The 57,671-nt window shown below is 56.7% G+C and carries 17 protein-coding genes (1 of these 17 running past the window's edge); all 17 read left to right on the top strand.

What is annotated here, in order from left to right; translation table 11 throughout:
• The first annotated feature begins 27 nt into the window (after positions 1-27).
• The gene (locus tag M0P74_11630) at positions 28-5,670 is read left to right on the top strand and encodes a hypothetical protein (GenBank protein ID MCK9364230.1); all 5,643 of its coding nucleotides are present in this window, start codon (positions 28-30) and stop codon (positions 5,668-5,670) included.
• Between the two features lie 93 nt (positions 5,671-5,763).
• Positions 5,764-8,253, top strand: a complete 2,490-nt coding sequence (locus M0P74_11635; GenBank protein MCK9364231.1) for a BNR repeat-containing protein — start codon at positions 5,764-5,766, stop codon at positions 8,251-8,253.
• A gap of 61 nt (positions 8,254-8,314) precedes the next feature.
• Positions 8,315-8,938 carry a DUF1566 domain-containing protein gene (locus M0P74_11640; GenBank protein MCK9364232.1) on the top strand — a complete coding sequence of 208 codons (624 nt, stop codon included), beginning with the start codon at positions 8,315-8,317 and terminating at the stop codon, positions 8,936-8,938.
• Between the two features lie 37 nt (positions 8,939-8,975).
• Positions 8,976-10,433: a DUF1566 domain-containing protein gene (locus tag M0P74_11645; GenBank protein MCK9364233.1), complete on the top strand. Its 1,458-nt coding sequence runs from the start codon at positions 8,976-8,978 to the stop codon at positions 10,431-10,433.
• 622 nt (positions 10,434-11,055) lie between these two features.
• Positions 11,056-42,189 carry a putative Ig domain-containing protein gene (locus tag M0P74_11650; protein MCK9364234.1) on the top strand — a complete coding sequence of 10,378 codons (31,134 nt, stop codon included), beginning with the start codon at positions 11,056-11,058 and terminating at the stop codon, positions 42,187-42,189.
• 81 nt (positions 42,190-42,270) lie between these two features.
• The gene (locus M0P74_11655) at positions 42,271-44,574 is read left to right on the top strand and encodes an Ig-like domain-containing protein (protein MCK9364235.1); all 2,304 of its coding nucleotides are present in this window, start codon (positions 42,271-42,273) and stop codon (positions 44,572-44,574) included.
• 558 nt (positions 44,575-45,132) lie between these two features.
• Positions 45,133-46,332, top strand: coding sequence for an acyl-CoA dehydrogenase family protein (locus M0P74_11660; GenBank protein ID MCK9364236.1), 1,200 nt, complete (start codon positions 45,133-45,135; stop codon positions 46,330-46,332).
• On the top strand, positions 46,332-47,330 hold the full coding sequence (locus tag M0P74_11665; protein ID MCK9364237.1) for a ketoacyl-ACP synthase III: 999 nt from the start codon (positions 46,332-46,334) through the stop codon (positions 47,328-47,330). Before M0P74_11660 ends, M0P74_11665 begins: the two co-directional genes overlap by 1 nt.
• Complete coding sequence (fabA, locus tag M0P74_11670; GenBank protein MCK9364238.1) at positions 47,327-47,917, top strand: bifunctional 3-hydroxydecanoyl-ACP dehydratase/trans-2-decenoyl-ACP isomerase; 591 nt, start codon at positions 47,327-47,329, stop codon at positions 47,915-47,917. The genes M0P74_11665 and fabA overlap by 4 nt, the downstream gene beginning before the upstream one ends.
• A 293-nt stretch (positions 47,918-48,210) precedes the next feature.
• Positions 48,211-48,942 (top strand): 3-oxoacyl-ACP reductase FabG, encoded by a 732-nt coding sequence (locus M0P74_11675; protein ID MCK9364239.1) that lies wholly within the window; start codon positions 48,211-48,213, stop codon positions 48,940-48,942.
• The gene (locus tag M0P74_11680; GenBank protein MCK9364240.1) at positions 48,932-49,414 is read left to right on the top strand and encodes a beta-hydroxyacyl-ACP dehydratase; all 483 of its coding nucleotides are present in this window, start codon (positions 48,932-48,934) and stop codon (positions 49,412-49,414) included. The genes M0P74_11675 and M0P74_11680 overlap by 11 nt, the downstream gene beginning before the upstream one ends.
• A gap of 303 nt (positions 49,415-49,717) precedes the next feature.
• A complete protein-coding gene (locus M0P74_11685) occupies positions 49,718-50,998 on the top strand; it encodes a beta-ketoacyl-[acyl-carrier-protein] synthase family protein (protein ID MCK9364241.1) in 1,281 nt (426 codons plus the stop codon).
• 38 nt (positions 50,999-51,036) lie between these two features.
• Positions 51,037-51,285 carry a phosphopantetheine-binding protein gene (locus M0P74_11690; protein MCK9364242.1) on the top strand — a complete coding sequence of 83 codons (249 nt, stop codon included), beginning with the start codon at positions 51,037-51,039 and terminating at the stop codon, positions 51,283-51,285.
• Between the two features lie 9 nt (positions 51,286-51,294).
• Positions 51,295-52,041, top strand: coding sequence for a 1-acyl-sn-glycerol-3-phosphate acyltransferase (locus M0P74_11695; protein MCK9364243.1), 747 nt, complete (start codon positions 51,295-51,297; stop codon positions 52,039-52,041).
• The gene (locus tag M0P74_11700; GenBank protein MCK9364244.1) at positions 52,022-52,651 is read left to right on the top strand and encodes a 4'-phosphopantetheinyl transferase superfamily protein; all 630 of its coding nucleotides are present in this window, start codon (positions 52,022-52,024) and stop codon (positions 52,649-52,651) included. Before M0P74_11695 ends, M0P74_11700 begins: the two co-directional genes overlap by 20 nt.
• Before the next feature lie 241 nt (positions 52,652-52,892).
• Positions 52,893-54,191: an ATP-binding protein gene (locus tag M0P74_11705; GenBank protein MCK9364245.1), complete on the top strand. Its 1,299-nt coding sequence runs from the start codon at positions 52,893-52,895 to the stop codon at positions 54,189-54,191.
• A 356-nt stretch (positions 54,192-54,547) separates the two neighbouring features.
• The coding region annotated (locus M0P74_11710; protein MCK9364246.1) for a hypothetical protein crosses the window boundary (this coding region is incomplete at its 3' end): on the top strand, positions 54,548-57,671 show 3,124 of its 4,373 nt. The annotated region continues 1,249 nt past the right edge of the window.

Here is a 57,671-nt window from a genome sequence, read left to right on the forward strand (position 1 = left end):
CCGATCAGCGTGACGGCGGGCGGCGCGGTGACGGCGACAGACGTCGAAGCTACGAACGGGGCGATCAACATTGCCGCGGGCGGTAAAGTAACAGCGACAAACGTAGTTTCCGGGACGGATGCGGAAGCCAACGACATCACGCTTCAGGGTACGACGATCGAAGCGGGGGCCATCAACGCCGGTACGTCCGGGGATGTTTTCTTGACGGCGACGACGGGCGCGATTACCGATCGGGATGGCAAGATCACGGCGGAGCAGGTGACGGCGTCGGCGGCAGGTGCGATGACGCTCGATACGACGGCTGCGGAGATTCTGAGTGCGGCGACGAGTGCGGCTGGCGCCATTACGATCACCGAGACGGACGGGCTCATCCTGACGAACGTGACTGCGAGTAACGGCTCGATCAGCGTGACGGCGGGCGGCGCGGTGACGGCGACGAATGTAGTCTCTGCTACGGATGCTGATGAGAACGACATCACGATTCAGGGTACGGCGATTGCTGCAGGTGAGATCAATGCCGGTTTGACCGGGGATGTATCTCTTAGCGCGACGGCAGGCGCGATTACGGATATCGAAGGCAAGGTCACCGCGGATCAGATTACCATATCTTCGGTGAGCGGGATTGCGCTTGATACGACAGCAACGGGCGGACTCACTTTGATAACGTCAGTGGCTGGTCCGATTACAATTGCGACGGCAGACGGGATAGTTCTGACGAACGTGATTTCGGCAGACGGCCCGATCAGTGTGACGGCGGGTGGCGTAGTGACGGCGATTAACGTTGTTTCTGCGACGGACAAGGCTGGCAACGACATCACGATTCAGGGTACGACAGTCGAGGCGGGGGTGATCAACGCCGGTTCGACCGGTGATGTTTTTCTGACTGCGACAACCGGGGCGATCACGGATCTTACCGGCAAGATTACGGCTGATAAGATCACAGCCGCGGCGGCGGGCGCGATGACGCTCGATACGACGGCGACGGAGATTCTGAGTGCGACGACGAGTGCCGCGGGCGCCATTACGATCACGGAGACGGACGATATAATTCTGACGAACGTGACTTCGAGTAATGGTCCGATCAGTGTAACTGCCGGTGGTGCGGTTACGGCGACGAATGTTGTTTCGACGACGAATAATGATGCCAACGACATTACGATCCAGGGTGCGACGATTGGGGCAGGCATAATTACTGCCGGTGCAATTGGTGATGTTTTCCTGACGGCGACGGCGGGCGCGATCACCGATTTAGACGGCAAGATCACGGCGGAGCAGATCACTGCCTCGGCGGCGGGGGCGATGACGCTCGATACGACGGCGGCGGAGATTCTGAGTGCGACGACGTCGGCCGCGGGCGCCATTACGATCACGGAGACAGACGGGATTATTCTGACAAATGTGATTTCGGCAGACGGCCCGATCGATGTGGCGGCAGGCGGCACGATAACGGCGACTGATCTGCAGAGCGGAAATAATGGCAATCTAACGCTTACAGCCGTTAGCGGCGACGTCCTTGTCAACCTGGTTACTGCCGGCAGCGGTACGGCAACCATTGCGGCGGCCGGGGCGATCGACGAAACAGGCGGCGATGCTGCTTCCGACATAAATGCGGCAACGATTGATCTTAATGCTTCCACCGGCATTGGTTCTGCAGGGCCTATCGAACTGTCAGGAAGAACGCTGACGGCGGATACAGGGGCAGGGGCGATAAGTCTTGCCAATACTCCCGATGGATCGGTGACGGTGCAAAGTCTGACGACTGGGAATGCCTCTCATATCACATACCAGCAGACAGGCCAGAATCTGACGCTTGCGGGTTCGGTTAGCTCGGCGGGCGGCAGCATTTTGATCGAACGTCCGGTGAATCTGGCGGTCAATGCGGATGTAGAGACGATCGGGACGGGGATGATCATGTTCCGGGCGTCCGGTGATATCGCTCAGGCTGCCGGCGTGACTGTCAGTACGGAGCAGGGCTCCTTGATCTTCTCCGGTTCTGCAGAGGGCGCCGAGGCGGCAGGTTTTGTCATGAGGGATGACAGTACAGTTTCCTCCACCAGTGCGGGAACGATTACGATCCGGGCGAACCGAATCGCCATAGACAATGTGACGACTTCTGGCAATGTGGTTCTTGATGCGAACGGGGCGGCCGGCGACATCAGAACGATTACCGCGGCAGTTGATGGCGCGGCGACGGCTGGTCTGATTGCGGCAAACAAGCTGACTATGGGCGTAGCGGCAGGAGACAAGATCGCCGTGGCGACTAATGTTGCCTCGGTGGATTCGACGAATGGCGCAACGGTCACGATCAACGAAGCCGACGATTTGATCGTCAACACCATAGTAACGGATGCAGGTGGGGCATTGAACCTGACGGCGGCCGGGAACATTACGGAAAACGGCGATGCCACGGCGGATATCACTGCGGGTTCTGCCAATCTGATTGCAACAACGGCAGGCAGGATTGACGTTGATACGAACGTGACGACGCTGGCGTTTTCAGCCGCCGGCGCCGTGGTTAAGGTGGACGAGGTTGCAGCCGGCGGCGGGATTGCGGTGTCCGGAACAGCGGCAGGCGCGGTGGATATTGCAACGACGGACGGCAGTGTGACGGTGAACGCGGCAGGGATCGCCGGTCAGGGAGTAACCTTGACGGCGGCTGAAGCGCTTGCGGCGACGGTTGCCGATATTACGATCGGCGGCCCGGTGAATGCCGGCGTCGGGCTTCTGGCATTGACGGCGGCGGATGGCATCGCGCAAACTGCGGGCGGGACGCTAACGACTCTGGGCAACGTCCAGTTGACGGCGACGGCGGGGAGCATCGCCGGCAACGACAATCTGATCAAAACGCCGGCGCTTGCGGCTTCGGCCCACGGCAGTATTGCCGTTGACACGATGGTGGAGACTCTCGAAGCGACGGCGGCGACCGGATCGGTGAATATCGACGAGGCGGACGATATTCTCTTGAAAACAGTGAACGCGGCGGGCGGCGTAGATATAACACTTGCCAAGGGCTCGCTTACGGCAGGCGCTGTGACTGGCGGAGCGGCGATTGAGTTCAGCCTGAACGGCGCGGCGCCGGCCAATGTTCTTGACGATGGCGACCTCGCAACGGTTATTTCCGGCACGGCGCTTACTATTGACAACGACAGCGGCGCGGGCAATTTGCCGGTGAACGGCGTCGTTACTGTGCAAACCAGCGTCGCCGCGGCTGATATCCAGGCGACCGGCGATGTACGGATCAAGGAAGCGGACAGCATCATCCTGACCCGCGTAAAGGGAGCGAATGCCTATATTGAGAACGCCGGCAATGGCAATATAACCATTACAAGCATCAATGCGCCGGGCCTGGTTTCAATCAACTCCGACGGCGCCATCGACAATGGCACGATCACGGCGCCGCAGGTTGCCTTGGAGGCGGATACGGGAATCGGAGCGGCGGCCAGGGTCAATTTGGGAAGCTCCGCCGGCACACTTCTGGGAGCAAATACCGTTTCCGGAAATGTCGTGATTGATGCGGCAGGCGGCGGTTTGACGGTTGGGGTTGCAGGCGGCATTGCTGGTGTGAAGACCGAGGCGGGGAACATCAGGTTAGATGCTGGAAATCTGACGGTTAATTCCGCGCTTACGGCTGCCGCGAGTGGAAATATTGCTGTCAGAGCTTCCGGTTCGCTAATTCAATCGGCCGCGGGTGACCTTAGCAGCAATGGCGGCGACATAGACGCAGAATCGCTTAATGGTTCGATCACTATGGCGGATGGAGCGTTGAGCCGGAGCTCCGGCGGCAATATCCGTTACCGGGCCTCCCAGAATATTTTAGTAGGTGGTTTGGATGCGGGCGCCGGGGATGTGAGCGTTGTCTCGGCCAACGGATTGATTCTCGACGCGGGAGATTTGCATAAGGATATGAAAGCCGCTGGCTTGAGAATGGCGGCGGCCATCGGCATAGGGACAACTGCGAATCCTTTGGATATTGAGGTGAATACGGTCGCCGCTTCGTCCGGCAGCGGGGGAATTAATCTAACCGATGCAGACACGATTGAGGTGGGAACGGTAGGCCCCGTTACCGTCCTTGTTCTCCAACAGGACGGCGTCCTCGCGCCGGTAACGGATGCTGCGCTCACCGGTCTTAATGCAACCGACGGCGGTTCGGTGGTGCAGCGGGTGCTGGATGGAAACATCATCGTGAATGCGCCCATCAGCACAACAGGCGCTGGAGAAATAACGCTTCAAGCAAAGGATATTGCCATAAATTCAGCGCTTCAATCAGACAGCATCTCCTCCATGACCAAGGATGGGGCAACATTCTCCTGGCCCGCAGTAAGCGGCGCCATAAAGTATTATCTGGAAATCACCCAAAACGGCACAATCTTTGAGGCGCTTTGGGTTGAGGAAACCAGTTGGACGCCTGCCTATGAATTGCCCCCCGGCAGCTACAGTTGGACTGTTCGACCCCTTACTGACAACGGACTGGGCGCAGCTTCCGATCCGGCGCTCTTTGAGATTGTTCCGAGAATCCAGGCATTTTCTCCTGCCGGAACAGTATCCGGAAGCGGTCTTGAGTTTGCATGGACGGCTGACAGCGGCGCCACTCGCTATCAGCTTATAATCGATAAGGATGGAGCGCCTTTTACCCAGCAGTGGGTTGATGGGCTGACAAAGTGGACGCCCGGCATATCTTTTGCCTCCGGCAGTTATCAGTGGACGGTCCAACCCTGGAGTCCGGCAGGCTTCGGCCTTAAGTCGGATCCCTCCCAGTTTACCGTTCTCGGGGTGGTGGGGGAAGCGCCGTCTGCTTTTGCGCCAGTGGGGATTTTAACCAGCGGAGCAGGCATCACGTTTAGCTGGGCTCCGATTACAGGGGTAAGCTGGTACAGGGTGACAATATTGAAGGATGGGGCGAATTTTGCCAGTCAATATGTTAATGGGGCCAATACATGGACGCCGGGATTCGTTTTTGCCGCCGGCGCCTACTCCTGGACGGTGCAGTCATGGAGTCCCGCCGGATACGGCAAGCTATCTGATTCATTGTCATTCAGCATTACTTCCGCGATATTGCCGCAGGCAAGTGCAGTAGAAATAACGGATGATCCCGGGCAAAACAGGGCGCCTGCAACTGTCCCGACAGCAAGCGATGCGAATGCTGATCGTCTGGAGGTGATTCTCGCAGTGGGCGATGCAGTAGCGACAGTCCAGTCGAGCGCGGTAAAAGCTTTTTCTGTGGATATAAATATTCCGACCCCGGCCATTTGGGATGGCACGCTTTTGAAAACGATATGCCTGCCGGCGGATGTTTCCGGGGAGACCCTGGATGAAAAGTTTAGAGAGGAATCTGCAAATGATTCCCGGAGCTGGGATATCGGTGCGACGGTGGTTTTACCGCAGGCTGAGGATGCTCATGATTCTGAATTAATGCAGTTGGGAGTTGCCGCGGGTGTCTCATCTGCACAAAACCAAGGCGAAGGGGTGGCGGCTGCCTATGAACAAAATAATGAAGAAAGCCTTTTTGATTCAAGTTGGATAAGCGAGGGCGACTCAGGCAGGATAAGCGCCCAAGGCGGGTATATCGTCCCGATGGAGATTGTCGTCGGCCCGATGGCTGCTAATCGCATGTCGAGTTCAGTCGTCTCGCAAGAGAACCCCCATGCCCGTGTCGGGCACAACGAAGCATGAAAATCTCCCCTTACCCCCCTTTGGTAAAGGGGGGCTGGGGGGATTTTCATGCAAGGATAATAAAGAGTCATTAGTTGAGATAAAGGAGGTTTTGTGGATATTCAGCGATGGTGTAAATGCCGTTTCTTAATGATGATCTTCGCGCTTGCCCCTGTTTTCATTCTTTCCCAGGCGATAGCGGTTTATGCCGGACCATGGAGCATTCGGACAATAGATGCACCCAGGCAGTTCAAAAATCTTACATCGAGATCCATCTTGATCGACAACGGGCAGCCGCATATCGCCTATGGACAGGATCATCTTTATCATGCTTGGTATGACGGGAAAGAATGGCGTAAGGAAATCGTGGATTCTTCGCCAAAGGTTGGAGAGTATGCGAGCATCGCCGTTGACGCCGGCCATAGGTTGCATGTCAGTTATTACGATTCCATAAACGGGCGCTTGAAGTATGCGACCAGGGCAGCATCGTCCGGCGCCGTATGGAGCAGTGAGACGGTCGGTGATACAAGCGGCAATAACGTCGGGCTGTACAGTTCAATCGCCGTGGATGGCGCCGGGAAGGTTCATATCAGCTACTATGACCTGGATAATGGCGATCTGAAATATGCGAGCCGAGCGTCCGGCGCCGCCTCCTGGAGCGTGCAGCGGGTGGATGAGGATGGGAACGTGGGCCAGTACAGCTCCATTGCTGTTGAGGGCGGCGGCAATGTTCATATCAGCTATTATGATGCAACCTCAAATCGCCAGGATTTGAAGTATGCGACAAATGTAACCGGCGTCTGGGTAAAATCCACCCCTGACAGTGCTGGAAATGTGGGTCAGTACAGCGTCCTTGCTGTTGACGCCGCCGGGAAGGTTCATATCAGTTATTATGATTCAAGTAACGGTTATCTGAAATTTATCGCAGGAAAATCGGCTGTCTGGGGAGCGTCCGAGATCGTGGACAGTGTCGGAAATGTTGGCAAGTTCGCCTCTCTTGCCCTTTCGGTCAATCTAAAGGGAGAATCGATTGCCCATATCGCTTATTACGACAGCACCGGCGCCAGTTTGAGATACGCCACCAACACAACGGGCCTTTGGGTCGTTGATTCAACGCTGGACAGCGGCGGCGACGTTGGGAAATACGCTTCTCTTGCGCTGTCGGTTGATAAGGACGGAAATCCAGTAGTGCACATAAGTTATTTTGACGCTACCTTTAACAATTTGAAATATATCTCCAATTCAAATCTTGCCTGGGTTTCTTCAACCATCGATACCGCCGGGGACGCCGGCAGGTACAGCTCGCTGGCGGTTGATAAAAAAGGAAGGCTGCACATCGGCTACTATGACCTCCTTGCCCGGAAACTGAAATACGCGACCAACGAATCGGGCGTCTGGCTGGAGTCCATTGTGCCCGATAGCGGCGACGTTGGCCGGTATGCTTCATTGGCCGTTGACGCAAACGGCTTTGTTCATATCAGCTATTATGATTTGGATAACAAGGATCTTCGTTATGCCACCAATGCCTCGGGGGCTTGGGCTTTCGCCTTGGTGGATGGCGCCGGCGACGTGGGAAGCTATACGTCGCTGAAAATAGATTCGTTGGGCATGATTCATATCAGCTATTACGATGCCTCCCAGGGCGCCCTGAAACATGCGACTAATGCTTCGGGCGTCTGGGTTCCCGAGACGGTGGATGATCCGGTTGCGAATGATGTCGGATGGTACAACTCCCTTGCTCTCGACGAGAACGACAAGCTGCATATCAGCTATTACGATGTAACGGATAGAAACCTGAAATACGCAAACAATGTCTCCGGGAGCTGGGATGTTTCCACAACCGTTGATGCGGCGGACGATGTCGGAAAATATTCTTCGCTTGCCATCGACGGGAAGGGAAAACTTCATATCGGTTACTATGATGAGACTAATGGACGTCTGAAATATGCCACGAACGCAACCGGCGCCTGGGTAAGCGAGATCGCCGACGGCGCCGGCTTTGTTGGTTCCTTCACTTCTTTGGCCCTGGACCGGTCAGACAAGGTTCATATCGGCTATCAGGATGCAATCGGCGGTGATTTGAAATACGCGACGAATGTCTCCGGTTCGTGGAAGACATCCATTGTTGACGATGCCGGCGATGTGGGGGGCTATGCCTCGCTTGCCGTCGAGGGTTCCGGGGCGGTGCATATCAGCTATTACGATGCTGAAAACGGCGATTTGAAGTATGCGGCGAAATACGTCCCGGGCGAAGGCGGCGGCGGTGGTTGTTTCATCGCCACGGCTGCCTACGGATCATATATGGAACCCCATGTGCTGATTTTAAGACAGTTCCGGGATGTCATTCTGCTGCCGAGCGATCTGGGACGCAGGTTCGTCAACGCCTACTATCGTTATTCCCCGCCTTTGGCCGCATTTATAGCCAGCCACGAGACGCTGAGATTCATCGCCAGGATGTTCCTTTTGCCTTTGGTGGCGGCCAGCTATATGCTGCTTAGTCACGGCCTGGCAGCAACCTTCGCGCTGATTTTTATTTTTACCCTGGCGTTGCTGGTAATTTTCCGTTTTGTTCGGAGGAAAAATGTTTTTCCTCTAAGCGATTGATTGGGCTGATGTTTGCCTCATCGCTGTCTAATGCGAAGCCGCGGTGCAGAGAGGTTATGAGATGAGCGGGGTAAAGGGTTTTTGGCTGCGGGTGTTTCTCTTGGCTCTGTGGGCGCTTAATCCTCTGCAGGCAGCGCTCGTTAGTGCAGGCCCGGTGCAGTTGCCGCAGACGGGTCAGCAGTTGTGCTGGAATGCGGAGGGCGCCGTAATTTCCTGTTCCGGCTCCGGGCAGGATGGGGATTTAAAGAGTGGGGCGCCTTGGTCGGCCTCGCGGTTTACGGAGCAGGGGCAGACGATAACGGATACCCTGACGGGTTTGATGTGGACGAAGGATGCCAATGCCCCCGGCGCCGCTGTTTGCGCAATAGGCGTTCCCAAAACTTGGCAGGGTGCCATTATCCATGTAAAGTGTCTTAATGACTCATCATTTCTTGGTTATAACGACTGGCGCTTGCCCAATGTCAGGGAACTGAGAAGTCTGATTAATTACGGTCAGGCCACCCCCTCGTCCTGGCTGGAAATCTCTCCCGGTTTTGCCAATGTCCAGGAAGGCTACTATTGGTCGTCCAGCAGTTTTGCCCTATCACTGAAAAATGCCTGGTCTGTGGGTTTCTGGGCGGGTGGTGTGGAAGTCAAGGATAAATCCGATAACCTCTATATATGGCCCGTGCGCGCCGGACGTTAGAAATTTTCTGTTATCGGGTAATAAAGGGTCCGCTGATATGAGAGGCAGTGCCTTTACATTGATGTTTTTATGCCTGCTGGGTCTATCCGGCGTTGTTAATGCCGGGTCTGTGCAGATGCCCCAAACGGGGCAGCAAACCTGCTGGAATACCGTAGGTTTGGAGATCGCCTGTCCGAACTCCGGCCAGGATGGGGAGTTAAAAAAGGGGGAACCCTGGCCGACGCCGCGGTTTGCGGACCAGGGGCAAGCAATTACAGACAATCTGACTAATCTGATTTGGACAAAGGATGCCAATACCCCCGGCCCGGCTGCCTGCGAAGCTGGCTTGGCCAAGACCTGGCAAGGGGCGCTGGACCATGTAAAGTGCCTTAATTCATATGCTTACATTGGATACAACGACTGGCGGCTGCCCAACGTCAATGAACTGGAAAGCCTAACCAATTACGAAATCAATTACGCTGGGGACTCCGATAGCGTTCTGTCTGTTTCCGAGTGGTTGGAGTTAATGGGGCAGGGATTTGCGAATGTTCAGCCCTACTCCTACTGGTCGTCCAGCAGCGAGGCGGACGCGCCCGGCTTCGCTTGGGTGATCAATATGTATGCCGGCTATCTGCAATCCGCCCCAAAACTGGATATGGGCGGCTATGTCTGGCCGGTTCGCACCGCCCAGACCCCGGATCTGGCCCTGCTCGGAATGACTGTACAAACGGCAGGCCCGTTTAAAAGGCTAATCACGCTGGAGGTTATCAACAGCGGAACGGCTCCGGCCACAGGGGTGTCGGTGGACTTTTATCGCGATGGCGCGGAGGGGATTCTTTTGCATCGGGAGACGATTGCTTCACTTGACGTCCAGGAGGTGCGCAGCGTCGTATATGAGTGGGACGTAACGGGAATTCCTGTTTCAGAAGAGGGCCTGCTGACTGCGTATGGAGTGATAAACAGGGAGCAGACCGTTCCGGAAAAGACGCATCTAAACAACAGCGCGGCGCTTAAACTTGCCGGGGCATTCCCCGCTATCGTTGCTTTCCCCTCCATCCCCGACGGCGCTGCAGCCATAGCAACCAGACCCATTTTTAACTGGGGGGCCGCCAGCGGCGCTTCCGTTTATGACCTCTATCTGTGGAAGGAGGGCGAAGCAAGGCCGGCAGCGCCGATCTTCGCGGGTTTAAGCGCCGGCGGCATCAAAATCCGGACGGAGCTTGCCGTTTCTTCGCTTTACCACTGGCAGGTTGTTGCCAGAAATATTTCCGGACAAACTGAAGGCCCATTATGGAGTTTTACCACGAGAGCTTCCATTCTCGGAGACATCAACGGCGACGGGCAGGTCACTCTGGCCGATGCGGTTCTGTCTCTATCGGCGCAAATACGCGTAGTCATGAGTAAAGATGCCATCAGAAGCGATTATTCGACATCCGGAGTGGATGTCACCGGCAACGGGAAAATTGGTTTGGGCGAGACGATTTATATCCTGCAGGAAGTGACGGAAATCCGTTAACCCGGCAAGGCCACCATTTTTTTAAAATATTTTTCACCGGAGGTAATTGCAAAACGCTTTGTCATGCCCGAATGCTTCTGTCGGGCATCCATGATTTCAAACACTTGCAAACTGGATTATGAACATTAAACTTCGTTTTCCCGCCCAGAAGCGTCGCGGGAGCTTTGAATTTCTCCCGAAATGTTGTTAATTGTCATTCCCGTGAAAACGGGAATATGGTCTTTTCGGGAACTTATAGATTATGAACACTAAGCTTCGCTTTCCCGCCTGCGCGGGAATGACAAAAGGGTATAGATTTTCAAAGCTCTCGTTGCGGGAATGACAAGAATGAGGAGTTTTGCAATTGGCGCTTTTTTAAAAAGATTGTGACATAGATCACAATTAATGCATTTTTTTCCTTGCATTTTTAAAAAAGCTTCAGTAATCTGCACCCCAATGCTGACATTCGGCATTGTTCAAAGAACCTTGAAGGTGCAGTTCAAAAAGCGTTCACAGGTTAATTCTTTTTAAATTACTTATTTTTTGACAAGATACGTCGTTGAACCATTCAGGATGAGCTCGGGACATTCGCAGTGCTGTATCTCGGGTTTATTGCTTCTGGCCAGCTTGGAGATCTCCGGCAGTGGTAAACAGGGAAAACAAAAACCGCTTTGAGATGGAGGGGCTTGAGCCTCGGGTGCTGCTTTCGGCAGACCCGGGAGCAACAGCGCTTGCCTTCTGCCAGGCGATTGACGCTCCCTTTGAATTTGCGTCTGTGGTTGAGATTCCTGAGCGGCAGGACGAGTCCCGGGCAGCAAAAGCCGTTTCGAGCGCCTCCGACTTTTATAATTCCCCCGAAAGTTCGTTCGATATCTTTGGCGGTCTTGCCGCCGATTTGGAGATAGCCGCCAACGAAACGCCTGCCGAAGACCTCATTGCGGCGGACCTTTCCGGCTCCCCGGAGAGTTCATCGGCTGAAGAAGAGCTTGCTTCCGGTGGCTTCTCTGGCGGGGCAGCGGCGGTTGAAACGGCATTTTCGTCGGAGGAATTTTCTCCTTTCGGGGAAGCTCTGCTGGCGTCGCTACCGCCGGCAACAGATGCTCCGACAGTCGGAGCGTCTCTGGCGGATCAGCTTGTTGAGAGCCTCGATGCCGCGAACCCTCCTCCGTCTGCCGCCGCCTATCCGATAAATTACTTAGTTATTTCATATTATTCTAATTACTCAGCAGGCGCATCGGAAGCGGCGTCTCCTGTGTCCGTTGCAGTTGCGGCCAGCGTTAGCCGGAGCATGTTTGCCTCCGTTCCGTTCGCGGATCAGCCGGATCTGATTGTTTCTGCCGGTTCGACTAATTCACTCCAAGCAGAAGTAACTGATACCATACCAGTATCCTATACAGTAACCAATCAGGGAACCGGTTCAGCTCCGGCGGGCTCCTGGTGGGATGTCGCACGCCTTTCGACGACACCGACCTTCGATCCCCAGTCCTTCCTGAGCTGGTCACAGGTTGAGCACACGTCTGATACCGTTCTTGCCCCCAATGGCTCCTATACGGGGACCATCAACTTCCGCGTCGATCCTTGGCGTTATGCGGATATCACCAGTGGCAGCACCTACTATATATTTTTTATTGCTGATAACAGTGATGATGTGATTGAGGGAAATGAAACGAACAACGTGGCGACCGCCCCGATCCCTGTTACCTTGACGATTGCCGATATCGACCTGGAAGTGACTGGAGTTTCCCCTTCTGGGACAACTTCTGAAATAGGCGCCCCCGCGACCATTAGTGTTACCGTAGTGAACAAGGGTCCTGACGCTGCCAAGGGCGTTGAAGGCAATCTGTGGGCTCATGTTTACGCGTCAACGGACAACGTTTTTGATCAATGGGGTGATACATGGTTCGGTCAGTATCCGGTGACGGGACTGGCGCCTCTGGCAGGGGACAATGTTTCGGCAACCGGCACGGTGGCTTTTGTTCCGCAGAACATCTCCGCGGGAGATTACTATCTCTTTGCCCGTGTAAATTTGGGGCAATGGGATGGAGATTACAATCGAAATCAACCTGAAGAAGTCTTGACCAATAACTCGGGGATAACGGCGACCAAGGTTACTTTCACAGCCCCGACCATGGATCTGCAGGTGACGGCGGTGACGGCGCCGGCCACTGCAACCACTGGACACAGTGCAGATATCTCCTGGACGGTGACCAATGCGGGCGCCTCCGCCGCCGGGGTAACATCGTGGACCGATTCCCTCTATCTTTCCACCGATCAGACATACGGCTATAATGACGTCTTTATCACGAGCCGGGAGCATACGGGGGGGCTGGCGGTGGGCGCTTCCTACACGGTGAACGCCACAGTGAATATTCCCCACGTCCAAGGCGCCTATTTAGTTGCCTACACGGACTCGAGCAATTCCCAGCCCGAAAGCAGTGATACAAACAATCAGGGTGCGTCGCCTGCCATTGCCCTTACCTACGCCCCTGGCGATCTGACCATTACCGCGGCCACGGCGCCTTCCGCGGCGGACGCTGGAAGTCCAGTGACCCTGTCCTGGACGGTTACCAATCGGGAACCGAATACGATTGCCCTCGGTTCCTGGAACGACCGTGTTTATCTGTCCACCGATGATGTCTATGATGCGAACGACAAACTGGTTGGTTCGAACTATTTTTATGACAAGGTCATCCCCACTGGTGAAACCTATACCGTTACCAATGAATTTACAATGCCCTACAGGGGAGGGGCCTATCTGATTTTTGTTGCCGATGGCGGCGAACAGCAGCCGGAAACCAACGAGGACAATAACGCCTACGCTGTGCCGATCACGGTAGCTTATGTTCCACCCAACCTCAAGATAGAGACCGCCACCGTTACCGGAACCATCGACAAGGGGCAAACAGTCCAAGTATCCTGGACCGTAAAAAACATTGGAGAGGGGACCGCCTATAGCTCCAATGGCTACTGGTACGACCGGGTTTACCTCTCCGAAGACAATATCCTGGATGACGGCGACTATAGCCTGGGTTCCACATACCACTATGCTCCGTTTGCGCCAACGGATTCTCCCTACAATGGCTCCTATTCCGCCTACTTGCCCACATCGAGGACGGGGAGTTTCCTGCTGGTTAAGGCTGACGGGTATGACGAGGTGGCCGAGTCCGATGAGACCGACAACGTCAAGGCCATCCCCGTCAGTTACCCGAGTTCCGATCTCGTTGTAACAGCCGTTTCCACGACGCCCGCGACCGTCGGCGGGACAAGCCGCACCTTCCAGGTCGCCTACACGGTGCGTAACGAAGCAGTGAATCCCACGAGCGAATCATACTGGGATGACTACATATATTATTCTGCCGACAATGTTCTCGATACCGCGACCGACCGCTACCTGACCTATATTTCTGTATCTACTTCCTATACGACCGAGCTGCCTCTAATTCAGAACGAAACATACCAGAAGACTTCGGGCACACTTTACTTGCCTGCAGATGCGGTTCCGGGAACCGGCTATATTTTTGTCGTCGCCGATGCCACGGGCTATGTGACTGAAACAAATAATGCCAACAATACCGGTTCGACAACGGTAACCGTCGGCAGCGGCAACCTCGATGTTACAACCGCTGCGTGGTCGGTTCGTCCCGAAACGCAGGGGAGTATATCCGCCTATTCCTATGGCACAAATTCGGAAAACCTGTTTAGTTTTAAGGTCGGCGAGTCGGTGAACCTGACCGAGATTCGCACGAAACATTCAGGAACCGTTTCTGCGGCGCCTACGATTACAATCTACGATGCGGGGGGGACAGTCAAAGGCTTCTGGACTGCCGTTCAGGACACCTCCGATACGAATATCTGGGTTGCGTCCGGTATCAATCAGACTTTAACTGCCGGCGCCTATACGATCGGCGATTCGGAGGCAGCAACTTGGAGCTATAGCTATTCCAATGGCGCATACCAGGGCGTTGCCCAGGCGACCTACCTGCCGACCCGCGCCTCTTCCAGTCCGCAGGCCGCCATTCTCGGGGAAACTGTGACTGTTACCTGGACGGTGACCAATACAGATGCCTCCCTGCCGAGCACCTCCTGGTATGATTCCTGGTATCTGTCCGATGACGCCGCCTGGGATGATTCCGATATCCGGCTCAATTATTTTTCCCAGACGCGGGAACTGACTGGTGGCGCATCTTATGAGGAGAGCCGCGCGCTGGTTTTATCCGGAACATCGATTGGTCTCAAATACCTGATCCTGGTTGTTGACCAGTATAAAAATATTCTTGAGACCAACGAAACAGATAACGTCTATACTGCCCTGCCGGTGACGATCTTGGCTGCTGATCTGATGGTCACGGCGGCCTCCGCGCCCTCGACCATTATCGTTGGCCAGACGGTTGATGTTGCCTGGACAGCGCTCAACCAAGGGAACGGAGCGGCCAACCAGAACTGGTACGATTACGTTTATCTCTCCTCCGACAACCTCTGGGACAACAATGACAACTATGTTAATTATTTCTCGATGACTGGCGTTACCCGCCTGGCGGTGAATGGGAGCTATAATTACACCGGCAAGGTTACGCTGCCGGCATCTGCGCCTCTGGGGAGCAGCTTCCTCATTGTTGCCGCCAACGGCTATTCTTGGTCTGACCAGAAGGAAAGCAACACGACCAACAATGCCTACGTGATCCCGATTACTGTGGTTGCCCCGGATCTAACCGTGACCTCCGTTTCTGCACCGGCGACGATTTCCTGGGGAGAAAAGATTCCCTTGTCCTGGACTGTTCTTAACGAGAGCAGTGTCGCTGCCCATCAGGGCTGGTATGATTACGTTTACATCTCGACAGATAATGTCTTTAACTCTTCGGATGACACATACCTTACATCTTTCTGGCATTCCGGGGATGCGGCGCTCGGCGCCGGCGACTCTTACACGGCGAGTATCGATGCCACATACAACGAGACACTGACCGGTGATTACTACCTTATATTTGTCGCTGACGATTACAACTATCAGGGTGAGACGGACGAAACGAACAACGTCCGCGCTGTTCCCGTTCACATCAATGCGGCGCCCGATCTGACGGTTTCCAGTGCGACTGTTCCGGCCAGCGGTTCAGCGGGCGGAGCGGTGGAGGTTTCCTGGACGGTGGAAAACGGTGGCGAGGGGCCCGCCGGGGGAACCTGGTATGACGGTATCTATCTTTCCGCGAACGAAACTTATGAATATGGAGATTCATGGGTTTATACCCAGAACCATATGGGAATAGACCTGCTTCCCGACCAGAAGGCCCTGCTCTTTGATGGTGACTACAGCCGGGTGGAGACGTCCCTTAACCTGAATGAGACATCTTCCGGCCCCGGAGCCACACTTGAAGCCTGGGTCTATCCGCTTTCCACCTACTCATCTCCCCGTCATGTTGTCAGCACTACTTCCGACTACTATGGATATCAATGGGCCATCGTCCAGAAGGGCAGCACCTGGCACGTCTATAGCGGTGTTGCCGACATCGACACGGGTTTTGCCGTGGATGTTGGGAAATGGCAGCATGTGGCCGCCGTTTATGAACCGGGCGTTGGCATCACCTTCTACAAAAGCGGGGAAGCCGCTCCCTTCACCACCGCGGCGATTGACTATGCCGTTGACGATCGGCCTGTCACGATTGGAACTAATGCTGGCTACGTTTACCAATATTATCAGGGTCTGATCGACGAGGTAAGAATTTGGGAAGGAACACGCAGCCCTTCCGAGATTGCCAACAGCCGCGACGTTCAATTGACGGGAAATGAAGCGGCCCTGGCCGGTTACTGGAAATTTGATGACGGATCGGGAATCACGGCCATTGATTCCTCCCCCAACGGTCTCAATGGAACCTTGAAGGGATATAATTCGGGCGAGACCCCGGGATGGATTGCGGCTACTTCTGCCGGATACACGATGACCAGGCAGGTTATTCTCCCTTCGGGCGCAGCCGCCGGAGCATACTTCCTTTTGTTCAGGGCGGATTATTATGAGGATCAGCCAGAATCCAACGAAAACAATAACCTTCTTGCTAAAGCCTTCAAAATCGAATCGGCTGATCTGATGATTGCCATCACCAGTCCCCCGGCGACGGCAGCCGCCGGTGAGTCCATCCGGGTGAACTGGAAAGTGACCAACAACGGTTCCGGTGCCGCTACCGCGGGATACTGGTATGACCGTGTTTACCTCTCTGATGATACTAACCTGGACAGCAACGATCAGGTTTTGACCTACTACGGTATTTTCCGCGATAATTCTGGGGGTCTGACTTCCGGCGGAACCTACGATGCCTATGCAAGCTTTACACTGCCTGCGGATGCGCTTGGCAATAAATATCTGATCGTCGCCGCCGACGCATACAATTACCAGGGAGAAACGAATGATGCCAACAACACGGCTTCGGTAGGGATCACCCTCAATGCGCCGGATCTGACTGTTGTCGCCTCGGGTGAAGGCGCCCCTGTGGCCCCGGCCACAGCCGTTTTGGGCGAAACGATCAGCGTCTCCTGGACGGTCAAGAACATCGGCGATTACGCTACAACTGCTTATTGGTACGACAGGGTTTATCTCTCGGCAAACGCAACTCTTGAAGAGACTGATACGCTCCTCGATTCGTTCTATATTTCCGCACCGAATCTTCTGTCGCAGGGTCAGTACGCCCGAATCCAGAACGTCTTTTTACCCGAGACCGTCATTATCGGTTCCCAAGTATATCTGCTCTTTGTGGCTGACGGAACCGGGCGTCAAGGCGAGACCAATGAGACGAATAACATTGCGGCCCTCCCGATTGCCATAGCGGCCCCGGATTTGACGGTGACTGCCGTTACGGCCCCGACTGCGGCCACCCTTGGCGAGGCGATCAGCATTTCCTGGACAGTGGCGGCGGCAGGCCAGGCGGCCAACGCTGACTGGTACGATTACGTTTACATCTCCGCCGACAACATCCTGGATGCAGGCGACACCCGACTGCTATATGCCTGGACAGGCGCCCAAACGCCTCTTGCCGCCGGCGCTGCCTATGCCGAGACCCGCACAATCACTCTGCCTTCTTCCGGTCATGGCGACCGCTGGCTCTTTGTGGTTGCCGACGCCTCCCGCAACCAGGGTGAGACGGATGAAGCGAATAACGCCTCCGCCCCCTTCCAGATCACTCTAAGCGCACCGGATCTTCAGGTAACGAGGGTAACCGTCCCGGCGACGCTGATTTCCGCCCAGCAGTTTGATGTCTCCTGGAAGGTGGAAAACATGGGCAATACATCAGCCCTCAGCCCCTGGTCGGATGCGGTTTACCTCTCCCTTAACGCAACCTTCGAGCCGGACACAGACACGCTGCTGCAGAGTTTCAGCGCCTCCGACCGTGTGCCGCTTTTGGCCCAGGGTTCATACAGCGCCATCCGGACGGTGCGTCTGCCCGCCCTTTCCGCCGCATCCTATTATATTATTGTAGTCGCCGACTCGGGCGCCAGTCAGGGTGAGTCCGACGAGAATAACAATATCCTGGCCTCGACTGCCGTGACGGTGAGTGCGCCCGACCTGCAGGTCGCCTCGATTACCGCGCCCGCTTCTGCAGCGCCGGGACAGACGCTTTCCGTTTCCTGGACAGTCAAAAATGCGAGTGCATCGTATGCGGCGCCCGGCCTTTGGTCGGACAGCGTTTACCTCTCTGCCGATGCGACCTTTGATTCGGGAACGGACTGGTTTGCCGGGTCCTTTACCGCATGGGAGTACAGCCCGCTTGCCGCCAACGGTCAGTACACGGCGACAAGGCAGGTGACAATTCCCGGAAACGTCCCGGTGGGGACATGGTATCTGGTGGTTGTGGCGGATGGTACGGGTGAACAGGGCGAGACCTCCGAAACCAATAACTTCCTTGTCTCTTCTCAGGCGATGACGCTGCAGGTTCCTGATTTGAGCATGGGGACGGTGACGGCGCCGTCGCAGGCTGCCGTTCAGCAGACGATTACCGTTTCCTGGAACGTCAACAACATCGGCGCGGGCGCGGCCAGCGCCGCCTGGAATGATCAGGTCTGGCTTTCTTTTGATGAATCCCTGACAAACGATGATCTGCTTGTCGGCAATTTCAGCACGGCCTCTGTCCTTCCCGTGGCGGCAGGCGGCGGCTACACACTGACGCGTACGCTGACGATTCCCAACGAGGCGTCGGCCGCTTCATATAAATACCTGCTTGTTAAGGCCGATGGCGGCAATGTGCAGGCGGAGGCCAGTGAAACGAACAATGTGAGTGCGGCAGTTGCCATTACGATTACCGAGCCCCCCGACCTGAATCTGACGGCGGTGAGCGCCCCGGCCGCGGCGGCGGTTGGTCAGACCATTGACCTCTCCTGGACTGTCGGCAACATCGGCGTCAGCACCGCCTATGCGGACTGGTATGACCGGGTTTATCTCTCCCTGGATAATACGCTTGATACTGCCACCGATACACTGCTTCTGAGCGAACGGATCGAGGCTCAGACCCCCCTGGCGCCCGGGGCCAGCTATTCGGCGGGGCGCCAGGTAAGTCTTCCCGCAACCGGCGTTGGGACTCGCTACCTCATTTTTGTCGTGAACGGCGATGGCGTTCAGGGGGAAAAGCTCGTCAGTAATAATACGAAAATTACAACCCTCCAGATCAGCGATCCCGACTTGCAGGTGACGGAGGCCACTGCCCCCGCGACGGTCAGTTGGGGCGAGCGTGTCACCCTCTCCTGGAAAGTGGAAAACAAAGGCAGCGGCGCCGCCGCCGGAGGCTGGTACGACCGGGTCTATCTCTCTACCGATGCGACTCTGGACGTCACAACGGATGTTCTGCTCCTTTCTGCCTATGCAGGCGCTTATTCGCCCTTGGCCAAAGACGGATTCTACACGGTGCAGAAGGATGTTACCCTGCCTTCCGGTTTAACCGGGGCCGGATATCTTCTTTTTGTCGCCGACGCCACGGCAACCCAGGCCGAATCGAACGAAAACAACAACATGACCTCCCGTCCGGTAACGTTCAATGCGGCAGATCTGACGATCACCGGCACGAGTCCGGCGGTGGCCGCCTGGGGTGAGAGGATTGATCTCTCCTGGAGTGTGACCAATGGCGGCACCGGCCCGGCAACCGCAAGCTGGTGGGATATGGTCTATCTCTCCAGCGATAACGTCTATGATTCCAGCGACATAATTCTTGCTTCGGAGTATCGCTCCGTAACCGGTGGCTTGGCCGGCGCCGCTGCCTACACGGTGCAAAAAAGCGCCGCTTCGGTTACGGCCATTGCCCAGGCTATCGGCGTCGGCGCCAAATTCCTGCTCTTCAAGTCCGATGTGTACAGTCAGCAGAGCGAGCAGAATGAGGCCAATAATCTGATCGCCGTGCCGATTGAGATTCGGGCGGCCGATCTGAGCATCTCCGTTACTTCTCCCGCCTCGGCCGAGGCCGGCAAGGCCGCGGCCATCTCCTGGACGGTTACGAACGGCGGCACAGGTCGGGCGGTTGCCCAATGGTATGATGCGGTTTATCTGTCTGCGAATGATATTCTCGATTCCACTGACATCAGCCTTAAAACATTATCGCACGGGACTATCCTTGATGCGGGCGCCGCCTATACGATGAACGAATCGGTAACTCTACCCGGCGGGCTGACGGGGAACTGGTATATCATTGTGGCGGCCGATTACTACAGCTACCAGCAGGAGGCGAGCGAGACCAACAACTATCAGGCCAACCTCGTAACCTTGAGCGCCCCCGATCTGAGCCTCGGCACGGTTGCGGCCCCGACGACCATCGCCAACGGCGAGACACTGACCGTCTCCTGGAAGACGACCAACAGCGGCTCGGCGCCGGCTGAACACTCTTGGACGGAGAGGGCTGTGCTCTCCAAGGATGCCTACCTGGGGAACTACGACGATATCCAGGTGGGGTCTGTTTACCAGAGCGCATCTCTGGCCGCCGGCGCTTCGCTGGATCGCAGCGTCGCTCTTTCGACGCCTTGGGGTGTAACCGGCGACTATAAGCTCTACGTGCGGATCGATGCCTGGAACGAGCTGTCCGAGGCGAGCGAAACCAACAACGCCTTTGAGGCGATGCTTACGATCGTCTATGCCGAGCCGCCTGCCGACCTTGTCGTGGATGCCGTCACCGTGCCAGCCACAGGACTTACCGGACAGCCCTTGAGTGTGGCGTGGCGGGTGACCAATAACGGCACCGCTGCGACAACGACCAGCGCCTGGACCGATACCCTTTATATCTCTGCGGACAACAACTGGGATGGCAATGATCGGATTCTCGCCTCCTTCGCCCATAAGGGGAGTCTCGGTTCCGATGAGAGCTATGGCGCGGTCGAGAATTTGACGATCCCCATTGACCTGCTGCCGCTGGAGGTCGCCTCCGCCGATTATTGGATTTTAGTAAAGGCCGATATCTATAACCAGGTTCAGGAACCCGGCGCCGAAACGAATAACACGGGCGTCAGCCCCGGCGCCGTTACCGTGAACCAGTCGCCTGTTCCCGATTTGCAGGTGACGACCGTCACAGGAACGACCTCTGCCGTGGTCGGTCAGAATGTAACGGTTTCCTGGACAGTCGAAAACAGGGGAGGGGAGGAGGCGCAGGCCTCCTGGAACGACAGGCTTTACCTTTCTCTGGACGGGACAATGACCGGCGCCATTCTGCTTGGCACTTATTCCCGTTCACTGAATCTGGCCGCCGGCGCTTCTTATTCACGAACCGAAACCATCGTGGCGCCCATAAGCGCCGATGGCAGTTCCTATCGCTGGCTTGTGGCAACCGATTATCAGAATCTGATTTACGAACGAACCAATGAGGGGAATAATACCGGCGTTTCCAGCGCCGTGGCTCTCAAGCATCCTGATCTCAAGACCGATACCGTGCAAATGAATCCGGCATCGACACAGTCCGGGTTCGACGTGACTGTCTCCTGGAAGGGCCGCAACAGCGGGACGGGGGCGACGGTTGCTTCCTGGACGGACCGCGTCTATTTGTCAGGAAACGATACGCTTTCCGGCGATGATGTTTCGCTGGGCTTCCTTGCGCATGAGGGAAGCCTTGCCGCCGGCGGCAGTTATGACGCTTCTTTGGCTGTGACTCTTCCCAACGGGATTGACGGCAGTTATTATCTGCTTGTCCGTCCCGACGCCGGTAACGTCATTGTCGAGGGAACGGGGCTTGAGGAGGATGTCGGTGTTTCCGCCGCGCTTGCGATCACGCTTGCGCCTTATGCCGATCTGGAGGTCAGCGGGGTGACCGCGCCGGAGCGAATCATCGGCGATCCGGCCGATCTGCTGGTGCAGTGGATTGTGACCAACAAGGGCAATGGCACAGGCCTGACTTCCGACTGGATTGACGCCGTGATCCTCTCCCGGAATGCCATCCGGGGCGACGGCGATGATCTGGTGGTGGGGCGTTTTGCCCACTCGGGTTTGATGCCGGACAGTACTTCCTATAATGTAGAAAAGATCATCCAGCTTCCCGCCGCTTTTGAAGGGCGCTTTACTCTCTTTGTCTCAGCCGACATTGACAATCAGGTTTACGAACACACTGATGCAAATCCCAACACCGCATCGCCCGGTCATCTCGTTGACATCATGCCGCTTCCCTACGCCGATCTAACTGTCCAGAGCGTCAATCTGGAAACGGCGCTGACGACGGGTGTAGCCTTCAATTTGAGCTGGACAGTGGATAATTCGGGGATCGGCCCCACTTCAACGCCGGAGTGGTACGATGAGGTTTACCTTTCCGACTCGGCAGACGGCGCTAACTGGAAACTCCTCGGCAGTTTCAGTCGGGTAGGCAACCTGGCCGTGGGCGCCTCTTACACCCGTACAGTGGAGCTGACGATCCCGATTAATGCCACGATCGACCAGCAGATTGATAAAACGCAGTATCTCTTTGTTAAAACAGCGACCGCCGCTCCTTATGAATTTATCTACAAGGGCAATAACACCAGGGCCTCCGCGCCGCTTATGGTGACCTATACGGTGTCGCCCCGGGCGGATCTGCAGATCGTCAGCGTAACGGCCCCGGTCAGCGCTGCCGACGGAGCGTCAATTGACGTTACTTGGAAAGTCCAGAACAATGGTTCACTCTTGGAGGGGGTGAACGGCGATGCAACTGGTTCCTGGACGGACGGTATCTATATTGCCCCCAATAACGATCGTGCCCAGGCAATCCGGATCGGCACTTTCATCATGAGCCAGGGGCTGGCGGCAGGCTATTCCTATACCCGTACCGAGAATTTCCGTCTGCCCCTCCACATCTCCGGGGTGTATGCTCTCTATGTAAAGACCGACATTGCCGGCCAGGTGATCGACCCAGATTTGACCAATAACGATGATGTGATACACGAATTCACCGTTCAGCTCCAGACGCGCCCTGATCTGCAGGTGACGACTCTTACCATTCCGGCTTCGGTGAAATCGGGCGCGGTGGTCGATGTGGAGTGGACGGTTTCCAATCTGGGGACAGTCGCCACCCCCACAGGAGGCAGCCGCTGGTATGACGGCGTTTACCTCTCTTTGGACAACAAGTTGGACGGCGGGGACATGCTCTTGGCGTGGGAGCCCAATGGCTCAGCTCTGGCCTCAACCGAGCAGTACCGTTCGGTAGGTCACTACCGCATCCCGCAGGCGGCCCAGGGGCCGATGTGGATCCTTGCTGTGGTCGATGCCTCTGGCTCGGTCGATGAGTACCCATCCGACGGGAACAACGTGATGGCGGGGCAGCTTACCGTCGATGCCACCCCCGTGCCGCCTCCCGACCTCGTGGTTTCCAACGTCGCCGGCCCGACCGAAGCCTTTGACGGCAGCCAGATCACCGTCTATTACAAGGTGACCAACAAAGGCGCCGGCATTACCTTCCCGGCTGCCTGGAGCGACTCTCTGTGGCTTACCGCCGATAAAACCAGCCCCGGCGGAGGCACGGATCTTCGCATCGGCAGCGTTTCCCACACCGGCGCGCTGGAGGTTGGCCAGTTCTACGAAGGAACCATCACCGGGACGATTCCCATCCATCTTCAGGGGATCTATGAGTTGATGGTTTATGCCGATTCCTGGAACCAGGTGTTCGAGCTGACCTTTGACGTAAATCTTAATCCCGATGACCCGACGTCGCTGGACAACAACAACTTCAAGACCGCCTTGCAGCCGCTGACGATCCTCTACACCCCGCCGGCCGACCTCGAGGTGACCAATATCTCGGTTCCCGGGCAGGCGCTGGGCGGCAGCAAAACGACCGTTTCCTGGACCGTGGCCAATAACGGTTCGAATGTGACAGATCTCGATCGCTGGGCCGACGCAGTCTATGTCTCCGATGACGCCGTAGGAACGAACAAGACCCTGGTCTTCGCGCTGCTCCACGAGGGCGCCATGGAAAGGGGGCAGAGCTATACGCAGACCCTGGAGTTCACGCTGCCGCCGAGCGTTTTCGGGGAATACTTTATCGTCGAAACTAACGTTGACCCCAATATTTTGCTGACCGATGAGGATGAACTGCTCCTCGAGATGGCAAAGGTGACGGACCGAATTTCCGAGAAGATCGGCGATCTGGAAACGATGAGCGTCTCCGAGGTCTATGCCAAGATTGACAGCTTGAGCAAGTCGGAATTGCGGTGGATTCTCTGGGGCGAAGACAAGGTTGAGGTTCGCAAGGTCTGGGAAGGGCCGTTCACCTCAAACAACGACCGCGCCGTCGTGAGCGTCATCCGGCCCATTCCTGCTGATCTTCAGGTTGCCGCGATTACGCTGCCGGATACAGCCTATTCCGGCGAGGCGATCACGGTGAAGTGGAGCGTAACCAACGACGGCGCCTATAGCGTTTATAAGGGCACCGAGCGCTGGACAGACTATGTCTATGTTTCTCCCGATCCGACCTTCATCTACGAGCGGGCCCAGTTTGTGGGAAGCGTTGTTCACATGTCTTCCACCCCTCTCGGAGTCGGGCAGAGTTATGAAGCCTCGCTTACGGTTAATCTGCCCGTGGGGAGCGAGGGACGGCGGTATGTCTATGTTTTTACCGACCGCAATCCTTATGTGGAGTACAATTGGGGCGGGATAGACGCCCTGACCGGCATGGATTTTCCAGACTGGCCGACGGACGTCAGGACCCGCGTCTATGAGGGAGAAGCCGCAGCCAAACTCAATAACGTTGCTGCGAACGAAATGATGGTGGTTTACCGGGAGCCGGATCTGCAGGTGAAAGCCGGTTCCCTCGCGATTCCGACAGCCGCCGATTCCGGGCAGACCATCGACATTTCCTGGACGGTTAAAAACGGCGGCGAGCGCGCCACCCGGGGCGATTTCTGGTACGATCGGATTTACATCTCTCAAGACGGCTCCATCGATCTTTACGACCTTTTGATCGGCGAGCAGCGCCACACTGGGGTGCTGGAAGCGGGCGCGGAATATACGGTATCCGCCACGGTGCGACTGCCCGACGATATCCAGGGGACTTTCCACATCCTGGTTTACATCGACTCGCCCTACAATGTCAGCCAATATTTCAGCCGGTCGATGCCCTATCCCCAGACTACCGGCAATGTCCGCATCGAGTCTCCGATTCCCCCTTCCGCTTGGAACATGATGGGGCAGGTGAAGGAATTCCAGGACGAAGCGGACAATATTATCGATACCACGCTGACGATCACGCTGGTCGATTCGCCCGATTTGCAGGTAACGGGTGTGACCCTGACCGGGAGCCAGGATGCCGCAGACGGGCATGCGATCTCGGGACGTCAATTCGGCGTATCCTATACGGTCACGAACCTCTCCGGCGGTGCAGTGCCGGAAAGGCAGAATCTTTGGACCGATTATATCTTTCTTTCGCGCGACAAGTACCTTGACGTGAAGAGCGACCATTTCCTGGGGCAGGTGAGCCATGACGGCGCGCTGCCGGGAAACGCCTTCTATACCGTGCCTTCCACCTTCATGGTGCCGCGGGGTCTTTTGGGTACCTATTATGTGTTGGTATTGACCGATGTTCCCAATGCCACGCATCCCTACGGATTTGTCTATGAGGGCAACAAAGAGGGTAACAACGCTACTGGCGTCGCAGTAACGGTTCCGCTGATTATCGATTCGGCGCCGCCGACGGATCTGGCGGTGACCGAGATTACGGTGCCTGCGGCGGGGCAGGTGAGCGCCGCCGTCACCGTCACCTACACGGTCACAAACATCAGCACTGTGGAGCCGGCTACCGGTTACTGGGCTGATTCCCTCTACCTTTCCGACAACGCCGTCTGGGATCTGGGCGACCGTCTCCTTGGGCGGGTGGAGCTTGAACCCGATCCCGATAAACCGGGCAAGATGCGGCCTATTTACCGCGATCTGGCGAAAGGCGAATCCTATACGGGAACGCTGAGCGCTGTTCTGCCGGCCGTTCTGCCGGGCGACTACCGGATCATCGTCCGCGCCGATATTTACGACGATATCAACGAGGGGAGCAATAACGGCAACAACAAGCTTGCCAGCGGCGATACGGTAACCATCACGGCGCCGGTTCTCCAGCTTGACGCCCCCTATAACGACACGCTCACCGTCGGCGGCGAGCGCCTCTACCAGATTACCGTTCCGGCTGGTGAAACCCTTGAAGTAACCCTGACGGCAGAGGACAAGACGATAGCCAATGAGCTCTATGTCCGCTACATGGGGCTGCCTAACTCGATCAATTATGACGGCGCCTTTGAAGGACATTTATGGAGCGACCAGACGGCGCGGGTGCCGCTGACTGAAGCCGGCGCTTACTATATTCTTGTGCGCTCTGCCGGCTGGCAGGATGCGGCGCGGGAGATCGTTCCGGGCGCCGAACCCGTTACCTCCGGGATCACGCTGAAGGCGCGTGTTCTGCCTTTCTCCATCCGCGAGGTAACCCCTGATTCCGGCGGCGATTCCCGCTATGTCACCCTGGAGGTGAAAGGGGCGCGCTTCTCTCCCTCCGCCATCGTGAAGTTGATCCAGCCCCAGTTCGCGGAGTACGAGGCGATCAGCTACAGGGTGATCGACGCTACGCGGATCATCTGCACCTTTGATTTGACCGACGCCCCCCACGGCCTCTACGACGTAGAAGTGATCAATCCCGACGGCGAAACGGCCAGGATTGCCTACCGGTATCTCGTGGAGGAGGCTGAGCCCTTCTCGCTGACAGTGGGCATGGGTGGGCCTAAGGAACTGGAATTCGGCGACGTGGGCTGGTACGGCTTCGGGGTTTACAGCCTGACGAATGTCGATATGCCTTATGTCCATTTCGAATTCAGCATGCCGTTTATCTTTAACGATACGGATTGGTACGAATATGTCCAGAACAAGATGAGCCCCGGCGAGGAATGGTACGCCGGCGAGGATGAGGTATGGCCGGTTGGAGACCGCCTCATCTTCCGAACAAACCTGACCGGTTCACCCGATATCGCCGGAGTGCCCTGGGCGGAACTCAATTCCATCCTGAATCTGGACGGCGAACTGATGGCGACGGGGTTCACCTTCGATTTCATCAACCGGGGCTATATGGGGCTCACCTTCACGGCCGACGTTTATGCCGAGATGCGCGATGTTCTGAAAAAAATTCCCACGGCTCTCAAGGATTTGAAGGACCCGGACGTCGAGCCGCAGTGGGACTATGACGCCCTTGCCTTCAAGTTCTATATTGCTGCGGCTGCCACGCCGATGACCGCGGCTGAGTACATTGCCTACCAGCTTACGGCTGCCGAGAAGCTCCGTCTGGCGGTTCTGGAAGACGCAACCGCGCCGCGGGTGCTCATCGAGGCGGCAGCGGATGCCGCCGGCTGGGGCGCCCTCTATCTGGAAGGGCTGGAACAGGCCGGTCAGCTCCGACCGGAGGATACGCCGCCGGAAGTGCATACGATGCCGATCGTTTCGAGCCTTACGTCGGTGCTCACGGCGGGCCTGATCGGGATTGACACCAGGGGAGAGATTCTGCAGGGCGATCTGGCGGCATTTTTCGCGAAGGTGCGCAAGTGGTACGGGGATACCCCGGATACGCGCATTCCCGGCGATACGCTGCCTACAGCGGCGGATTTTGATCTGGCGCTGAGTCATGAAACCCATTTCGAGGCTTTCTGGGTGCAGGCCGGGACCGGTATGCAGGAGGACAAGACCCCGGTGCAGGCGCCTAACCTTCAGGACTATTTCGGTCTGACCGGCGAGCGCTCCGATTCCGTGCGGATGATCGGGCCAGCCGGCTATGGTTCGGCGAATTTTATCCCGATCGATACGCTCCTTCCCTACACGATCACCTTTGAGAACCCGGCCACCAGCGACGCGCCGGTCCAGCGCATCCAGATTTACCAGAATCTCGACGATTCGCTCGACGTGCGCAGTTTCCTTTTGGGCGACATCTCGCTGGGCGATCTCCAGGTACACCTGCCCGACAACCTTGCCTCCTTCAGCGGCGACTTTGATTTTATCGCGGAGCGGGGTTTTGTCCTCAGGGTGGTAGCCGGGGTGGATGTGGTAAGCGGCATTGCGCTCTGGACCTTTACGGCCATCGATCCCGAAACGGGTCTGGTCTTCTCCGATCCCCAGCGGGGACTGCTCCTTCCCAACACCGACCGCGCCCAGATGGGAACGGTGAGCTACACCATTACCCCCTGGCCGCTCTACACCGAGGATTTGACGCTGAAAACCGGCATCAAGGTTTCCGCATCCGCGCGGATCATCTATGACGGCGCCACCCCCCAGGACACGAATCTCCACACGGCGACCCTCGACGTTACACCGCCGGTGACGACGCTGAAGGTAGTGGACATGGGCAGCGGCGCGACGGGGAAGAACTCCTATCGTTTGAATTACTCGGCCGCCGACGATCAGGAAGGCTCAGGCGTCAAGGACTATACGATCTACGTCAGCGTCGATCGGGGCGTCTGGACAGTCTGGAAACGGCGCACGACGCTTACCGACGTAATCTATGAGGCGCCAGCCTCCTCCACCGCCGAATTCATCGTTCTAGCGGCTGACAATGCCGGTAACGTCGAAGCGGCGGGAAGCGGTGCGACCTTGCCCCCCTACAATCCCGGGATCAATTTGGGGACGGCCCCAACTGCCTCCCAGCTTACCCCCGAAACGCGGCGCGTTGTTGTGCCGGTATCATCAACACCTTCAACCAACCCGCTTTTCATTGAGGCGCTCAAGCAGATTCCCCGGGGCGGCTCTACAGGCGCCGTTTCCGGATTTACCACGGTTTACGAACCGTTCTCGGCTACCGCCTATGCCTGGGATGTGCCGCTCTCCGGCGCCGGCATCGGCGCTCTGGGAATCGCCTTTGCCCCCGATGGTTCAGTATTCGTAAGCGGTGGGGCAGGGCGCAGCAGCCTCTATCATCTGACGTCGCCGGGAGCCGTGAATGAGCCTTTGGCCACGCTTGAACTCCCCATTTACAGCATGCTCTTCGATGGCGCCGGACGTCTCTGGGCCACTACCGGGGGCGGGCCGCTGGTCCGCATTGATCCGGAAACAGGGGCGATCCTCCAGCGCTATGGAGACGGCGTTGAGCTGGGGATGGCGTCTCATCCGACTTCCGGGAAACTCTATCTGGCGACCGCAAGCGGCATCGAGATCTTTGACCCGACAACGGAGATCTTCACCACCTTCTCCTCCACCCGGGTTCAGGGGCTGGCCTTTGCCCCGGATGGCGTTCTGTACGGCATATCCTGGCCGGATGACGGCTATCTGCTCCGTTTCGACAACCGTGGCAACAGCGAAATCGTGTTGATTACCGAAAATCCCGCGGTCGGTATTGCCTTCGGAACGAACGGCACGCCGATGGAAAATCTGCTGCTGCTTACCCACGGCGATGCCGGTTACGTTACCTTGATGGATACGGTTACCCGCCGCACCATCCGGGTTGCCCAGGGAGGGATGCGGGGCGGGTTCGCGGCTGCCGCACAGGATGGAAGGATCTTCATTGCCAATGGGGCGCAGGTCGCTCTGATTTTCCCCGTTACGGCGCCGGTTGTTTTGAGCGTTACCCCGCTTGACGGCAAGAGTTTGCTGCCGGTAGTAAGCTCGGCGACCTTCCGTTTCGACGTGGCCATGCGGGCGCTGGGCGCCGCCGACCCGACTTCGGTTGACAACCCTGCTAACTATATTCTGACCAATAAGACAAGCAGTCAGCCTGTTTCCATAATTCAGGCGGTTTATGACAACGACTCGCGGGTAGTGACGCTGCTGTTCGAACCTCTGGCAGCCGGCGCTTACGATCTCTCCGTCCGGACAACGGTTCGCAGCGCTGCGGGGCTGGCGCTTGCGACTGCGGTAACGAGCGAATTTGCCGTAATCGCCGATGTTACCGCCTCCCTTGCGCCGATCTTCAGAAACACCCGATTTGACCGGGCAGCCGGGGAAATAAGCTTTGACGTGGTTGTGACCAATAATTTCAGCTTCGCCGTTTCCGGCCCTTACCGTCTCATCTTCTCCGGGCTGAAGGGGAGCAGTGCGGTTTTACGGGGCGCTGCCGGCCTGACGGATGAAGGATTTTCCTATATCATCCTTGCTGACGACGGCAGCGGAACCCTTGCCGCGGGCGCTTCCACCGTGCTCAAGACCGTGACCGTTTACAACCCCGACCACCTGGCTTTCGATCTGATCAGCCGGGTTAATATTGATATAGCGGCTAATGATCCGCCCGTCATCACCACCGTCCCGGGGGCGACCGCCGCGGTGAACCAGTCCTATACCTACAATGTAGCCGCCGCGGATACGCAAAACCTTTACTACCTCCTCGTTGAGGGTGGACCGGGGGCGATATTAGACAGCGCCAGCGGCTCTTTGTCCTGGACGCCCGCGCTTAGCAGCCCGGCTGCTGTACGGTTCCAGATCAAGGTTTTTGATGATCGGGGTGGTTTTGCCTCCCAGCAGTGGGAAGTGCAGGTTTCCGGGGTGAACAGCCCGCCTGTGATCCTGCCGATAGCCGACATTGCGTTGACCGAAGGAGATATCCTGGAGCTCCCGGTCGGGGCGACGGATGCGGAGAATGACAATCTCTTCTACTGGGCGGAGCATCTGCCGGCCGGGGCCGTTTTTGACGCCGCCGCGCGTATTCTCAGATGGCAGACAGATGGGGCGGTGGCGGGTATTTACCGCGATGTTCGCGTTTATGCCGGCGACGGCGTCAGCATATCTTCACGGAGTTTTGAAATCACGGTTGCCAATCGCAACCAGGCGCCCGTGCTTGATATGGTTCCGGACAGGAATGTTGCGGAAGGACAGATTGTCGAATTCCGGCTCCACGCGACTGATCCGGACGGCGACAATGTCACCTTCAGCGCGGTCGGTTTGCCCCGCGGCGCAGAGCTGCATGCAAATACCGGCGTCTTTACCTGGATTCCCCGCTATGACGATCATGGCAGCTATACCGTACAATTCATAGCCGGCGACGGCGCGCAGAAAGTCATTCAGAGTGCGATAATCACGGTGCTCAATGTCAACGGCCCTGTTTATTTCGAGCCGCTTGATTCCTGGGAGATTTATGAAGGCCAGTCCCTGATGGTGCACGTGGCTGCCAATGACCCTGATAATCCGCTGGGAATCGGCATGGTTCTCGAAGACGGGACGGTTGACGCCGACATGCTGCTCCCGCAGTTGACCTGGCAGAACTCTTCCCTCCCGCAGGGTTCAGTTTTCAGCCCGGATACGCAGATATTCCGTTGGACGCCCGATTTTACCCAGGCGGGCACATATGCCATTGACTTCACCGTTGCCGATGACGGAGATGCAACCGGCACGTCAACTATCGCCACAGCGACGCTGCGTATCGTTATCCGCGACGCCAACGCCAAGCCCGTAATTGAAACCGTTCAAAATCAAGCGCTGGCGGTTGTGGAAAATCAGGAATCCGTTCTGGAATTCACCGTTCGCGCCGACGACGCTGATCTGACCGTTCCGCTCCTTGCCGCCGTCAATCTGCCCGCCTTTGCGACCTTCACGGACAACAAGGATGGAACCGGAACGCTGCGGGCGGTTGTTTCCCACACTGCTCAGCGCGGAGACTACACGATAACGATCAGAGCCACAGACAATGGAAACGGCAATCCGGCGGCCGCGCTCACCGGCGAGGCTTCCTTTGTGCTGAGCGTCCTGGCCCCGAACGCCGCCCCGCAACTGCCTGTCCTGCCAGCCCGTATCGCTGTTGTCGGCAGTCCGCTCACTTTCGAAATTGTCGTCGCCGATCCCGATGAAGACCCGCTTGCCTTTACGCTGAGCGGTCTGCCGGGTGCAGCGACGCTGACGCCTGCGGTTGTTTACGGGAAGGCTGTTTTCTCCTGGACGCCAGCCACCGGCGATTTAGGCCAAGTTTACACGGCGACTATTTCCGTCACCGACAGCGGGAACGGCGATGCCGCCCGGGCGCTTTCTGTTTCGAGAAACTTTACGATCAATGTCCGCGCTGCCAACGCGGCGCCGCTTCTGTCGCCCATCGGCAAACGCAATATTTCCGAACAGGGTCTGCTCACTTTTACCGTAAAAGGCACTGATCCGGACGGCGACACGGTAAGCTACAAGGCAAGCGCGCTGCCGCGGGACGCCGTTTTTGATCCAATCAGCGGAGTTTTCTCCTGGACGCCCACCTACGAGCAGGCTGGCGTTTATAACGTGCGTTTCCAGGCGACCGACGGCCTTGCGGCGAGCGCTGAGGACGTTCTGATTACGGTGGCCAATACCAATCGTTCCCCGGTTTTCGTCCCGGTTCAGAAGATGCTGACCTACGAGGGGACGGGGATTCAGCTCTCAGTCAATGCCGGCGATCTTGACGGGGACAATCTCAACTACGCCGTGGCGAGTACGCTGCCCAAGGGGGCTACCTTTGACCCGATCAACCGGATATTCTTCTGGCAGCCAGGTTATGATCAGGCTGGTTCCTACACGATCCGCTTCACGGCGACTGATCCCGGCGGCCTTGTCGCTTCCTATGATGCCCTGATCGACATCCTGAACGTCAATCTGGCGCCCGAAATCGCCCCCATGAGCGGCCATGTCGTTCTGGTAAATAATTCCTTTACCATGACAGTCCCGGGCTTTGATCCCGATGCGGGTTCCGTTTTGACATATACGGCCGAGGGGCTGCCCCTGGGGACAGATTTGAATCTGACCTCCGGCATCCTCATGTGGACTCCGAACGCCACCCAGCTTGGCCGCCACGATATCCGAATCACTGTTTCCGATGGAGAGCTGACAACTGCTCAGAATCTGCGGCTGGAGGTTTCCTTCGAGCCGATTGCGCCGAATGTCCTCATCGAACTGACGCCGGGCTTCCCCGTGACGGTGGGGCAGAGCGTCCTGATCCACGCGACCGCCTCGGGCATTGCTGACATCTCCTCTATTGCCATTTCGGTAAACGGACAGAATCTGACGCTTGACAAGTATGGCAGGGCGCGTTTCACGCCGTCTGCTGCCGGCCATGTTATTGCCACGGCGATAGCCACGGATAAGGATAGTTCCATCGGCCGCGCCACTGTGGATATCAGGGTGCGCGATAATGCCGACGTATTGGCGCCTGAGCTTTCGATCCTGACACCCCCCGCAAGCAGTATTCTCACGGGCGTGGTGACAATCAGGGGAAGCGTCCTTGACAGCAACCTCGATTCCTGGAAACTGGAAATGTCCCTTTTGGGAGCGGCTCGTTTCCTGACAATCGGCGGCGGACTCCAGACGGTAGAAGCGGGAATCCTCGGTCAGATTGACGCAGCCGCTCTGCTCAATGGGTTCTATCTGCTCAAACTCACCGCCTCCGATATCAGCGGCCGCACCCGCAGCGTCGAGCGCGTGGTGGAGGTAAGCAGCGCCGTAAAAACCGGCGAGGTTGTGCTACAGGCCGTTGATCTCGAAGCGACCCTGGGCGGAGTTTCGCTTTCCCTGGCGAGGGCCTACAGCTCGCTGATGACGGATATTTCCGGATCATTTGGAACGGGATGGGTGCTTGCGGGCTATGACCTTGTCTTGCGCAGCAGCGTCGTTCCCACCGGTATGGAAAGCAGGGGGCTCTTTGCCGGCTACCGTGAGCAAACCCGTCTGACGCTGCTTTTGCCTGATGGCAATTCCGCTTCTTTCACCTTCACGCCACAGGCAGTCGAGGAGGCGGGGGTCGCCTTCTATCGGCCCGCCTGGACTGCCGATGCCGGCATAACCTGGCAGTTGACCACCTCTGACGCCGTCCTCGAACTGGCGCGGGGCATCTATTATCAGCGCGGCACGGGCCTTCCCTACAATCCGGCCAACGGAGCATTTTTCGGTGAAAATGCCTACCGTCTGACCGCTGCCGATGGTCAGATCTGGCAGTACAGCGCCGCGGGAACCCTCAAGATGATCAGCGCCGCCGGCAAGACGCTCATGGCGACCGATAGCGGCATCTTCGCCGCTGACGGTTCGAGCGTAACCTTCCAGCGAGATGTCGCGGGGCGCATTGCGGTTCTGACCTCGCCCGCCGGGAACCGGATCCAGTACGGGTATGACGAAGCTGGTCTGCTGACTTCAGCCAACAATCTGGGAACGGGTCTGAGAAGCTGGTACGGATACCAGGCTGGTACCGCGCTCTTGAATATGACGGTTTCTCCGGAGGGGGAAGGCCAGCTTATCCGCTATGACTCTAAGGGGTTGCATACTTCTGATGAAGCGGTAAATTACGTCCTCGGGTCGTTGCGTCAGGCGCTTGCCGGAAGCTCCGCGGCAGTAATCGGCACGGGCGAGACGCTCCGCTGGGCCTTCCGGGTTACAGCAGAGGAGATGAACACCCTTGGCGCCGATTCCATGATCATTACCCTGCGGGCGACTGGAACCAGCGGGTTTACTCCCGCCGCGCCGCTTATTGAAGGCGCCCGGACAATTGGCGCAGGTGCAGGTTTTGCCCTCGTTTCGATTACGTCGCCTAGCCTCTATGTGGTCTCCGTCTCCGGAATTGACGGTTCGACGGCAGGCAGTGTTTCCCTGACGGTTGGGATCGCAGGCGACCTGAACGGCGACGGCCTGGTTGATGGCGCCGACGTGACGCTCTTCAATGCCGCCGACGGGAGCAAAGCAGGTGACGCCGCTTATCGTACCGCCGCCGACGTTGACAACAGCGGCACTGTGGACGCAACGGATCGGTATTTCCTGCTGCGCAATTACGGTTTTGTCGCCAATCGGGCGCCAGTCGCAGCGGCCGGGTCGGCTGCCACCTATATGGAAATTCCTGTCCGGATCGATCTGCTGCCCCTGACGGCTGATGCGGATGGTTCCGCTCTCAATTTCGTGATCACGAATGTGAATGGCGGTTTGGTGACGATGGCGGGCGACGGCCACACCGCTTACTTCCGCCCAGCGGCCGGCTTCAGCGGCGCGGCGAACTTCACATACATGGCCGATGACGGCTCGGCGCGCTCCACTTCCGGTACGGTGACAGTCAATGTCTCTACGGCGGCCCTTTTGGAGGTGCTCTTCCGTAGCGAAGAGGCGACGCTGCTGCTTCCAGTCGAAGCCTCCGCGCATCTGGTTCTCTATGGCCGCTTCGCCGACGGCGGCATTGTCCGCCTCCCGCCCGGTTATGCTCAATGGTCGTCTTCGGATGAAACTGTGGCGCTTGTGGATGCCACGGGCAGCGTCTGGGCCAGGAGCGCCGGTTCGGCGATTATATTTGTCGCCAAGAGCGGCACAACGCTGCACGCGGCGGCAGCCGTTCAGGTTGGCCCCTGGCAGGCGCCTGCGGCCTACGACGTCTATCCGGATGCCTACCTGCTGGAGACGGGCGGCACGCGGCAGATTGTCTTTGGCGCCGTTTATGGGAGCGACCGGGTGGATCTGGCGCCCGCGGTCCAGGGTACCTTCTACGTCAGCATGGATGAGAGCGTCGCCACGGTGAGCGCCGGTGGCCTCATTACGGCGGTCGGCGCGGCCGGTCAGCATACCGCTGTTGTGGTCATCAACGGCGCCATCCGCCAGGAGGTGTTCGTGAGCATCGGGGCGGTGGTGGCCAACGGCGACCCTGTGGGCGCCGAAGGCGCCATCATCAGCAACGAGGAGGGTGTCAGCCTCTACCTCCCGCCCGATACGCTCAGCGGCCAGAACGTGTCCGTCACGACCGTTGCCGAATCTGCCCTGTCTTACCCGGCAGTCGGCGGCTTTGACTTCGTCCAGGGCATCAAGCTCGACTTTGAGGGCGCCACGCTCGATAACCCGGTGTCCATGGCCATTCCGGCTACCGGTTATGAGCCAGGGACGTCCCTCTTCCTCTTCCGCCAGGGGTCCTTCCTGGTGGGTCCCGGCCAGTTCGTACAGAGCTGGGAGCTGGTGGATCGGGCCACGGTTGGCAGCGACGGCCTGGCCCATACCACCTCGCCGCCCTATGCCGGCGGGATAACCGATGGCACCTATTTCCTGGGCGGCAACCCCAATATGGCGGAACTGGTGGTCACGAACATGTATCCCGATGCGGTGATTGAGGTCATTACCGGCGCCCAGTCTTATTTCAACTACCCCAGTTCGGTCTTCGACAACCGGCTGCCGCTGCCGCTGGATGCCACCAGTGTGCGTCTGTGGCGGGGAGCTCCCGACGGCATGGCCACTTTCAAGAATGCTCCCCTCTCCGGACTGGTGAAGGGCCAGGTAATTTCCCTTAATCTGGAAGTGGACGAACCCACCCTCAACGACGAGCGTCCCTCCCTCCGGAACGTGACCGTGAGCATCGTGGATGGCAAACCCACGGTCACAATTGAGGCTTGGGATTTCCACACCGATGACCCGAACCTTCTGCGCGTGGTCTTCCATCAGGAAAACATGCCCCTCCGCCTGGAGGAAGCCGATCACGGTGGGTATGTGGTGGCCGCCGGTCCGATCCAGAACAACACCATCCAGGTTCAGGTGCCTTCAGCCCTGCCTTTGGGCCACCTGGTCCTGAGGGTGGAGAACCTGGTGTACCGTTACCAATACCAGCCCGGTGCCGATCCCAAGCGGATCCCCGTGTGGGTGGAAAGCATCTCCCGGGCGCCGGAATATCAGAAGCCCTATCTGGTCTGGGTGGCCAACATCAGTTCCAATACAGTCTCGGCCATCGATCCTAGTGCCGAAGACGAACCGAAGTCCGTCGCTGAGATTCGTGTTGGACTTGCCCCCTCCGATGTGGTGGTGAGCCCCGACGGGCTCCGGGTTTTCGTCTCCAACAGCGGAGAGGGCACCATTTCGATCATCGATACCCTGACCCTGAAAGAGATTGACGTCGATCCGGCAACCCCGGGGCTCGACCGCATCAAGATCAACGAGGGCAATTCCCAGCCCTGGTTCATGGCGCTCGATCCCGACACCGGTTGGCTCTACATCAGCGAGCGGACCGGACCATATATCTACGGGGTAACCACCAAGGCCGACGATTTCCATTATCGGGGCGTAAATAATAAGGTTGGCGGGACCGAACGTCTGACCGGGCTTACCGGCATTGCCGTGACGGCCGCGGATCCCCAAACGGGCAAGCGCTACCTGGCCGTGGCAACGCCTGGTGAGAAGGACCACTGGTACGGCGGCGACTTCGGTTTTGACCCCCGCTATCCCGGCTATCTCTACTACGGCCTGCTGGTTGACGGGGGGAATAACGGTATCTGGGTGAAATCTTTCCAGCGCCTCGAGGCGGGCTACAAACCCTTCGGAGTGACCGCCGGCAAGTTGCCCTACGAGGTGGCAGTGGCGGTACGGGGCAGCGATGTTATCGGCATGGCGGTCTTCAACCTGAAGGAAGGCAAGCTCAGTCACAACGTGGTCATGGATATGGAGCGGGCCATCGAGATCCGCAAGGCCTTTGCCAGGAGCAAGGACGCCCTTGATGCTACTCTTACCGGAGCTGTCCTGAGCCTCATGATTCCCGGTGGAAGCATGGCGATCGAGATGTCCATCATTAAAACCTGGAACGCCAATACCTATTTCGATATCAACAATATCGAGTCCGTCGTCTTTACCAAAGACTATAGGTATGCCTTTGTGGTGGGCAACGCCACTTTTAACGGCGATACGGATTTCACCCGCGATCCTTATCTCGGGCACGGGGGTAACATCGGGGTGGTGCGCGATCCCCTGAATCCCGCCCTGGCGAAACTGATCGGCGTTACCGAGGAGTGGCCTATGTCCTGGCCCGATGAGATCACCATCGATCCTACTAACATCTACGTCATGGCCGCCTTCAAAGGACTCAATCCGAAAACAGGCAATGACCAGCTGGGCAAGAGTGGCTCCGGTCGGATTGTTTACTACAACATCAGTGACCTGATCCTGGCTGCCGAGACCATGGACGAGGCCTATGCGAAGGAAGGCAAGAAGATCGACAAGACCATCGACCAGTACGTGGCAGATGGGGGCAAACTGAAGCTGCAGAAGGGGAAGATCGAGGTCGGCGCCCGGCCCTCCGGCATCGCGGCGAGCCCGGATGCGCCCACGGATTTCATCGCCCAAACGGCTGCCTTCATCGAAGGCGGCACGGAAACTTTCAGCATGCCTGTCATACAAATCAATTATCTGATCACCGGCGTCATTCCGAACAAGCCGCTTACGATCCAACTCTGGTCGGCCAGCGCCCCTTCGCTGGACGGGGCGGCGAGCGAAACATTAGTGAAGGAATGGGAGCCATTGCGCGGCGATGAGTCGCTTTCGGCGGGCGCCCATAAGGTGTATCTACCCCTGGTGAATGGCCTGAAGGCGAGCCAGACGACCTGGTACATCGTCAAACTGGACGCCAAGGATACTTTCACTGAGTTCAAAGAGAACAACAACGCCGCAGCTTTCCGCATCCCGGTTGCAGACCTGACGGCGAAATACGACGTTGATCCGCTCGATTTAGAATTCGGCCGTTACATTTACGGCGTTTCTCTCGTTAACGAATTCGAACTCCGGCTGCAGAAGGAGTTCGTCACGAGCAGTACAGTCGTCACGATCTTCGAGGGCAACAGGCAACTCTCTCCGCAAAAGGTCAATGACTATCTGTACCGTTTCACGCTGGACATGGCCGACATTCCCGACAATACAGAACTGACCTACAAGGTGATGAACGGCGACACCGTGGTCTTGGAGAAGACCTACGTCATTCATACCTTCGGGCTGCCCAACTGGATCAATCCGAAGCTGTACGAAGGCGATGCCAACGAGCTCCGCACTGTCAAGTGGATTCCCCAACTGAACGCCTACTGGGTCGAGGCGATCGATTTCGTTTACACCTGGCAGACGGCGATTCCGGAACCCGTGGTGATGTTAGGTGGCCAGGTGCTGTCCCTTAACTATGGCGCCTATCTGAGTCTCGCCTTCAATCTAAAAGGCGAGGCTATTTACCAGGACGCCGGCCCCACCTTCCAGCTATCGCTCTTCGGCAAGGACATGGGGCATCTAAATGTTCCTGCTCTGTCGTGGCTAAAGGCAATGGGGAAAGAAGAGCTGGAAATCAAGTTCGGCTCACTCCAGGAGTTTTTTGTGAATCTCACCGATGCCTTGGTAGCGGCCGCGAGCGACTCCAAAGAGGCGGGGGCGGTTGTGAATTATCTGGCAGGTTCCGTCTTTAAAGGCGATAAAGGCGATAATGCACTGCTCAGCTCCGATAAAGATGAGGCAACACAACTGGCCCTTGCCTTGGGCAAGGACCCGGGCGATAAGGAGGATGATGCTGATGAAGGTGGTTTGAAATACGCGCTCTTTGTTAAAGCGAAACCCTTCGTCGTGGATAAAGAGTTGGCTCTCGTAGAGGGCGAGATCTCGATTAAGGGGTCCATCGAGAAAGATCTTGGAGAAATCGAAGAGGAATACAAAATCCCGCCCATCGGTACTCTGCTTCAGTTCAAAGTCGAGGCGAAACTCGGCCTCTCGCTCAAAGTTGAGATCGACACGGGTCTCAAAGCCGTCAGCGGATTTCTCGTCCCGAGCAACGATGTGCTCAAGGTGACAGCGACGGGCACCTTGGAGGCCACCGGCAAGGCAAATCTCGCCCTGGGCTTCACAGGGGTGAGCGTGACGGCGAAGGCGAGTCTCGGTATCGAGCTGGCCTGGACGGGGACCGACACGGTGCCGACGCTGACGTTCCCTTTGAACATAGGGGTGGAGATGCAGGCCCATGCATTTTGGGAGTTGTACACCAAGGAAGTCTTCGAATGTGAAATCTTTGACACCCCGGACGTCATTGAGGGACCTTATACGTTAATTCCCGTCGAACTTCCCGCCCACAGGGCGAGCGCCGGGATCGATGATGAGGCCGCCGGCAACAACGACTTCACCCACGCCGACGACCTGGGGATCGTGGCGGGTAGCTACGAGAACCCCTTCCTTTTGCTGCAGGATCGGTACGATCGCGATTACTACCGCTTCCGGACGATCGATGCGGCTGCGCCAGCCGACGATGTGCGCCTGAGTTTCCCCGAATTCACCAACGCCGATCCGAATGTCTCTGCCGTGCTGCTGAACGAAAGCGGCGCGGTGGTGAGCGAAATGGCCTTCGCTGCCGACCATTCGGGAATCCTATCCCTGGCGGGGCTTCCCGCGGGGCAGTATGTCCTGTCAGTCTGGGGGACTGATAATGCGCCGACATACATCCCGGTGAATTACGGTGTCCGGATCAATGCCCCGCAAAGCGCCAATGCGGCCCTGGTGGCCGCGATGTCGGTGGCGGGAACGCCCACGGTGGTGGAGGCAGGCCGGATACTGGAAGTAACGGTGAAGGTGGTCAATGCCGGCGGAGCCGCGGCCTCGTCCGCCGAGGCAGCCCTGGTGTGGAGCCGGGACGGCCTCATCGATCCGGGCGACGGGCTCCTGCTGCCCTCGTTTATGGTGCCGGCGCTGGCGCCCGGACAGAGCTGGGAGAAAATCCTCAGCGTGGTCTTGCCGAATTCGGTTATCGGGCCGGTTTACATTGGGTTTGCCGCGGACCGTAGACAGACCGTGACGGAGGCCTATCGGGGCGACAATGAGGTCAGCTACGCCATCGAGGCGGCCCTGGCAGCCGATGCCTATGAAGATAACAATCTGATCTACACCGCGACTCCGCTGGGTGGGCTGGTGGTGGGCCGGGAAATCACAGGTCTCAACCTGGCCTCTCTGAAGGATAAGGATCTCTTTGCCTTCGAACTGGCTGAAACCGGCACGGCAGCCGACAACCTGGCTGTCTGGCGCTCCGACGAAACCGGACCCGTGGGGCTCCTGCTCAAGGACGGCAACGACGTCTTCGTCCGCCGGGGCATTATGGATGAAACTGCCGGCGCCTCTATGCTGGCGCTGGAAGGACTGCCGGCCGGGAGATACTACCTCAGCGTAGTGCCGGCGGGCCAGGCCGGCTTCGAATACCGGCTGGTCGTGGAAAGCCAGACTCGGACCAAGGCCAACCTGGCGGTGCAGGAAGTGGAGGCCGACTATGAACTGCTGCCGGGCGATACGGCGCACACGGTGCGGGTGCTGGTAAGCAACTATGGCGCTACGGCGGCCCATTCCTTTGATATTTCGGTGCTCCTTACGGAGGGTGACATCACTTATGCGATCGGTTCCGGGACCGTGGGTGTCCTCGGCGCCGGGCAAACCACGATCGTAGAAGTGCCGATCAGCATCCCCGCCGGACTGACGGCAGGCGCCACGGTGACAGTGACGGCCCGCGTCGACACGGCCGGGAGTGTCGCGGAACTCAACGAAGCCGATAATGAAGCCGCTGCCCAGGTCCTTGTGGCCGGGAGCCCCGATACCCAGGAAGCGGCCGAATATGCCGCGGGCGGCTACATCGATCTGGGGGTGGTGCGCGGCACGCAGACGGTGGACCGAAACCTGCACAGCATCTACGATCAGGATCTGATGTCCCTGGGGTTGAGCGGCACGGGCGCCGCGGGCGACGAGATCCGCCTGACCTTCGACGAAGCCGCGGGTGTAATCAGCGTAGCCCTCTATGACGCCGAAATGGTCTTTGTCGCCGGGGGACAGAAGTCTGCTGCCGGCGACTACCGGATCAGCCTCGAAGGGAGAACCGGCGGCGCCTATTACATCATCGTGCGGGACAGTGGCCAGCCGAGAACCGGTGCAGGCAGCCAGGCCTATACCCTGACGCTCCAGACGCCCGATACGGCCGGCGCCAACTTGACGGCAACCGGGTTGTCGCTGGATTCCGTGCTCGTCTCCGGCGGATCCGCCCAGGTGAACGCGACGGTGAAAAACATTGGCGATGCGGCATCGGCGGCCTTCACCGCCAAATATTATCTCTCGACGGATAGGTTGATTGATGCGAACGACACTTTGCTGGCGACGGTCTCATTTGCGGCGCTTGCCGCCGACGCAGAGGCGACGGACAGCCGCATGCTCGATCTTTCCGGGGTTGCGCCGGGCACCTACTATCTGGGGTTGCTGGCTGACGATGGCAATCTGGTAACGGAACCGGTGGAGACGGACAACGTTCGCATTGCGCCGCTGGTTGTTCTGCCCCTTTCCGACCTCCATGAGAGCAATGATTCACTCAAGACCGCTTCCGTTGTGACTTTATCAGGCGGCGGCGTAAGCGTAACGGGTCTTAATCTCCACAACAGCGAAGATACGGACATTTTCCGCTTTACGCTGACCCAGGCCGCCGGTGCGACGGATATCGCGCGGATCAATTACCGGACGCAGGAGCCTTTTTTGCTCTTTAGTCTGCTCGATGCCTCGGGCAATGTTATGCGCAGCGTGATCGGCAGCAACGGAATTGCGGCTCTGCCGCTGAACGGCCTGGCGGGCGGCGTCTATTTTATGAAGGTTGAAGGAGCGCAGGATTTCGCTTACAGCACGGGATATGACTTGAGCATGACCGTCGCCGGGGCTGCCTGAGTGCAGAGGGGCGGAGTTTTCCGGAACGCGGGGAGTATTAACGAATTTATAAGGTCTCGATATTTGAGGGCAGCAGCCAAGATGCAGAACGCAGAACGAAACCGGAAAAACGGGTCACATGCCAATCGACTGTCAAAGTCCCGGCCCTGCGGATTGTTGCGCCTGCTTCTGCCTTTCTTGTTTCTGTTGACTATGCTGGCGCCGCTGGAAAGTAACGCTGCGGACCTGGCGGTAATAAACGGCGACTTCTCAATCGATGACCCTTCAGATCCCAATTTCGGATGGACACTCAGTGGCGCGGCGTACATCGACGCGGGCACACTTAAACTTCCGGAAGGGGGAGACACTTATTCTGAAGCGTCGCAGGTGATCAATATTCCGGCGGGGACGTCCACGTTGTCTTTTACCCTGATGAAGATAAATCTGGAGCCCGACCAGGGAAATCCTCCGGATGCCTTTGTTGTTTATCTGGAAGACCCCACGACCAAATCGGCGCTTATAGAGCCAATTGATTCCACCGCTATTTTCAGGTATCAGCAGACCGGGGAGGTCTCTTATTCCCCCAAGGTGACCGTTCCTGGCGCTTCCGCAAGCGGCTCTGCCTGGACTCCTGTCCTGCCGGCACAGGTGCTGGTTGATGTAAGCGGTATCACCACAACGGCTGTCAGCGCCAGGGTGGTATTTTCGCTCGTAAATTATGCAGGCGGGGCAAGCCAGGTCGAGATCGACAATTTCCAGACCATGGCAGCCCCCGTGGCCAATGATGACACTTCCACAGTAAATGAGGATACGCTGACCCCGATCGATATCGATGTTTTGTCGAACGACACGGATCTCAACGGAAACGAAACGCTGGATCCGGCCACCGTGGCGGTGGCGACCTCGCCTGCCCACGGGAGCGCTGCGGTTCAGTCTGACGGAAAGATTCGCTACGCCCCCGCATTGAACTATTGGGGTTCAGATAGTTTTACCTATACGGTGAAGGATAACGATGGGCATCTTTCCAATACAGCCACGGTGACGGTGAACGTGCTGCCGGTGAACGATGCGCCGGTGGCAAATGCGGACACGCTGACTGCGGCAGAAGACACAGCGGCGACCTACACGTCGGCGCTGTTGGTGGGCAATGACACGGACGTGGAAGACGACACGCTGACGGTTGCCGGTGTGACGAGCGGCGCTGGCGGCACGGCGGCGCTGAACGCCGACGGGACGGTTACCTTCACGCCAAGCTTGAACTTCAACGGCGCGGCGAGTTTCACATATACGGCCAGCGACGGCAGCGCGACGAGCAATGCGGCGACGGTGACGGTGAACGTGGCGGCGGTGAACGATGCGCCGGTGGCGAATGCGGACACTTTGACTGCGACTGAAGACACTGCGGCGACCTACACAGCGGTTCAGTTGGCGGGCAACGACACGGACGCGGAGGGTAGCGCCCTGACGGTTGCCGGTGTGACGAGCGGCACGGGCGGCACGGCGGCGCTGAACGCCGACGGGACGGTTACCTTCACGCCAAGCTTGAACTTCAACGGCGCGGCGAGCTTCACATATGCGGTCAGCGACGGCAGCGCGACGAGCAGCGCGGCGACGGTGACGGTGAACGTGTCGCCGGTGAACGATGCGCCGGTGGCGAATGCCGACGTGCTGACAGCAACGGAAGACACGGCGTCAACTTACACGGCGGTTCAGTTGGCGGGCAACGACACGGACGTGGAGGATAGCGCCCTGACGGTTGCCGGTGTGACGAATGGCACGGGCGGCACGGCGGCGCTGAACGCCGACGGGACGGTGACTTTCACGCCAAGCTTGAACTTCAACGGTGCGGCGAGCTTCACATATACGGTCAGCGACGGCAGCGCGACGAGCAATGCGGCGACGGCGACGGTGAACGTGGCGGCGGTGAACGATGCGCCGGTTGCAAACGCCGGCCCGGACCAGTCGATAAGGGAAGGAAATGTAGCGACCCTGGACGGCTCCTCATCGGCGGACGTGGAGGATGTCAATCTTGTGTATTCCTGGACTCAAATTAGTGGAGCGCCCACGGTGACGCTTTCTGATCCGGCCGCAGTGAAGCCGACCTTTGCAGCTCCGAAGGTGCAAGCGGCGGGCGGTCTGCTGACCTTCCAACTGAAGGTGACGGATTCCGGCAATGCGGAGAGTACGGACACCGTTTCCATCCAGATCAATAATTATGTGATCCCCTGTGATGTGAATGACAGCGGCGCGGTTGATCTTGCCGATTCCGTCATCCTGCTGAGGGCGTTCACCCGACTTCCCAATCCTGGCGTAAGCATGACACTTGCGGCGGATGTAAACGGAGATAAGCGCCTGGATATCTCGGAAGTGATCTGTACCCTCCAGCATGCCGCGGGGCTAAGGTAAACCCATAGATTAATATCCCCCTGCGTAGATTGCTTCGCACTGCCGCGGACGCATTCTACGCACCGCGAACGGTAATTCTCTCCGAAAATCTTTGCGCGGCTTCCTCATCCTGACGCCATGATGAAATCAGGAAGCCATAAAGCCACGAAATAACTGAATTATGACTTCCGCGAGCTTTTAATTATCCCGGTATTTTTATTGAGGGCATGGATATTTCCGAAGATTTCCTCATTTTCTCCTGCCTTTCTGATCATTGAAGACAATCTTACCAATAAATCCAGTATCTTGATTTCGAGAGCCTTGAATCTTTGCTTATCCCGTCCTGGCAATGGGCGCGGTTACGTGCAATTTTGTTCATTATCGAATAGTTACGAGTTTGCAGCGGATTGCTCGCAATGGTAAATAGCAAATATTACGAGTGTTTTAGTGAGTAAAATTGGGGCTGGTTCTTTGTCTGAGATATGGCATGTTATATGCATTTTAAGGCACGAAGCCCCTGGGCCGAGGCACGCCTCTGTGTGGCGCCGATTAAATTACGGATTAAGGAAAGAGGTTTAAATGGATTTCAATCTTAATGAAGAGCAGAAGCAGTATCTTGATACAGTGCGACGTTTCGTGGCGCGGGAAATAACGCCCCATGTGCTCAATCTCGAAAAGGGGCATGTCTTTCCATTTGAAATTATCCGCAAGGCGTGGGAACTCGGCGTCATGAATCTTTCCATCCCGGAGGATATCAAGGGTTATGGGGTGGATGCGATTGCGTCGGCGTTGATTATCCGCGAGCTTTCCTATGGCGACAGCGGAATTGCCACTTCGACCATGTGCAACGACCTGGCCAATATCGTGATCGCCCTGCATGGCAATAAGGAGCAGCAGGAACGATTCCTTTCCCCGTTTGCCAATGAAGCGATTCTGGCTTCATTCTGTCTGACTGAACCGAATGCCGGTTCCGACAATTCCAGCATGACCACCGTCATGCGCAAAGGCAAGGACGGAAAATACATCCTGAACGGCGCCAAATGCTTTATCACCAATGCCTCTTTCGCATCCCAGTTTACCGTTTTTTGCAAGGTGGGGAAGCCGGCCTCCCCGTTTATGGCCTGCGTGGTCATTCCCTCGCTTTCGTTGGAACCGGAAACGGCGGAACTTGATTCCCACTCCTCCCGCGAGATTCCGCTTCCCGGCGGAGGCAGGATCGTGACGGGCAAGCCGGAGGACAAGTTGGGACAGCGTCTCTCCAATACGGCGACGGTCACCTTCGAGGACGTGGTCCTCGATGATGAACAGATAATCGGAGATCGGCGTCTGGGTTTCCAGTACATAACCGATGTCCTCGACTATGCCCGGCCGATGGTGGCGGCAATCGGGGTGGGCCTGGCTAAGCGCGCTTTGGACGTGACCCTTGCCTATACCAAGGAGCGCCGCCAGTTCGGTCAGCGGATTTGCGATATGCCGGTTGCCAGAGAAACGCTCGTCGCGATGTGGAAAAAGGTAGAGCTTGCCGATATGGCCCTGATGAAGGCGGCGTTCATGATCAAGGATGGTTCGCCCGAGCAGGGGATGTATGCCTCGCTTGCCAAAAACATGGCCGCCGAGGCGGCAATCTTCTGCGCCACGGAAGGTTTGCACCTCCACGGCGGCTATGGCTTCATGGCCGAGTATGAGATATCCAAGCTGCTGCGGGATGCCCAGATCATCGATATTTATGAAGGCACCCGCGAGGTTCAGAACATGATCATCGGCAGGGAGCTGATTTAATGCTTTATCTGCACGGAATTGGCCATTTTCATCCGGAAAACGTAATGAGCAACCGCTTTTTTGAGGAGCTCGGCATTGGAACGGATGATGCTTGGATAATGGAGCGGGTAGGGATTCGGGAACGGCGGACGGTTCTTTCCCTTGACTATATAACCCAGACGAAAAACAAGGATCCGCGGGCGGCGAACGAGGCCAGCCTTTACACCAACGCCCAGACGGCGTCTTTTGCGGCCAAAACGGCGATGGAACGCGCCGGAATAAAACCTGAAGATATCGGGTTGGTTATCTCTGGCTGCTGCGCCCCTTCCTATTCGACGCCGGCGGATGCGGCGGTCATTGCTGCCGCGCTGGGTATCGAAGCCCCGTGTTTTGATCTGAACTCGGCTTGCACGAGCTTTGGGATGCATGTGGATTTTTTAAACAGAATGGCGCCGGAGCGGCTTCCGCGCTACGTCCTCATTGTGCAGCCGGAGAACATCACCCGGGCGATGGATTTCAGCGACCGGTCAAACTGCGTTCTTTTCGGCGATGGAACCACGGCCGCTGTTTTGTCGGGAACGGTTCCTTCACGCCTGGCCTTTATCGAATCGGATTGCATGACGAAGACCTCGGCGTGGGATAAGGTCATGATCATCAATGGCCATTTCCGTCAGGACGGACACGCCGTTCAGGGATTCGCCATCCGCAGCATGACGGATTCCGTCAGAAAATTCATGTCTTTTACTGAAGGAAAAGAGGGGCGTTTCCTTTTTATCGGTCATCAGGCGAATATGCTGGCCCTCCGCACCGTCTGCGAGCGGGCAAAGATAGCCGATGAAAATCACTGGTATAACGTGGATTCATTGGGGAATACCGGCTGCGCGGGGGCGCCGGCGGTGCTGAGCGCCCACTGGGACGAATTAAAGGATGGCGACCGGGTGGGAATTTGCCTCGTCGGGGCAGGCCTGACCACGGTTCAGTTGCTATTGGAAGTTGATGATAACAGGGTGCAACAATGACCTACGAGGAATTTCAGCAGGGCGGGAATTTCAATAAGGAGCAGATAATTGCCTTTGCCTACGGGAAACTGGTTGACAATCCGCCGGAGTCTTTTCTGGCCCGTCTCCCGGCGCCGCCGTTTCTGATGCTGGACCGGATTATAGAGATTACCGCGGACGGTTCGAAGGGATCAATCGTTGCCGAGCAGGATATTCATCTGGATGCGTGGTATTTTCAGTGTCACATGCCGGGCGACCCGGTGCAGCCCGGCTGCCTCGGGGTTGATGCCATCTGGCAGCTCCTCGGATTTTATTGCGTCTGGCGCGGGGCCTTGGGATCGGGAAGGGCGCTCGGGTGCGGCGAGGTTGCCTTCAGTGGCCAGATACGTCCATATAATAGCATAGTTAGATACGAGGTCGAGGTGAGGCGTTTGACGCATCTCAAGGAATCGGGGGCGACAATTGCGGTCGGCGAAGGGAGTATCTTTGTGGACGGGGAAGAGATTGCCGAGGTTCATGGGGCCCGTTCCGGGGTCTTCAAAAATATAGCATATCAGGACTACCCGCTCCGCTCGGCAAATTCAGTCGGCGGCAAGTTGGGGAAGTAATAAATATGCAATCCAATATAAAAATGGATATTGAAGCTATTGGCGTACACCGATAATCTTATATGTTGAGCCAATTGCAAAACTCCCCATTCTTGTCATTCCCGCAACGATTCTGAGCGGGAATCTGATTCTAACGGCTTGAAAAACCATATTCCCGATAGAGACATTCGGGAATGACAAATGGTTTTGCAATTGGCTCTGTTGCCAATTATATTAAATTTTATGATTCCATTCAACCAGTGCCAGCCGCGGAGCGGCGAAATGTTAAGAAATGTTAATAGCAGGTGAGGGGAATGACAGATGAAAAAAAGGTTGCAATTGTAACGGGGGGCGCGAAGGGAATCGGGGCCGCCTGTGTGCGCGAACTCTCCGGAAGGGGCTTTCGGGTGGGGATTTGCTTTCGTTCCAGCAAAGAGGCGGCGGAAGGCCTGCTTGAGGGGATAGACGACGGATTTTTACTGCCGGTCGATCTGGCCGATATCGCGCAGATTGACCAGATGCTGGAAGGCCTGAAAAGTGAAACAGCCCGCGTTGACGTCCTTGTCAACAATGCCGGGGTCGCAATCGATATCGACATGCTGCGGATGAAAATCGAGCAGTTTGACCAGCAGCGCGCAGCGGCGCGGGGCGCCTGGTACCTGACAAAACGCATTTTGCGCCAGTACATGCTGCGCGCCAACAGCGGCCGGATCATTAACATTTCAAGCGTAGTCGGCCACACCGGGAACGCCGGCCAGATTCCCTACGCGATGGAAAAGGCGGCGCTCGACGCCCTGACGAAATCCCTTTGCCGGGAACTTAAAGGACGCGAGATTCTTGTCAATTCTGTTGCCCCCGGGTTCATCGATACGGATATGACCGTTCGCCTGCCGGAGGAAGTCCGGGAGGGAATTCTGGCAGGCATTCCGCTCGGCCGGATGGGACGGCCGGAAGAGGTGGCCCAGGTCGTCGGTTTTCTGGCAGACTCAGCATCTTACATAACCGGCACGGTTATCCATGTGAACGGAGGAATGTATGGCGGCTGATGCTGCTTTACGGAATCGCATTCTGGGAATGGTGCCCCAGCAGCGCCCATTTCGGTTTATCTCGGAGATCCGTGAACTTGACGAGGAGCATATCGTCGGGGCTTACCGGTTTGGCGAGGATGAGTATTTTTATCAGGGTCATTTCCCCGGCTTTCCGGTAACGCCCGGGGTTATCCTGATTGAGACGATGGCCCAGACAGGGGTTGTCGCGTTCGGCATTTATCTGCAGATGATGCAGAAAAAAGGGGAAAATAGTCTGGAGGATATGATAGCGCTTTTTACATTCGCCGATGGCGTGGAGTTCAATGATGTTGTTCGTCCCGGCGAGACGGTCACGGTTTCCGCGAGGAAGTCATACTTCCGCGGGAATCAGCTCAAGTCTGAGTGCGCCATGACGAGGCAGGACGGCGCGGCTATCTGTTCCGGATTTCTTACCGGCCGGGCGGTGCCGCGGGAAAAGTTTGCCAAATAAAGCGCCAATGGAGGGACCTTTGAATTTCTCCCGAAATGTTGTTAATTGTCATTCCCGTGAAAACGGGAATCTGGTCTTTTCGGGAACTTATAGATTATGAACATTAAGCTTCGCTTTCCCGCCTGCGCGGGAATAACAAAAGGGTATAGATTTTCAAAGCTCTCAATGGAGGGGCGCGCTTTGTCGCGTCCGTGGCAGATGGTAAATAAATAATTTGCATTTTCAGTTAAGGATAAATCCATGCAGTTACTTTTTTTATCAGGGTACTTGCATGATTAAAAGATGTTGTGAGGAGAGGGTTTGATGAGACGCAGGGTTGTTGTTACGGGGATGGGGGTGGTGGCGCCGAACGGTTACGGTCTCGACGCATTTGCCGACGCCCTTCGGGAGGGTCGGTCGGGGATCCGTTTTGTCCCCAGGATGGCGGAGTTGAACTTCGGCTGCCAGGTTGGAGGAGGAGCGCCGGAAGGCTTTGACAAGATCAGAGACAGTTATTTTGACAGCGAAGAGTTGATGTCGATTAACGACAATATCGGGTTTGCCTCCGTCGCGGCGATCGATGCCTGGAAGGACGCCGGTTTCAGCGTCCCTGCGGCTGATGAAGACCGGGTGAATTGGGATGCCGGCGTCATTGCCGGATCCGGCATCGGCGGCATGGACACGATTGCCGGCACTTTGGTGCCGCTGGTCAACGACGGCAAATGCCGACGCATGGGAAGCCGGGTTGTCGAGCAGGTTATGAACAGTGCCACGAGCGCCCGGATCGCCGGCCTGCTCGCTTTGGGAAATCAGGTTACCTCGAACTCCTCGGCATGCAGCACCGGCAATGAGGCGATTATCGAGGGGGTTGCCCGGATCAGAAACGGTTTGGCGACGCGCATGCTGGCCGGAGGTTCGGAGGGGGCTTCACCGTACATCTGGGCAGGGTTCGACGCGATGAAGGTCATCTGCCGCAAGTTTAACGATCGGCCGCAGGAGGCGTCGCGTCCGATGAGCGCCACCGCCGCCGGTTTTGTGCCGGGAGCGGGAGGGGCATTTTTGCTCTTGGAGGAATTAGAGGCGGCTTTGGCGCGGGGGGCGCGCATTTATGCCGAGGTTCTGGGCGGAATGGTGAACTGCGGCGGCCATCGGAACGGCGGAACCATAACGGCCCCTAATCCGGAGGGGGTTGTCCGCTGCATAAAGGGGGCGATTGCCGACGCGGGGATTGCTTCCGAACAGATCGACCTGATCAACGGCCATCTGACGGCAACCTCTGCCGATCCGGGAGAGGTGAAGAACTGGTCGGTTGCATTGGGGCGCGGCCCGGAGAATTTCCCGATGATCAACTCGACAAAGTCGATGATCGGACATTGCCTCGGGGCAACTGGCGCGATCGAATGCGTCGGGGTAGTACTGCAGTTGCGGGACGGGTTTATCCATCCTTCCATCAATTGCGAGGATGTTCATCCCCTGATTGCCCCCTGGGAAGGCAGCATCCCGCATGCGGCCGTTGATTCGCCGGATTTAAAGACTGCCATCAAAGCCGGTTTCGGCTTTGGCGACGTAAACAGTTGTCTGATTTTCAAAAAATGGGAAGAATAGTCTAATTTAAAATCAATTATTTCAAGGAGGATTTAAAAATGGGAAAAGAGCAGATTACACAGAAGGTTATCGATATCTTGAAGGGATATGTAAAGGATCAGTCGCTGCTGGAAAAGGCAACGCCGGAAACTCATATCATCAAGGATTTGAAGGTAAATTCGGCGAGATTGGTCGATATCATCATCAAGTGCGAGGATGTTTTCGGCACCACGATCGAGGATGACGACGCAGACCGGATTACGACTATCGGCGACGCGGTTGAGCTTATTTATCAGAAGGCTGCCTAATTTAAGGTCATGATAACACCAACGGATCGCCGTAAACTGTCCTTACAGCAATTTCTGGGCGGGATCGCCGCCGTCGTGACGGCGCCGCTTTGTTTTCTCTTCGTGAAGTTGAGAGGGTACAGTATCCGCGATTTAAAGCAGGTTCGCCAGCAAGTCAAAAGCTTGACTCGCAAACACGAGGGGCCATGGCTTGTCTGCCCCAATCACCTGACGATGATTGATTCGCTGGTGCTAACCTATGGCCTTTTATCGCTCCCCGATCATATTTTTCATTTCCGGCAAATTCCTTGGAACTTGCCGGAAATAAAGAACTTTTACAAGAATACCTTTCTTGTGGTTTTGTGTTACCTGCTGAAATGCATCCCGGTTGACCGGGGCGGGAGCCGGGAGGAGGTGCAGCGACTGCTCGATAAATGCCTCCAGGTGTTCAATTGGAAGCAGCGGCTGGTTATCTTCCCGGAGGGGACAAGGTCACGACACGGCAGGGTTGACCGGGAGAATTTTTCCTATGGCGTTGGCCGGCTTGTTGATGAGCAGAAAGAAACCCGTGTATTGATAGTTTATCTGCGCGGAGACCATCAGGAAAATTACGGATCGATGCCGGTTCAGGGAGAGCGTTTCACGATGTTGCTGGAGGCCTTCGTCCCGGAGCGCCGTGAAGGGGGAGGGCTGCGCGTGCAGAGGGACTACGCGCGGCAGATAGTCGATCGCCTTGCTTTGCTGGAGGAGCAGTACTTTGCCTCCCGTCGGCAATGACATCGTCGATCTGGCCGAGCCGGAAAATATCGGCAAAAGCAGCGACAAGCGTTTCTGCCGCCGTGTTTTCAATCCCCGTGAATTATCGTTAATCGCCAACTCCGACCGCCCGGACAGCATTCTCTGGGCGCTCTGGGCCGCAAAAGAGGCCGCCTACAAGGCGGTAAGCCGCGGCGATCCGTCGGTTTGTTCAATACCCAAAAGATATCCCGTTAATATCGAGTCAGGGGCTTGTCTTTCAGATGCCTCTTCTCTGCAGGGCAGCGTGACCACTCCCCTGGGACGGATGCCCGTGCAGATATTTATTGCCGGGGAGATGCTCCATGTGATTGCGGCAGAAACTTCGGAGGCGCTGGCGAGGGTCGTTTTCCGCGTCGAGCGGATCGATGCAGACAGCGATGATCCGTCCCTGTTTGCAAGAAAAATCCTGCTCGACGAGGTTGCCCGACGTCTTTGCTGCCGCATTGACGATTTGTCCGTTGCCAGAGAGGAACAAGGGGCAGGCGCCCCTTTCTTGCTTTTTCGCGACAACCGCCTTCCCGCCGAAATAAGTCTGAGCCACGACGGCCGGTTTGTCGCCTTTGCCCTGGATCCTGTTACCATTGGGTAAATTCCGCTCAGAGCGATGCATGCCGGCCAACGCAAATGCCTCATTACAATCAATTATTTATGGACGCATTTTAGACCGCCGATCGTTTTATTTAAGTCAATATAGACACATACCGACCGTTAGCCCAAGCCCAAACTGACAGCAATTCCAGTTTCCCGGATTTTCCTTATATATTATTCGGATTATTACTTAAATTATTTCGGATTATAATGTATGGTAGGTTATAAGGAGGTAGATATAAATGTTCTACAAACGTCATATAAAAGAACGTATCATTGAACTTTTACAAGATTTTCGCATTGTTTATCTAACCGGCCCTCGACAGGCTGGGAAAAGCACTATTGCCAGAGAGATTGCCAAAGAGCTGGGGATGGGGTACTATACCATTGACGATGCTGCCTTGCGGGCGTCTGCCCTGAGCGATCCCCAGGGTCTCCTTGCTTCCCTGAAAAAACCTCTGGTACTGGATGAATTTCAGATGGCGCCCAGCCTGATTGGCGCCATAAAGATAATTTCAGATATCGCTGACAGCCAAAAAGGCATATTTCTTTTAACCGGTTCTTCCGATATTTTTCGATCCGCCCAAGTACAGGAAACATTGCCGGGTCACCTGGCACGGGTAGAGCTTTACCCGTTATCGCAAGCGGAGCGATATAATTGCCACAGCAACCGGATTGACCTGATCGTTGGCGCCGCATTTGATGATACGCTGCTGAAACCGCTGAACAGAGTCGCCCTCGGGCAGATGCTCATGGAAGGAGGTTATCCGGAAGTGATAACCAAATCTCCCCGTTCTCGAAGCGCATGGTTTGCTTCATACATCGAAGGTCGTCTGCTGAAAGATTTTGAAACCATGCATCGGGTCAAAGGGGACTATCACACTAAACTATCGGCGCTCATCCGCAACCTGGCAGGCATGAACGGAAATCTGGTAAAATATGCAAATATCGCCAACGATCTGTCGCAGGATGATAAAACTGTAAGACGGTACATGGAGATATTGGAGATGATGTTTATCATTCAGCGCCTCAATCCGTATGTTCGCAACCGCTCCAAACGCGCTGTTGTTGGAATGCCTAAACTCCATTTTATTGATACGGGTCTGGCCTGCCACCTGCTGGGACTGAAACAGGCCGAATCACTCCATACAACTCAATTTTTTGGCGGGCTTGTGGAAAACTTCGTCTTTTGCGAATTACTGAAACATGCAACATGGTCAACTGAAGAGGTACAATTTTACCATTTCCGCGACAACGCAAAGAATGAAATTGATTTGGTTATAGAACGGAGTGACGGCAAGGTTATCGGCGTTGAGGTAAAGGCTTCCATGACCGTCGGGCCGGAAGATTTTGCAGGCATCGCCAGTTTTGCCGATTACAGCAAAGACAATTTTCTCCACGGCATACTGTTTTATTCAGGGGACAAAGTGCTGCCGTTTAAAATCAACAATCTTATCTGCTTCGCAGTTCCGATTGCCACATTTCTTGCCCGCCAGCCTGAAGCAGCAGATGGCGGTCGTGTCGAAGAAGACGCAATCTAAACCGCTGAAAAGATCCCGGCGAGCCAGAAACAGATCCTCTTCGATGACGTCCTTTGTGCAGCGCGGGGCGAAGACTGTAGAAGAAAAGCTTGACTCAACGCGACTGCCCGACTCCGCCTTGGAAGAGAGGCGCAGGTGGTTCCCGGGAATAAAGAATTGTGAAAAAGGTCACATGTTTTCGATAATTATCTTGACTTTTCGTTAAGTTTGACAATAGTTGTAAAAAAAAATACTCCAGAGACACTCCATATTCTTTGCAAATAGGGTTTTATATTTGTTGATCGGAGGCGTTCATTTTCTGGTTGAAATCGAAAGGGTAAAGTAATGAATTTAAACTGATGGAATTGGGGCAGCTTATGAGAACAAAACACAATTTGATTGTTGTCTTGTGCATTCTGGCTTCAATATTCACTTCCTCCTTTCCTGTTTTTGCTTCAGAGACCTATAAATTCGAGCGTGCCTGGCCGACGATACAGCAGCCGTGGTATTTCAGTCCGCCCTTCCATATCGCTGTTGACGACAAAGGGTATGTGTACGTCGTCAACAGAAGCGCCGGAAGGATATTCAAATTTAACGCAAATGGTCAAATCATCACCAAGTTCGGCAGCAGCGGCGCCGGCAATGGACAATTTACCAATCCCTATGCCATTGCCGCCGATGAGGACGGCAATATCTACGTAACCGATTATGGCGCTTGCCGGATCCAGAAATTTTCCTCAAGCGGCGAATACCTTGCCTCCTGGGGCAGCTCCGGCACGGCAAGCGGTCAATTCACGCGTCCCACGGGCATCGCCACGGACGGCAGCGGTTTTGTCTATGTCCTTGATTCGGGCAGCAACCACATCCAGAAGTTTACCACCGGCGGAACCTTCGTTTTGCAATGGGGAGCCCCCGGGGTGGGAAACGGCGAGTTTAACCTCAACAATGCCGAAAAGAACACCTTCGGTTCCGGCATTGCCGCAGATGCAACCGGCAATGTCTATGTCGCCGATTTCGGCAACCATCGGATTCAGGTTTTCAGCGAGGAAGGGGTATATCTACGGCAGTGGGGCGCTGCCGGCGAAGCGGCGGGCCAGTTCGGGAATCCGGACGGCATCGCCTTGGATAGAGAAGGCAACGTGTATGTTGCCGACAGCAACCTTTTGCCCAGAATCCAGAAGTTCAAAACCGATGGTACATTTGTCGACGTGTGGAGCAGTTCGTTTATTGTAGAGCCCACGGGGATTGCCGTAGACCCCGGCGGAAAAGTTTATATCACCGATTTCTCACAGATTCTTTCCTTTACCACGGAGGGCGTGCTTCTCACCACCTGGAGCAGCGCGGGCACCGGCGACGGCCAGCTCACCCTGCCGGAGGGCATAACCGCGGACACTACGGGGAATATTTTCGTTGCCGATACAGAAAACCACCGCATCCAGAAGTTTAGCCCCGAGGGGCAAGCCCTCAGCAAGTGGGGAAGCGCAGGCGACGGCAACGGGCAATTCCACTTTCCAGCAGACGTTGTCCAAGATGGCCAGGGCTATCTCTACGCGCTGGACAGCACAAATAACCGCATCCAGAAGTTTGACGCCGACGGGAACTACATTACCGCTTGGGGAAGTTACGGGACCGGCAATGGCCAATTTGCCTCGCCCAAGGGGATGGCCATCGATACGGCAGGGAACATTTATGTTGCCGATACGGATAACTACCGGATTCAAAAATTCGCGCCCCCTTCGGACAATCAGGCCGGCAGCCCGCATCAGTTTTTTGCTTCTTACGGCGGCGCCGGCACACAGGATGGTCAGTTCAACCTTCCGTATGATGTGGCCATCGACGGCAGCGGGAACATCTATATTGCCGACTCGTTCAACCACCGGATTCAGAAATTCGGTTCCGGTGGGGCATTTGTGAACAAATGGGGCAGTCAGGGAAGCGCTCCCGGACAGTTTGCCGGACCGCGCGGGATAACCATCGATGGCGACGGCAATCTCCTGATTGCTGACACAGGCAATAACCGCATACAGAAATTTGCTGCCGACGGTCAGTTTATTGCCGCTTTCGGCGCATCGGGGACGGGAGCCGGCCAGTTTACCGACCCCTGGGGCATTGCCGTTGCCCTGAACGGCAAGGTTTATGTCACGGAAAACAAAAACAACCGCGTCCAGGTATTCGCCCCAGTGACGCAGATCGACAACACGAAAGCCATCATCGTTGCCGGGAGCGGCCCCTTTCCCGGAAACGACCTTTGGGATGCGACCCAGATGGCAGCCAATCTCGCCTATCGCTCCTTGAACAACCAGGGATTTACCAAAGAGACGATCTACTATCTCTCCGCCAATATAAGGCTGGACCTGGATGATAACGGTGTGGCGGACGATGTGAACGCCGACGCGACCAGGGCCAACCTCCAGGACGCCATCACCCGGTGGGCAACCGATGCCGATAACGTCATCGTCTATCTTACCGGGCACGGGGGAGATAAGAGCTTCCGCATCGGAGCAAAGGAGATTGTTTCCGCGACGGAGCTCGATACATGGCTGAACCAGTTGCAGAATGTCATCCCCGGCAAGGTGATCGTTATTCTCGATACCTGTGAGTCGGGCAGTTTTGTTTCCCCGCTTGCTGTGCCGCCCGCCGGCAAGGAGCGAATCGTCATCACCAGCACCTCCCCCGGCGAATCAGCCGCCTTCATATCCCAGGGGGCGATCTCTTTTTCCAACTACTTCTGGGGTTATATCTTCAATGGCTATAACCTTTCCGATGCCTTTACGATGTCCAGGAATGCGATCAACTTCACCGCCTCCCAGCAATTGCCCCTTCTTGAGGCCAATGGGAACGGCATCGGGAGCGAGGATGGCGATTTTGCACAAATCCAGACGGTTGCCATTGGCGGCGGCATCCGGCTTGCGGGCAATACTCCGACAATCGGCAGCGTCTCGCCGGACCGGACGATCAGCGCCACAAACATCGCCACTTTCACAGCGGAGAACGTTGTCGATCCGGATGGCATTGCCCGGGTGTGGGCCGTGGTGCGACCGCCCAACTATACCCAGAACGCCTCACTGGCCGCCGTTGACAATCTGCCTGCCTTTGACCTCCTCCCTGTGGGCAGTAACCGCTATGAGGCAACCTATAACGGTTTCACCTCCCTGGGCACTTACCACGTCGCCATTTATGCACGGGACCGCCTGGGAAACACTACCATCCCGGTTTTGACCACCCTGTCGGTGACGAACCCTCTCACCCGGAAGGCAATTATTGTTGCCGGAGGTGGAACCGGCGATCCTTTGTGGTCTGCCTATCAACAAAACGCCCAACTTGCCTATGTGGCATTAACCTATCAGGGGTACGGCAGCGAAGATATCTATTATCTCAGTTCAACAATGACCGAAGGCGTCGATGGCACGCCGACCGCGGCCAACCTTGCCAATGCCATTACCAATTGGGCAAAAACGAATACCCAGGATTTGACGCTCTACCTCATCGGCAGCGGCGACA

It is taken from the genome of Syntrophales bacterium (assembly GCA_023229765.1).
Classification (GTDB): Bacteria; Desulfobacterota; Syntrophia; order Syntrophales; family UBA5619; genus DYTH01.

What these genes read in the sequence shown, in the direction of transcription:
- M0P74_11645 (MCK9364233.1), top strand. Translation starts at nt 8,976, where the DNA reads ATGAGAGGCAGTGCCTTTACATTGATGTTTTTATGCCTGCTGGGTCTA.
- M0P74_11660 (MCK9364236.1), top strand. Translation starts at nt 45,133, where the DNA reads ATGGATTTCAATCTTAATGAAGAGCAGAAGCAGTATCTTGATACAGTG.
- M0P74_11695 (MCK9364243.1), top strand. Translation starts at nt 51,295, where the DNA reads ATGATAACACCAACGGATCGCCGTAAACTGTCCTTACAGCAATTTCTG.
- M0P74_11675 (MCK9364239.1), top strand. Translation starts at nt 48,211, where the DNA reads ATGACAGATGAAAAAAAGGTTGCAATTGTAACGGGGGGCGCGAAGGGA.
- M0P74_11705 (MCK9364245.1), top strand. Translation starts at nt 52,893, where the DNA reads ATGTTCTACAAACGTCATATAAAAGAACGTATCATTGAACTTTTACAA.
- M0P74_11680 (MCK9364240.1), top strand. Translation starts at nt 48,932, where the DNA reads ATGGCGGCTGATGCTGCTTTACGGAATCGCATTCTGGGAATGGTGCCC.
- fabA (MCK9364238.1), top strand. Translation starts at nt 47,327, where the DNA reads ATGACCTACGAGGAATTTCAGCAGGGCGGGAATTTCAATAAGGAGCAG.
- M0P74_11690 (MCK9364242.1), top strand. Translation starts at nt 51,037, where the DNA reads ATGGGAAAAGAGCAGATTACACAGAAGGTTATCGATATCTTGAAGGGA.
- M0P74_11640 (MCK9364232.1), top strand. Translation starts at nt 8,315, where the DNA reads ATGAGCGGGGTAAAGGGTTTTTGGCTGCGGGTGTTTCTCTTGGCTCTG.
- M0P74_11665 (MCK9364237.1), top strand. Translation starts at nt 46,332, where the DNA reads ATGCTTTATCTGCACGGAATTGGCCATTTTCATCCGGAAAACGTAATG.
- M0P74_11685 (MCK9364241.1), top strand. Translation starts at nt 49,718, where the DNA reads ATGAGACGCAGGGTTGTTGTTACGGGGATGGGGGTGGTGGCGCCGAAC.
- M0P74_11655 (MCK9364235.1), top strand. Translation starts at nt 42,271, where the DNA reads ATGCAGAACGCAGAACGAAACCGGAAAAACGGGTCACATGCCAATCGA.